Origin of the sequence: Bradyrhizobium manausense (genome assembly GCF_001440035.1) — a bacterium.
GTDB classification, from domain to species: domain Bacteria; phylum Pseudomonadota; class Alphaproteobacteria; order Rhizobiales; family Xanthobacteraceae; genus Bradyrhizobium; species Bradyrhizobium manausense.
Genome location: NZ_LJYG01000032.1, coordinates 1 through 57671 on the forward strand (window position 1 = coordinate 1; position 57671 = coordinate 57671).

Genomic DNA, 57671 nt, shown 5'->3' on the forward strand with positions numbered 1-57671 from the left:
TTCACGCTCACGCCCGCGGTGCTGTATCCCGCCGCCACAGCTGTCTTACCATAGGCATAGGCGCCGCCGTAGACCGGGTTCTCAATGATCCGGTGGATGGCAGAGTAGTTTGGTCGCCGCCAGGCCGTGTCGCCGTTGGTCTGCTTCACCGGCAGATCGAGATTGTACTCGTGGAGCCAGCAGAGCGCCTGTCGCGCGCTTCCCAGTTCCTCGACCTTGTCGAACACCAGCTTGATCGCTTCCTGGACACGCCGATCCGGGTCTTTCTCATAACGGTCGCCGGCCTTCACGAAGCCGACGGGCGCTGTCACAACCAGCTCGCCCCGGCGCGCCTTCTCGTATCGGGCCGAGAGCGAGCGCTGGCGCAACAGATCCAGCTCGTACTCGTTGAGGCTGCCCTTGAGCCCGAGCAGCAGGCGGTCGTTGCCGTGCCTTGGCGCATAGATGGTCTCTTGATCGACCAGAACGGTATCGACCACGCGGCACATCTCGATGAGTTGCTGCCAATCCCGGCTGTTGCGGGCGAAGCGCGAGACCTCGCGGGCGCCAACCGCACCAACCTTGCCAAGGCAAACCTCCGCCACCATTCGCTCGAATCCGGCGCGTTGTATGCCGCCGGCGGCTGAACGACCGAGATCATCATCGATCACCTCAATTTCTAACCACCCGAGTGCCGTCAGCCGGTCTCGCATGGCGTATTGCAGCGCGCTGCTCTCGCGATTGTGCAACACCTGATGGGCCGAAGACTGGCGCACGTAAAGAATCGCCTTGCGCTCCAGATGATGAGGCCTGACCTTGTCAGAGATCATGATCGACCTCCTTCGCGCGTGGCGTCGCTGTTATCGCAGCATGGTCGAGGATCAACTGCGTCATCAGGCTCGTGAGCGCTGCCCGCGCTTCTGCTGGCAGATCCAGCCATGTGGGCGCGCCGATGGCGCCGTTCGACAGGCCACTCCCGAACAGATCCATCTGATGCTGCGGCCGCGGTTGTCGATTGTGTCGGTATCCGCTCCCTGGCACTGCCGTCTGCCGTGACATGAGTCTCTCCCGGATTCTGGTCGTGAGAGGCTCTGGATGCGCCAGAAAGCAGGGCAGCTGATGGCGTTCGATCCTTCAACGCCAGATCGAGAAGCGCAGAGAGCGCCGCAAGTGCGTCAACGCTGACAAACGGCTGAGCCGTCAAAGGCTCAGCGTCAGGGCATGCTGCCCGATCGAACATCCATGCCGGAACCTCCAACCATCGATCCGCTTGCGATCCATCAAGAGAGCAGCGGAAAGCGACATCATCAGCCTTCTCGACGCTTCCATGAACGCAAACTCGGCGACCAAACCAGGGATGATGTCGATAAAGAACCTCGCGAAGAACGGTCCTGTGGGCGTTCTTGAGCTTTGTTGTATAACGAAGAGCGGCCCCATGGGGCGATCGGCAACAGACCGCCGATTTTGCTGCAAACCCACCTTGGCGCATCCAGCCCGCCAACGTGACAGAGGCGCAAAACTCTAGGTCTGGGTGGTCCAAACTTCGGTCTCGCTCCAGAGTCAGGCCGGACTCTAACTCCTTCTGGAGGAAATACTCAGTGGCAGGTCACAACTCTTAAACCATGCAACATGGTCTCGCCGCGCTTTCTAACTTCCTCATCGCGGCTTGAAAGGGTGCCAAGTTTTTGTCCTTACATTGCGAATTGGGAGCGCCCATTGGCCGTGCGGCGGTTAGCTCTGAGACGGTATTGGAGTGCCCGCCGATCCGCGACGAGGTTGTCGAGGTTTAGCAGCTCTGGCCGTTGCCCTTGCGACAATTGGCTAACCAGCTCTCGCGTGCCGTCCACCACGTAGACGCCGCAATCGCAACTGTTCTGCTGCTGAGCCATTCGGGATTGCTCCAGGCGAGCATGCAGCACTTCTGCGAGCTTTGCTGCATAGGTGTGATTGCGTCCTCCGGCGGAGTCGTAGTGATAGGCAACCGGCCCTTCCGGCGCGCCGCGATCAAGGAGCAGCAAGGACCAATGGCGGCCGCCATTCTCCTCATCGTCATTTACTGGCATAAACACGAAGCGGGCGGTATCGTTGCCATTCTGGTCATTGACGATTCCCTGCAGGTTTTCCAGGAGGACGTCCTCGTTCAGGGTCCTTCGCAGCAGATGGGCTGTCGCGGGCTCCACGAATCGAGACCGGGCCGCCAGATCCGGATTGTCCCTCTGCAACTCCTGCACCAGGAGTGCGTAATCCGCCCGGATATGCTCATCGCCCAACCATTCCAGGTCCTCGAGCACGCGCCCGCTGGAGCCGTAGATCGAGGCTGTCGGATCCCAAGTTCCGGCCGGAGCACCGGAGGGCGGCGTGCGCGGAAGGGCATAGTGAGCATCGTCACGCAGCTCGTGCGGTATGGACGGCGATTGAGCCGCAATAGGCAAAGATGGCGCGGTTTCCCAAGCCTGCCAAAGACTCCAATCAAGGTCAAACGGCATCTGTGGCGACCAGGTTGAGCTGGACCTGGATTCCGACCGTCGAACTTGTTCTACCTCCTGTGTCTGCTCAAAGGTGGTCCTCTCGTACGGCCGGCTTTCTTCCTCTATCTCCCCAAGCAGATCCTGATCGTCACCTTCCGGGGGAAGCTCCTCTGGCCAATTGTGCTCCGGAGCGACGCTCTCAACGTCTCTCAAGCGGACTGTGATCCATGCTATTCCGCCCTCGGACTGGGAGTTCCGGAGACGATCTAGAGCCGTAGGAAGGGCCCGCTTCTTCCGACCTTTTTCGAATTCCGCTGCATCGTTGTCTATCGACTCTTCGTTGAGCCGAGCAGCGAGTCCCGACTTGTTGTTTGCAAATAGCCACTGGCTGAATCTGCGAAGAGGACGAACATATTGGGTCTTGGCCGTGTTCGCCTCATACCCCGCGTCGATGAGCACGGGCTCGAGTCCTGCAATAAGAGACGCGTCCGCAACGTAAAAAGGAGCGGGAATGCGTTTGCTCGCTCCATTCCGGAGATGAGCCACCGCTGCGTTGATAGCTCTGTAACCTCCGGCCTCTTTATATAGCCTGGCATCTTGATCCAGTTCATTGAGCGACGGGTCGTTAAGTTGGGCATCAATGCCGTGCTTGTTGTTTCGGCGAAGGTAGCGACTGAACTCGCTGAGCATGGACGCATAGATGTTAGCCGTACCTGAAGTACCCTCAGTCGCAGCTTTCATTTTGTACTTCTTGATGAGATCCGCATCGCCGGGATAGAGAGAATCGTCAACCGCTCCTGCGTTGGGCATAACTGCCCCGGCCGACTGCCAGATCGTGTCGAGACGTTGCGGACTTAATATCCTCTGCCTCTTCGCTGCTGTGAACTCCACCGTTCTCTGCTCATAATTGATGAGCACCTCCTCACCTGGTGGGAGATTGTTGATGTCAAGTCCATGCAGCAGCTCACCTGACGCCTGCTGGTGCTCACGGTCCCAGTTCAAGGCGTGAAAAGCCCCGCTGGGATCGGGCGCGTGACGCTCATGGGCCGATGGCTCGAGAGACATCTGATGATTACTCTCCCAAGCGAGCTCCTCTGGCCAGCTGAAGGCTTCCTCGGGAACATCCTGATCGTCCTCCCCCGGGGGGAGCTCCTCGGGCCAACTGAAAGGCCCATGCGAGGCGCTGGGCTGCGCTGCGGACTTCCCCGTCCCCTTAACTCGCTGTGCGATTGGAGCAATTCCGCGGGTCGACTTGAACTCCCGAAGATGAGCTAATGCTATACCGATGAAGCGATCACCGGACTTCTCGGCATCCTGATCCAGCGATTTGTCCTCAAGCCGAACGTTGATGGCCGGCTTCTCGCTGAGCAAGAGCCAATGGCTTAGCCTGCGAAGAGCACGTACATTGGCATCTGCGGTACTCTCCCGGTAATTTGCCAGAACCATTGCTTCCTTAAGCCCTGAGATGAAAGACGCATCCTCAGGATGAATTGGGCGCGTGCTAGGCCCCAAGTCAGCAAGGGGTCCGCGACGAGAACGTCCCTTCGACCGGGTGGGGAACTCGATCCGCTCGCCTGCAGCATGCGATTGGGTGGAGTATTCGTACGCGCTTACATGCATCGTGGGTCGCACCTCAGGCAATGCTGCATCCACGTCGTGCGCGGAGGCCTGCGGCACACGCCCGTCTAAGTTATCGCTCTCGCTGAGCTGGTGCTCACTGGGAAGGCCTTGCGAATTCTTCAAAGCACCCAGTCTCTCCGCTGGTCTCACCTCCGGGGTGTCTTGCTCATTGTTGATGAGGACTTCCTCGCTTGGAGAGAGATTGCTCCAACCCATCAGCTCGTCCAGAAGGTGATTGTTGTCGCGGGGCCCGTTGAAAGGACCCAAGGACTCGTCACCGTCAGCCGCGGCGCCAGGTTGCTCAGCCGGCCCCTCGAGTTCGATTGCTCGGGCGCCTGCCGCCGATTCTCGTAAGTGAGACAGAGCAGCACGGATCTTCAGATTACTGCCGGGCTCGTTCCTATAGCTCGTGACATCTTCATCCAACGACTTATTAAAAAGCCGAGCAGCAAATCCCGGTTTGTTGCCCTTGCGAAGGTACTCACTGAAGCTACTAAGAGCGGTTGCGTATTTGTTCGCAGTTTTGCGGTTCGTGGTGACGGTTGCTTTGTATTCTTTAATAAGGGCCGCATCATCATCGTAGGGATTCCAGTCAGCGCGGCTTGCGATCGGCTTGCTTCTGCTTTCCAACTTGGATACCCGGAGATGACCTAATGCCGTAAGGATGGACCGGTTCTTAGTCTTGTCGAATGCCTTGGTATCTTCATCCAGCGACTCGTGGTTAAGCCGAGCAGCAATTTCCGGCTTGTTGTTTTTAAGGAGCCAACGCCCCAATCTGAGAAGAGCATTGACATTGTCCCTGATGCTGCGGGGTTTGAAGCCGCGTTTGATGAGCGCTGGTCTTAGTTCTTCGATAAGGTACGCGTCCCGGGAATAAAGAGGATCTCCGATCAGACCTGCGAAAGCCCAAGGCGACTGGCCCGGCTGCAGCGCGGAAGCCCCGGGCATCGTCCCACGGCGTTCCTGCGACGCGCGGGTGTATTCATGCGCGCTCGCCTGCATGATGGGCTGGGTCGCCGGTGGTGACGCAGTGAGCTGCGCGGTTGGCTCAAGCGTCGACGACGCTTCGTCCATCATCTCCCAAGACAAATTCTGATCGTGCCCCCCCGTAGGAAGGACCGCCGCCCCGCTGACAGCTCCCAGCGATGCGCTGTGCTGTGTAGCATCATCTCCAGCGAATCTCGGCTGTGTCACGACCGCACGTTCAGGTCGGGAGGGAAGCTGGCGCTCAAGCCCCATCGTTAGGGCGGCCGCCGGCGATTTTAGGAAATGAGCGAGTGCGGTACGGATCTTCCGTTTACCGCCGGAGTCTTTATAGCCCTCGACATCCTTATCTAGTTCATGCAGCGACCGGTTGGCGAGCCGAGCAGCAATGCCCGCCTTGATTTTGTTCCGCAGATAGTTACTGAAGTCGGCCAGAAGGGTTGCGTAGCTCTTGGCGGTATCTTGAGTGATCCCTTGCGCAGGCGCTGCTTTGTATTGATTGATGAGCACCGCATCATCGGGATAAGGATTCAGAACAGTGCGTTTCACGCGCGGCGGCGCTACTTCCGTCGACCGAGGAGCCCTGAGAAGAGCTAAGGCCGTAACGACGGACGATGAACCATAGCTCCTCTCGAACTCTTCGACATCCTGGCTGAGTGAGTCGTCGTGCAACCGAGCAGCAATGCCGGGCCTGCTGTTTGCAAAGAGCCAACGAGCCAAGCTGAGAAGATGCTCTCCATTGGACCCAACGATGGTCTCCTCAAGCCCCACGATAAGGGATGCGTCATCGGAATAAAGAGGGCGCATGCTGCCATCGACGTAAACCCCAGTTGACTCGCGCGGCTGCAGCACCGAGGCGCCCAACATCGCTCCACCGTCTCCACGATGAGACGCTGGAGTGTCTTCTGGCGCACTCCCTGGCATGATGAGCGGCGTCTGCTCTGGCGATGCTCCGTCTTGCGAGGTTGTCTCGGGAGACGACGAGGGGCTGGCTTCGTCCGTCGTGCCCGAAGCTAGATCCCCATCGTGCCCTTCCGCACGAAGGACCTCTGGCCACTGGATGGCTAGCTCCGATGCGCTGTGCTGCGCAGCGACGCCCCCAACGGATGGCGACTCCATCAGGATCGCGTCTTTCAAAGGAGCTGGCAGCACCTGACGCTCGAGTTCTATCGCTTGGGCGCCCGCTCGGGACTTTCGGAGACGCGCCAGTGCGGACCCGATCTGCGGGTCACGAACGGGCCCTTTCTTGTAGGCGCGGATATCTTCGTCTAGCGATTTATCGGAAAGCCGACCCGTAATGCTGCGTTTTTTCTTTTCACGCAGGTAGGCGCTGAACCTGCTAAGAGCAGTTGAATAGTTCCGGGCGGTAGATGTCCGTTCTTCGTTTTTGTACTCCTTGATGAGAGCTGCGTCCTCGGGATAAGGAGTCAACTCGGCGAGGCCAGCGATCGGCACGACTCCGCCCGATAACTCGGCGGTGCGGAGATGGTCTAGCGCCTTGTGAACCTTTTTGGTACCACCCTTGCCTATGAACTCGGCGACATCAGCAGCCAGCGACTCGTCATCAAGCCGGGAAGCAATAGCCTCCTTCTTATTTTCAAAGAGCCAACGGTCCAAAGTAAGAAGATTACTTACATTGTTCCCTGCGGTGCGTTTCGCAGCTCCCCCTTTTATGAGAGCTGGCTCAAGTCTCAAGATAATAAGAGCATCCTGGGGGTAAACGGGGCGCTTGCTACCACCTGCCAAAACTCCAGTTGACTGACTCCGCTCCAGCGCCGAGGCGGCCTCCATCGCTCCACCGCCTGCACTCTGCAATGCTGGCGCGCCTTCTGGCCCGCTCCCTTGCATGATGGGCTGAGCCTCCGATGGCGATGCGCCGAGCTGATGAATGGGCGACGGCATCAGCGCCCGGCTGCCTGAATTGCCGATCTCGCTCAGCTGCTGCTCAAAGGCCGCCGCGGACGGAGCCGGTGAGTTCTCTTGCGGCTCCGCACTGCCCGATTGTTGACGCATCCAGTTGGTTGATGGGAACTCCACTCGTTCTCACTTTCGGATTATAGGCCAATTTGAAGCCTGGGGTCGGTTGTGATTTGTCACGGAATGAGCCGACTGCATCGGAGCCGAGCAAAAATTAGCGTGAACGCCCCAACATGCCACGCGCTCCAGCGTTCTTGCATTGCGATCGCAGCAATGATTTCGTCCTAGAGACTGCTATGATCGATAGCTGTCGGGAACCTGACGACAACGCTCCTCCGAGTTCTGCGCAGGATGACGTGCGTACGTCGGACATAGGAGGCGAGCGTCAGGTCGTGCCCGGCCTGTGCCGTAGGTGCGGCCGCCGAGCTTCGGAACCATTTGCTTGAGCCGATCATAGAGCTTGAAGAGCACAGAAACGCAGCGGCAGCGCCGGACATGTTACCAGCCCCTGTTTTTGAAGAACCGATGTCCCGGACCCATTACAGGCGAATATATTGGACCGCCGGCACCTGAAGACGTTGGCTCCCCCGGTCGTTAAGCAAGCGCCGTTCCGATCCTTAGACGAATTGGGACGCGCTCAAAGAGCGACGGCATGTGGGAAATCTCTAGCCGTTTGGTTTGCCAACGACGATCTCGTCTGGTTTAATTCCCGACACCTGGTCTGAAGCGCAACGCGCGAGCACAAAAAGCCGAACTCTGACGCTTGGTCCTCGTGGTCCCACCGATACCTTCGTACTCGGCTCGTTTGCGGCGCAGCCCCGTCACAGAGCGAGCATGACGAGACGGTCCTGATCCGCCGACCGAGCCCCGATCGAGCACTGACTTAAGGCTTACGGACGAGCAGGGTCGGGATCAGATGGCCCTGGCGGATAGCACGCAATTCTGAACGCGGATCGGCCCGACTGGAGAGCCACACGACGCCGCTCCTAACGACCTGCTCGCAATCGGGTTGACAAGCACTCTCTCTCGCATCATCGCGATTCGAAAGTGCTACGACAGCAACGGCGGTACACTGACCTCGGCCGTACAAGGCGGCCTAGCCTTGTTGTGCGATTGCCACTGCCGAGCTCGCGCAATGAGCGCCGCATTCGTCAAGCTTTTATCAAGCCAATGCCACGCGGTCTTCTGCCCTACAGCTCCCCGTGAACCTGCTCGACACACAGCCTGGCCGAGGCCGCAACCCCTGCCATTCTAGGTAGTTTTCCGCACCGGACATCTGGTTTGCATCGTTGTCTGTTTTACCCGGCGCTATTTTTTTTGGACGTAATCGTTTGACCTAGTGCCAAGTCTGACTTTTTTGGGCCGCCATTTGGCGGCCTTTCTTTCGGGCAATACGTAAGTCGACCGCATTTGCATTGTGGTACATACCGCCCATTACGCTTGAACTCATTCTTGCGAGCTCGGGCAAGCCGACGATCGGGTACAGACTGGTTTTGCCCCGCCCCAAAAGAAGCGAAGAGAACGGCACGTTGTGCCAAATGCACTCAATTCTGCGAACAGGCTAGTTGCGCACCGCCGTCGACATGAAGAACTTTGTGGGGACGGACACGCCGGGTCGGACAGCCGCACTCCGTTTTGTCTCACGGCTCGACTCTTTTCAGGGAATGTATGAATCGCTTAGCTCCGACCATACCTACGTATAAGTCAGCATACTCTCGTATGTGCGCGCGGTTCGAATGATGATTCCTGGGTATCATTTATGTTCCGTTTGTCGAGCCGCCCGAGCAACAGATATGTCTTGTATCGACGCGCCGACTGCGGAAAACGAAGTACTTATTCTTGGCCGAACGTCGATTTGATCGCATTCCAAGCGTTTTCGTGTCCTCCACTTCGGCAAGCGTGTGCGCGTGTGTCAGCATGTCATACGCCGACAGGCCGTTTCTCTCTGAAAGAGAGTTTTAATCGAGAATCGATATAGCCACTTGCATTAGGGTCATTCGCAGTCGGGGCGCCGATGTGGCACAATCGAATATCTAATCTCGCGCTGGTGTTGTCTGTTCCGGCTGCAACCGTGGCTGCCAATACAGACGTATTGTCAATTCACTTCTGGAGCGGGCTGCTCGTTGGTGGATTAATGCTGGTTTTTTCGTTCGCGACATCGAAGCGAACAAAGGCCGCAGAACCAACTTTGGACGATAGGATGGCTATCAATGCGTTTGAGTCGCTTAAAGACGGCATCGTAGTTTTCGACGCCGACAGCTGCGTCCTGAGCAACGATGCAGCAGCTCATATACTTGGCTTTTCTAATAGACAAGAAATGAGAGGGCTGGCACTTGCCTCGCTTTCGCTTGATCCGCAGCCGAACGGCAAGAGCGTTGCGCAGATGTTCGAAGAGACCAATAAAGCGGTAATGGAAGCAGGCCATGTCGCAATCGAGTGGTGGCTTCGCCGCAAAGATCAGACTTCCATTCCGGTCAGAACAAGTCTTGTTGTTTCCAACTTCGAAGGCCGCCCGATGGTCGTGAGCGGTTGGCAGGACATAACTGATCTGGTCCGCATGCGCGAGGAGAGGTTGAGCCTTGCGAACAATTTCGAGAACGACGTCTCGCGGGTTGTCGATGTTGTGGCGAACTCCATAAGGAACATGCAAACAGTCTCGTCGACAATTAGATCGTCGACAGACAATGTTTGCCTTCGGACTGAGGGCATGACCGGGATCGTGAAAAAGACCGAGGAAAACTCGAGCGCCGTTGCGTCAGCTGCCCAAGAATTCTCCGCTTCAATCTCTGAGATCAGGAGGCAGGTCTCGACAGCGGCGAACATTTCGCAATCTGCACGGGATAAGACGGCGCACGCTGAAGCAACACTCAACGAGCTCGTTGCGTCGGTTACGAAGATCAGCAGCGTCGTCCAACTCATCGAGGGAATAGCATCACAGACCAATTTGCTGGCGCTCAACGCGACGATTGAGGCCGCGCGAGCTGGGGAAGCGGGCAGAGGTTTTGCAGTGGTGGCAAGCGAAGTAAAGAATCTTGCGGCCCAGGCCGCAAAGGCGACGAGCGAGGTTGATGCTCAGATTCTTGCAATTCGTGAAAGGACGGGATTGACGACTGCGGCGATGGCTGACATCGCTGGGATCATAGACAAGATGCGCGAAATATCGAGGAGCATATCGGCTGAGATAGAAGCGCAATCGATTGTCACAAATGACATCTCGAAGCGCATCACACTCATTAGTTCGGATATGGGCGAGGCATCTCGAGATATTGACCGACTGAATGATGCATCGCGCGCCTCTGGCTCGTCGGCCGGCCAGGTCGTTGATAACGTCCAAGAGCTGAGCACGAATCTTGGTTCGTTGGAGGGACAGGTCAATGACTTCTTGATCAAAATACGGGCGTAGTGCGGTGGCGGGATGCATGACGCCGCCGCGATCGGAAAGCAGTTTGCTGTCAGGCCGCAATGTTCTGATCCCGCAAATCGGCCGCAATCCAAAAGGGTTGCGGGGCGCGCATCTGGTTAGGTTTCAGGCCGGCGAAGAAAATCGGCGTCCATTGGCAATGGGCTGAGAAGATTTCGTTCGTTGTCAGTGCCGACAAGATCGTCCGCAGTGCGATGGGCTAACGAAACTTTGGAGAGTGGATAAAGCGGATGCTCCAGTCCATTCATCGTCAAAGATATCAGGTGCGTATTCGAAGGGTCGATATTCGTAAGCGGGCCAGCCGAGCGGGTCATCAACGCACAACGGCTGATGGGCTGTCCGGCGGCATCTGAGAACAGACCACCAAGTTCGTGGTCGTGATGGCGCCAGGTAGGTCTTTGCCTTCGCTGCCGCGTGTCCATCTGGCCGCCGCCCAAGTGATACCGAGGCGCTACCGCTGGCGGCAAGGGTGCCCGCCTCTGCCGCGGCTTTTTCCGACGCTTCGCACATCGTCGAAATGAAAGCGACTTCCTCAATCTTCTCGAAGAAGGCGCATCTCACGTTTGACGGCGGATCGGATCGGGAGAGTTTGAGGGAAAGGCAGAAATTGCGACCTTGCAATCGGGACTTTATAAACTAAGGCCGCGCTCCCTGAGCACCCTGTGCATTACCTCCGTTTTGATCTCGCGAGCAATCTCATTGCGAATTCCCGGTCCGAGCTGCCGCTCCGCATCGTGCAGCCAGGGCGTGGATGAGGATGCTGGGTCGTCGCCGGTCAGGTGATAGTCGGCGAGCCGTTGCTGCAAGCGAGTTCGAAACTCATCGTCCATCGCATCGACGAGCCGCTCCTGCATCGCTGCATCCTCTTGGGGTGCGATGCGCCTCACCACGCTTTCCCAAGGTTGCCAGCGCGTAGCCAGATAGCCCGCGAAGCCCGTCGCCTCTTGCCTGCGGACCGACATCTCGGCGCTGGCAATGTCGTCCTCGGTGACGTGGGAGACGTTCAAGAAGCGCATATCCGGAGCGATGTGCCGCAGTTCCAGCGGCTCTCGCAGCTGGGTCTGGTATGCAAGATAGACTTCTATCTCGTCGATATCGGCCTCCGGGTCGGCGCGGCGAAGCGAATTGACCGTCTCGCGCGCGATCTCGTTTAGCGCCTCCAAGCGGAACATGACACGGCCATGTTGGAGCAGTTCGTCAAGGCGTCCGTCGTACGCGCCGTCCTGAACGTCAGCGTTCAGGCGCGCAGTCCGCATGCCGTTCCAGGTCAAAGTAATGCGGTCCTCGCAACTCTCGCTCGCTGCAAAAGCCAGCTGAAAAAACTGCTCGCGCAATTGCGGCCTGGCCGCCGCCTGCTGCAGATCGTCGACCACCGCTTGTCGGAAGGAGTCGTTTCTAGAGTTCACAGTGCCCCGTAGCCTGTCGAGAAAACGAGCATAATCCTGGGCACCCGGCTCTTGGGCGAAGCCCTGCCAGGCAACCACCGCATCCGCCTGCCCCTCAAGCCAATCCGCGACGACCTCATGCAGGGGCCGCGGCTCAACCTCCAGCACTCCCTCGGCCATTGAGAAAAAGATCTGCGGGCCAGCATAGTCCCCCGAATGCATGGTTGTCGCGAGGTTGGTCTGCACCGCCCCGGGCAGCGGATTATTCTCGAGGTCAACGCTGGAGTCGCGACCCAGCTGCGTCATCAAGGTCGCGGGCACGCTGGTAATCTGGTTATTGCTGGCGCCGAGCCATAGGAGGTCTGGCGGCACCGACGCGGGCAGACTGCTCAGCTGGTTGTTGTTAGCACTGAGCCATTCGAGCCCGGCCGGGAGCTCGGGCAGATTGGCCAGTTGATTGTAGTCGACGTTCAGACGCTCGAGCTCGGCTGGAAGGTCGGGCAGGCTGGTTAGCCGATTGCCGCTGGCGTCCAACTCTCGAAGGTCTGCCGGAAGGATCGGCAGATTCGTCAGCTGGTTGTTGGTGACGTTCAAGCGGCGGAGCCCACGCGGTAAATTTGCAGGCATGCTGGTCAATCCGTTACTGATCGCGTAGAGCCGCCGCAGCGCGGCTGGAAGCTCGGGCAGACTGGCCAGCCGATTATTGCTAGCGTAGAGCCGCTGGAGACCGACCGGAAGGTTATCGGTCACGCTAGTCAGCTGATTATTATCGACATTCAGGCGACGCAGCCCGGCCGGCAGGGGGACGGGCAATGCAGTCAGGGACAGGGACGACAGATCCAGCGTCTCGTTGAGATCACCCTCCTGCTGCCAAGCCCTCGTCCGACTGACCGCCTGTTGCCGATCCTCATCCGCGTGCCGCGCCTCTTCGGCAGCCCAGCTCGCCAGGACCTGATCCTGCGATGAGGCTGGATTCGTCGCGCCCGGCAGCGCATCCGTCAAGGCTTCACCCCACTGCGCCGCAGCCGGGGAGCCTGGTTCTGAATTTTCAGAATCGGAAGCCTCGGAAGAAGTGCCAGCACCAAGCTGGGCCCGCTCTAAATTCATCGATGCCGTTCTTCGGTACTAAATTAGGGAATACGCCGGAGCGTGAATCTTGAAGCTCATTCGCCGGCCGAGCACTTGCAGCAAGACGCAAAAGCAGGTCCGCACAAATCCCGGCTTTCGAATGGGTTGATTGATCCGAGTTGACCAAGCCGGACCTCAGTCCAGTTCGATATGTTCTCCTCCTAAAAGGGATACCTGTCGACAAGCTGACGAGCCTTGTTCCTTGTCGAACTCGGGTCTGCATAACCCTGTTGGTGGTACGGGCGTTCCAGACTGTAAAGCGCTTCAGGAACGGAACTGCCAGTGCTTCCTCGCCACTCTCTGTAGCTCGCTGCTTTTCAACATTTGGCACCAAGCGGTCAGCATAGACCACTGTCGTACCACGCTCGCCCTTGCGCACATGGCCGCCGAGCGCTATCGCCTGGCGGAAGGTGAGCCAGCTCTGACCGGCGAAGCCACGCTCGAAGACCGCGCCCCAAAGTATGGTCGCGGCGTTGTTTGGTATCGCGAGCGGCGCCTCTGCCGCCGCCGTTCCCCACGGCTGCACCCAAGGCACACGGCCGGCTTCGAGCTCGGCAATGATCCTATTGGTAATTTCGTCATAAAGGCCTGCCCGGTTCTGGCCGGTCCCGTTGCGAGGATGTCGTTTTGACATCGCGTTTCTCCCAGAACGGGCGCCGGCGAGACTCTCTCGCGGCTACAAACCCGTCACGGCAGAAGGCTCCCCTCTCACTCTAGTAAGCTCTGCCAGGCAAAACGGGCTACGACGGCAGCCCCACAGAGCGAAGCTGCACGCCAGCTCAAGAATAACTTCGGCGTCCTGCAAACGACGGCGCTCGAGCTCGCGCCGAGCGTAGCAAAGAAGGTCGCAGCGGGAGCCAGCATAGCGCCGCGATTCGGCGACGTCGGATCTGCTTCGGTCCAAAACGGAGAGCATTCGCTGGAGTGACCAGATCCGAAACAAAGCAGTTCGGGCAAGCATTGATGGCCAGGATCAGAGCCGCGCGAGCCGCGAGGCGACACCTTTCGGTTGAAGAACCTGATGCCTGACTGCGCAAACTGATCTTAGCGGAGGGAAGGGTCTGGTGTTTCGATGTGCCACTGCGGTATGTCGATCTAAGCTCAATAACGACTCTTCCGCGTGAACGACGCCAGCCCAAACGGACGAGATTGTCCGACAGCGGAATCATCTTTCGACTGGAGGGCTCGCTCAATGGAAAACGGGTTGGTGGAGTTCTGGTAGACCAATAAGCTTGATTTACGAGCTTGCCGGACACCTCTGCGGAGCATACCTGTTCGCGAGGAGCAAGAAACGCACGACGAGAAGACCCGCGTAGATAATCGTCCCGATTGACAAGCCGATCCAGATACCAATTGCACCAAGCCCGATCTTCAAGCCAAGCACGTAGCTAAGAGTGAAACCGATCGGCCAATTAGCTATGCAAGCGAACAGAAGCGGGACGCGCGTGTCCCTAAGTCCGCGCAAACCGCCCGCCGCAATGTGCTGCGCGGCATCACTGATGAAGAAGCTCGCGCCGACCAAAAGGAGGTTTGCGGCCAAATCTGTCGTCGCGCCGACACCGTCAGTCGTCCCGTCCAGAAACAGGCGGGCGATTTCAAAACGCACGACGACAACCGCGATAGTCAGTATCGCAGCAGCGATCGTGCCAAGGAGTATAGCAATCAGCCCCGCTCTCTTGACACCTGGACCGTCGCCGCGACCGACGGCGTGACCGACGCGCACGGCCGCCGCCGTGCTGATGCCTAGTGGAACCACGAATAGGACCAAGTCGACCTGAAAGGCGATCTGATGGGCTGTAAGCGCTCTGATGCTGACGAGGCCCGCCAGCAGCCCGGCGGCCGAAAAAAGTCCGTATTCCAGCAAAACAATGAGCGAGATCGGAATTCCCATCGCGATCAATCGCCTCATGAACGACCAATCGAATTGCCACAGACGCGCGAGCACGTGATAGTCACGGAAGGGGAGGCGCATTGTGGCGAACCACAACACGGCCAAGAACATCGTCAAGTTCACGAAGCTGCTCGCAAGGCCGGCTCCGAAAAGCCCAAGCGGCGGCAGACCCAGCTTCCCATAGATCAGCAAATAAGCCACGAGCGCGTTGAGAGGGATGGCCCCAATCGCGATCCACAAGACCGGCTGCGGCCGGTGGACCGCAGCCATGAAGTTGCGAAAACCGTGAAACCACAGTGCCGGCACCGCGCCCCAAACTAGTCCGAACAGGTATTGCTGCGCCAGGCGCGCCATCTCGGGCGCCTGGCCCAAAGCAAGCAGTATTTGCTCTCCGTGGAGCCCGAAGGCCATGATCGGGATCGATAGCAGCAACGCCGCCCAGAGTCCCATGCGCAGCGTCCGTCGCACAGCGGCACGGTTTTTCGCCCCGAGCGCCTGCGCTGCCAGCGGCGCGATCGGGGTCAGCAAACCAATGCCAAGGGTGAACCCTATGAGGTAGATCGCGATGGCTAACGCAGCCGCAGCAAGCGGCTCCGGGCCGATGCGCCCGATCAAGGCAAGATCGGTGGCCATCATTACGACTTGACCAAACTGCGTCAGCACCATCGGCCAGGCGAGCTTCGCAAGTTCAGCAAGCTCGATGACGACCTGATGATAAGCGCTAGGTGTCGTCCGTTTGAACTGGATGGCCAGGACCATTTTTTCCGCTCGTTGATTCATACGACACCGCTGTCCGTTGTTTCCTCGGGCCCATCATCGCTGCTTTATGAAGAAGAATATCCGGTTGCCTCGGCCTCGGACCTAGCGAAACGATGCCACGTCAGATCTTGCTCAGGTCCGTTCGAGACGACACGCGTCAGCGCGATGGATTTGCAAGCTTGGTTTCTATCCGCTGCTCTCGCTGTGACGAGAGCAGCTCAGCCACCTCCACCGGCGCTCCATCTTTGTTGAAAGAAGACGCAGTTGATTGCCATTACGCAGCGATCGCCGATCACTGGTGCCGTATGGTGCGAACCGGATTGCGACATTTGCCATCGCATTGTCAAAATCGCACGCGGGCGCACAGCCGGGCTCCGTGACCTTGAGGATCTTGAAGTTGCGACCCACGCATACTGGTAGCTGGTATCACACAACGTGATCCTCGAGCGGCTGTTCTGAATAGGTCCAACTATTCAAAGCTCATGCCAATGCGAGCACCTTGAATTAGAAGCCGATCTGCCAGACTGGTCGTGTCCTGGTCCTGACAGCAGGTCGCAAATCTGACAATCAGCATCAGCGAGCTTCTCTCGATCTCTTTGGGGCAAAACGTTCATGCGTGAACGCGAACGATTGGCTCTCTTCGGTATCGATCGCTCAGATTCTTAGGTGTTCAAAGGGCGCTGCGCTATTCTCGATAGTTGATGCGTTAGTCTTCATGGGTCTGATCTTGGACCGGCTCAGTACGCAAGCGTGATGAAATTGGGATAAATCATCGTTGCCCTTTACGTCATTGCTCGAGCTGATTTCCGCTGCAAAACACCAAGTTTTTCCGAAGGAAACCCGCATCACACCCTGCGCTCACCTCGAACCCCCATGGTTCGGACCATGTTCTATTTCGCGCGTTGCAAAAGACAATATCGCGCGACTGAGAATAGGAGATCGACAACTTCGGTCATTCGGTTCTCGGCGCTGACCGGCCGGAGCTACGCCCGGCTTTCACCCCTTCGTCGAACATCCCACAGGTCTCATTGTGCTCTTGAAGCAACGAAGGAGACTTCAAGCGAGATCGCGGGTGCATACCCTTCCGTGGCTCTGTGCGGGCGCCCAGCAAAAAGCGAAGAATTTGATCTGCGACGTTACGGGCCTGGCTTGACGCATGGCGCTGCCACGCAGCCGGGAGAATGTATCGGTGCGGCCCGAGAAGACGCGCGGCAGCTCACAAGGGAGCACCGCATTGCATTCCCCGGCGTCGACGGCAATCCTTAAGCGTAACGATGCCCACGGAAGGGAAAGTCCGAACCCGGCCCGCGGAACGCAATAGGACTCTGGATCAGAACCCCTTCGGCGAGGAACACATCTTGGCGCGTGGGTTATTGAAGCCGGATGGCCGAGGCGCTAACGCGGCTCGGTTCGAGGGCGGTGCGGCGCGCGCACGAAAACGCGAAGACGTTAAGCGCCCGAAAGGTCGACTTCCTCCCTGGCCATTGTCCTAGCATCCTAAATTCTGATTTGAAGTATTGGAAAAAGCTGCTTTAGCTGCGTGCTCCTGCCAAAGCCTGTCTTTGGTCGCAAATTCGGCTTTGAATCGGCAGTCTATTTCGAGAGCATAACTGGAAGCGGGAAGTTTTGGAGCGACCATTTCATTCCTTTAACATGTTGGTCTCATCGACGACGGTTGCTTAACCTGAGTCGCTTGGACCGGGCTAGCAGTCGCGTCATTTCCTGCAAAAATCGGTGTGTAGCGCGCCACCGGCAACCTTAGGGCTCCACCCGGGGAAGGGATTGGCGCGCCCCTTTAAACCGCCGACGCAATGAGGGCTTCGGCACGCTTACGGCAGAGGCAGTCAGGCCTTCGAGCGCCCACAATACGGCCCCGGTTCGAGGGCTCTAGTCCTTTTGCTGCGAGCGAATCGCCCATATATTCCCAAAATGGGCGGTTTTGCGATCAATACTGACCCAGATAAGGGAAATAGTAGGATTCGGCCGCACAAGCCCTCTTGGCGGCCTTTCAGTGTTTTCGCTTTTAAAGGGGATGCGGCGTGACATTTCACATGAACTTGCGCGTGCAACAGGAGGATGCATCATGAGCGAGCGGTCGCAAGTATCGCAGCCGCGCACAGATGCCGATGAGCCGATCGTCTTGATCGTCGACGACGACGCTTCGATGCGCAAGGCTCTCACAAATCTGTTTGAATCGGTGGGGCTCAAGGTCAAGGCTTTTGGCTCAGCGGCGGAGATTTTGCAGGCGAAGCCGCCCGAGGTGCCGAGCTGCCTCGTGCTTGACATCCGCCTACCAGGATCGAGCGGCCTCGATCTGCAGTCCGATCTCGCCGAGGCCAAGATCGACACGCCTATTATCTTTATCACAGGTCATGGCGATATTCCCATGACCGTCCAGGCCATGAAGAGCGGTGCGGTCGACTTCCTGACCAAGCCGGTACGCGAGCAGGACCTCCTCGACGCGGTCCGGGCCGCGATCGAACGAGACCGCAAGCGGCGCGACCTCGACAAAACAGTCGTTGACCTGCGATCCCGGTTCGAAAACCTGACCCCACGCGAGCGCGATGTTCTCGCCCTGGTCACTTCCGGACTGCTGAACAAGCAGGTGGCGGGCGAGCTTGGACTGGCAGAAATTACCGTCAAAATCTACCGCGGGCAGGTCATGCGCAAAATGGGCGCGAAGTCGCTGGCCGATCTCATTAGAATGAGTGAGGGTCTCGGAATTTCTCGCCCAAAGGGGAACTTACAAACCTAAGTATACTTTCTAATCCTGCATCCCGCCTCCACTTTCCAACGTACGGCCGCAACCGCGGCGAGTAGTTTGTCAATGCCCTCTGTCATTTCCCTCATCGACGATGATCCATCCGTTCGTACCGCAACGAACAACCTCCTGGCAGCGTATGGATACTTGGTCCATACTTTTGCCTCCGCCGAGGAGTTCCTCCGCGCGCCCCAATTGAGTGAAACGTCGCGCGTCATTACTGACGTCCAAATGTCGGCCATGAGCGGAATTGACCTACTCACGCATATGCGCAGCCTCGGTCATCGTATGCCTTTCATCTTCATCACGGCCTTTCCAGACGATGCCGTGCGCTCGCAAGCGATCAAGGCTGGAGGAAGCTGCTTTCTTGCCAAACCTTTTGCCACGGCCGCGTTGATCAAGTGTTTGACGATTGCGCTATCTGGGTAAGGTGGAACTAGCGCGTGAGAGGCCCTAGCCTCCGCGGCATTCCTTCCCAAATCAGGAACGTTGCGAGTTTCCCGCCAGTCCTCTGAACGCAAGCCAAGAAAAAATAATCGGTCCAACATCTGATTAGCCTCGCTCATCGCTCCTGCCCCGGCGCAAAGACGGTCAATTCCACTCAAACCATAACATCCGGCGCCGAGGCGTCTTCCTCGCCCTGCCTTATGGGGGCAAGGTGAGGTCAGCGACCCTGCACTTTCTGCTTGCCGGCAGTAGTCCGCCCGATTCTGCCAGAGACTTTCGCCGCTTCAGCCGCAGCTTCGCATCTTTCGGCATGGACCCAAAACTGCCGCGCTCGAAGAGCCACGAATTTGGCTTCGCATCAGCGCTTTCTGGTAACCCCAAGATTCCGTCGTGCTGCTCGTGTTAGCTCCTCCAAACAGGCCTCGATTAGCCTATTGTGAGACGGAGCAAGGGTGTGCCAGCGCGAGCTCTAAGCGCCTGATCGCACCTCGCAAGAATTCGGGAAGTTGCGATGGCACGCGTGCTTTGAATCTCACACTGTGCGCCGCTCTCAGGTCGAATAAGATCGAGGGGCTGACGCGGCCCCTTCCACCGGACCGATCTGACGCAGTTTAATCGACTAACTGGACAAGATTCTATCTTATGAGAATGGCAAGAGCGCAGAAGGAGGTCAGCAGCTGACACACCAACGAATTTGTGAGAACCATTGAGTTGATCAAGTTGACCAGGTCAGACTAGCGGCAATCGAAGTTAGATAGACGCTGATCGACGTTAAGCTCCGGACCGCATCCCTCGCCTGGTTTGCCATCACGTTCTCCGTCACTTATGCTCATTGCCATGACGATGCCGCGGCCCTTTCATTCTCTTACACCGAGCAGACCACACAAGGGCACACAGCGTACAATCTGACGCAGCGTGAGGTTCAACCCACATCCGGGAGCACCCGGGTCTGAGATAGTTGCAGTAGCTGCAGCGTCGGATTATTTGCTATCTTCAAAGTCGCATCACCAATGCTCCCAGGTGATGTGGGGGGCGGAATCGGCGTTTTTTTCGATCCTGCCGTCGGTGCCGCCCCACTCTACTCTTCACGACCCGTCGTCAGGAGTGGAGTGAAACTGCGGCTGCGTCTGGTTGCGTCCCGGAGACGGATCCGCGATGGTCAGCCTCTCCGGGAAAGAGGGAAAGCGCCGTCGAGCCGTGCACTATGTACTGGCTCTGTTTTGCGTCAATTTCCCCGCGCGGGTGACTCTGCCACGAGGCCATGTTCCGTGGCACGAGACGGACACCTCCGCAGCATTCGCCGATTAGTTGGCCAAGCCATGCTGAACGGTCTGCGTGGGATCTGAAGAAAGCGTCCTTCTCGAGGGTGTCAACGTCTCAACTGAAGATGTCGCGCTTTCTGAGCGGCTGCTGCAAGAACTTATCGGCATTCACCAGCTTTTCTTAAATCCGGCTGTCACGCTCAAGTTCGTGCTGCCTTGTGCGGTCTCCCCGATGGCGCTGGAGACGGTGATACCGCTGGACAGCGTCTGCTCGGCGCCAACGCTTCGCAGCCATTTGTCGTCGGTAGTCGACATGGTTTGGCCAACGACAAAGCTCATGCCGATCCCGGTGATTGTGACTTTGGCCGAGTTATGGGTCTCGTAGTTGCGCATCACCTGCCCGAACAGCCCCGCGAAGGGTACCTGCCCCTTCTGGACCACATCGCAATCGAACTGCAATGCTAGCGAATCATGGCTCCGCAGCGGCACCCACTTGATGAGTGAGGTACCGAGCTTGCTACTCTGCTCGCCAGCATCAAAGCGCGCGCTCACTACGGTTTTATCCCAGACGAAGCCTGCGCCGGGAGCGGTGGCTGCAGCCCAGGCAATGGCGGAGGATTGCGGTGCGTTGCCGCCATTGGCGGCCTTCTCAGCCAGCAAATCCCATGTTGTGGTGGGCTCCCGCGCAACAGTCATGTCGGCTCCGATCCGAGTGTCCCAGAACGGAGAAATCGACTTTTTGACGGCGACTTCGAAGGCGCCGTTTGATTTCGTGCTGGACGACCAATTCAGACTGTCGTCAGCGGCTCCAGCTTGCGCGGCGGACGGCATCGCGGCCAATATAGACGCAAAAACGAACGCGGCAGCCCGGAGCGTCGACTTGGCTCCGTCAACTCCTGACGCGAATTCTACAATGTTGCCCGCAGTGGACTCCGCACGCGCAAGAAACGGATTTGTCATTCAGAGGTCTCATGACCAGCGTTCGCGCAGTTGCTTACAACCTGACGCCGCGATCGATTCAACCTCTTTCCATAAAGTGGTTTACATGACGATGAGAGAGATCACTCGATCGGCAGCCACGAATAAACAACGGAGTGCGCAGCTCCCCTGACGGCTGCTTTTACCGTGTAGATTACAATTTCGCCGGCTCGATACGGACAGCTTTGACGAAGCCTTGCGGCATCATGTAAGGCCGTCCATTTTCTCGTTTGGCATAACGCTTGCTTCAATAGAATAGCATCACGAAGCCGTCGCCGTGATGTAGGGGCGGGCCCAGCGTCCGTTTAAAGGGCATGGAGTCCGCCCCACTTTTTCAGTCGGACCGGCCTGGCCTGATTGAACCGCGTGTCGGGCCGCAGCCGCGCTAGGATCGCCCGTTCTGCGTCTCGGTGACGCAAGATGAAAGTACGTTGTTCTCACTTGGTTCGTCAGGAATGGCTGGCGCCTCTGACGCGACCTACAATTAAGTAGGATTCGATGAAGCTATCTCAAGCGTTTGCAGTGAGCGGCAGTTCCATCAACCGGCAAATGATCCTGCGGATCACAACGATCACGGCATGGGGATGGCTGTGCGTGCAGGCGAGTCCAATCTCGATTGGGCCGCGACCAGCACATGCCAGCGCTCCGTCCAATGGGATTCTCGCCGATCCGGCTGCGCCTGACGATCTGGATCGGAATTACAAGTCAGTTAACGCTCGGTCATTCCCGCCCGGACATTGTCACGTGACGGACCTTGAGCTCGGCGCCGTACAGTTTGGCTCACGCTACGCAGATGTTGTTTCGATATTCGGCTGTGCTGGCACTCTTGCGTCACGTAAGATTGCCGGAGATATCAAGTTTCACTTATTTGCTTGGAACGACGGGCAGGTTTTGGCGCTGTTCGCTCAGGGCCGGCTGTTGATCACAACGCTGTCTGACACATCGTGAAGGCTCTTGAACTTGTCGCAAGGCTAGAAAGCGCGAATTGCCTGCGCAAGAGTGTCGATGATCTAAACCTATGAGGATCGGAAGCGATCTCGCTGAGACAGCCTAGAGGCCCAAGCTGCCCGCCTGACCGTTCTACCGTGTGATTTGCCTAACGCTGGAGAGCGCTCGGAGCGGATGACCATCGCCGGGCCGCTTTGATTGTTTGCTTTGGCACAATGCGACAAACGGGCACCCGCACTAAGTACCGCTTCTAACACATCGATGACCATGGCATCTAGTAAGCGCGTCTTTCCATCGGCACGCTGCTTGCTTAGTGCTGGCCACATTACCGCTCGTCTCGCGGTGATGTCGGGCGGACCCAAAGTGGCAATGGCGCTAATCGCCCGGGCCCGCCCGCTCACGATCTATGCTGGTGTGTCGTGCAATAAAACTCCATGCACGTGCTGATGCGGTCGCCGTCGCATTTGCGCATAGCCTCCGCCATGACGTGCTTAACGCATGACGTGCTTAACGCAGGAAACCTCCGTTGCAGGAAAACAAGTGTTTCGGCGCGCGGAAACAAAGCGAATGGGTACGGTTATGAGAGACTTGTGGTTTTAACGTTTGCTGCCGAGCATTGCATCGATGTGACCGGGAGCCTCCCTTTCAGCTAACACCGAACCACCTTGTGCGGATTCCGACGAAATCGCCCGGGTGTACCGATCTGAAGTCGCTCCGAGACGATGTCGCCCACCTTTCCGGTTTGATCTCGCCCGGTGACGAGGCGTTCTGGTGGTAGCTTCTCTGGCCTTTGGCGAGCCGCGTGGTCAACCTGGACTCGCGGCTTAAACTTTCTTCTGCTTCTGTTGCGGTTGCTGTGATGGGGTTGTCTAATCGCTGCTGAAACGTCAAGCGTATAATCTCCTTGAGGGGACTGCCGGGTGCACGGTTGTCTTCGCGGTCGACAATAGGCGCCGCATGATGGAGCTTCGCGGGACGAGCCTTCAATGTGGACGACGCACTTTGCTGAGTCAGCGGTGCAACCCCATCAGCGGAATGGCTCGGCTCACGTCCCGGCAGGGACACCTCAAGCGTTAAGTTTCTGAACGCTATTCGAATTTATGCGACGGCTCCGGCCGTTGGATTGAACAGCTCGCCAGTCTTAAGCATCGTATGCATTATAACGGCCAGCTTGCGCGCCACAGCCACGGCCGCTCTTTTGAAGCCGATCCTCTCCCGGAGCTGCAAGCCCCACGTGCGCAGCGTGCTGCCGGTTGAGCTGCGCGTCAGAATGACCGTCGCTGCTTCGTAGAGAAGCCCTCGCAAATGGCGGTCGCCCCGTCGGGATATAGGGCCATCATAATCGACGTCTCCGGATTGATAGCGGCGCGTTGTCAGGCCGATCCACGCACCAACAGATCGGGATTTCTTAAAGTTGTCCGGCTCCTCAATGGCCGTGGCAAAGGCGGTTGCGGTGATCACACCGATGCCGGGAATGGACATAAGGATGCGGCAAGCCTGGTTCTGTCGCGCGTCGCGGGCCAACTGGCGTCCGAGTTCGGCTGCGCGGATGCGAATGCCACGCCAGGCTTCCAACATCGGAAGCGCGATCGATGCAAGCCCGTCTTGATCGGCAAGAAGGCTCCGGACGTTCTTCTCGAAGGTGCTTCCCTTTCCGGCTGGAACGACCAGACCGAAGGTTTTCATGACACCGCGGATCTGATTGGAAAGCTCGGTAGTGATTCGGACCAGCCGCGTCCGCGCTGCGACAAGGGTGCGGGTCAGCATGCTGTCGAATCCCTTCACGCGCACCTCGCGAAAGAATCCGACTTCCGCCAGCTGCGCCAGACCATCGGCATCGTTCGCGTCCTTTTTGTTCGCCGCCATATCGAGCGCCGCTTTAGCATGGCGCGCATCAATGCAGATCGCCGGCAATCCCTCAAGGGGGAGAGAATGATAGAACCATACCGACAGCGGTCCGGTTTCAAAGACTACTCGTTTCACGGCCGGCGCCCGCTTGCGGATGAGTTCGGCGATGATTCTGGGATCTGATGCGCACTTGCCGCGCCAGATCCGTTCACCCGCTCGACGGATTGAGACTGCCGTCTCTTTCATCGACACGTCGAGACCGAATACTCGTCCATGGCTGTTCTCCATTCGATGCTTGGGCCCGGCGACCAGTCGCGAGCCCGTATTTCCATCCTATCGGGGAACAGCCGCCCTCCAAGTCTCGTGATTGGCTTTCGGGCAACTCGCTCCTGCGATTACCCCATGTGGACGCCCCCTCGACGGCATCGATGTGCCAAAGTGAAGGGTGTTGAACAGCCATCACGAGAGAGGAAGCGTCCGTGAACGAAGTTAGCACGATTGGACTAGATTTAGCGAAGTATGTCTTTCAGGCCCATGGAGCCGATGCCGCCGGCAATCGTTTTTCGCAAACAGCTGCGCCGGAACAAGCTGCTGGCATTCTTTGCCGAGCAGCCGGCTTGCCTCGTTGCGATCGAAGCCTGCTCGGGCGCGCATTACTGGGCTCGTGAGATTGGCACGCTCGGCCATGAAGTGCGGCTTATCCCACCGGCTTACGTGGAGCCCTGCGTGAAGCGGCAAAAGAACGACATGGCCGATGCAGAGGCGATCTGTGAAGCGGCGCAGAGGCCGACCATGCGTTTCGCTCCCGTCAAGAGCGAAGAGCAGCAAGCGACCGCGGTGGTGTTTCGGACCCCCGACCTGTTGATCCGGCAGCGGACCCAGGCGATCAATGCTTTGCGTGGTCATCTCGCCGAATACGGGGTGATTATGGCAAAGGGCACGGCCTATGTCGCAGAGCTTCTCGAGCGCGCAATGGATCCAAAAACCGACGTTCCCGAAGCGGCACGCTTCGTACTCGAGATAATGATCAAGACGATGGTGACGCTGGAAATGCAGATAAAGAAACTTGACCGCGAGATCGCCCGTCGCGCCCGAAAAGAAAAAGATGCCCGCCGTTTGATGACAATCCCAGGCGTTGGACCAATGACGGCGACGGCTTTGCTTGCCCTTGCGCCTACCGCGGGAAGCTTCCGGTGCGGACGCGACTTCGCCGCATGGCTGAGGTTGACCCCGTTGCAGCGATCCACGGGCGACAAACAGAAATTGGGTGCGACGTCGAAAATGGGGGAGCGAACGTTGCGACGGTTACTTATCATCGGCGCAACTGCGGTCGTGCAGCAGGCTGGCGGCGAGGCGCTTCACCGTCATCGTGGCTCGGACGCATGATTGCCCGCAAGCCACCTATGTAGGTAGCCACCGCTCTTGCCAACAAGATGGCCCGCGTCGTCTGGGCTTTGATGGCGAACGGTGGGGTCTATAAAGCACCGGGCGTGGCGGCATAGCCGCCCGGTCAGAGGTCGTCGAGATGTAGGAAGGTCAAACGGAAGGTATGGCGCAACAGTCGAGAGACGGGGTTGGGAGAACCAGTACATGCCCAAGTGCTATCCAAGCACGCCGCTGTGATTTGGACCTAGTCCGCGAACTCCCATACGGGCCCGCGACAAATGAGGTCGCATTAAAGGCCGGACAGATATCAGCACCCGACTACAGCGCAGCGCTTGACGAAAGATTCTTCTTGCATCCCTGGGGGCGTCCACAGATGGGCATGTGGGCAGGCGTTGTTCAGAAGCGGCATGTCCACAGCGTTACGGGCTCAAGGTCTTTCGGGCGCATTGCCGAGTTCGGCGCAGGCTCTCGCCGGTGATGTCGAGCCGATGGGCATTGTGGAGGAGGCGATCGAGCACGCCGTCGGCATAGGTGGGATCTCCAATGAGCACAAGCCACTGGTCCACGGGAGCTAGCCGCTGACGTTGGTTGAACGGTGACCGTAGCGATCTTCGAGGATTTCCGGGAGGTCATGACGGGCGCCGGCATCGAGCGGCTCGAGTAGGATCAGCAGATCGACACGGCCGAGGCCGCGCAATAGGCGTGGACGGCGGCCGTCACCGCGGCGAGAGCGAGGTCATCGAACAGCTGCGGAACACGTTGATGGAGCAAGGAGCGATTGTCACGGCAGGTCTTGTGAGGCGAGCCAGCTCTTGCCGACACCGGCGGGGCCGCAGATCAGCAGGTTGGCATGCTCGTCGATCCAGCGTCCCTCGACAAGCTTGGCAAACAGTGGGCGGTCGAGGCCGCGCGGAGTGCGGTAGTCAATGTCCTCAACGCAAGCCTGCTGGCGTAGCGCAGGCGATTGGCGATCTCGCTTCGGCACAATGCTTGCTTTGTCATAGACAGCATCACCACCCCCGTCCTAACCAGCCGGTGATGTAACGCGGACCCGGGCTTTTGGGTTCATCGCCGAGGGGTTGCGCGCTCAATCATAAGCAGTAGGTCACGCCTCCAATGTCATGTTCATGGTTGCCGCCATGAAGTCCGAGCAAACCTCTCGTGGAGACAACGGAAATGGCTACAACGGAGCAAGTGTCTCATGCGCGTGAAGGACGACCGAGGAGCGCAGATTCTTGCGCGATTTTGATTTTCAGTGGGACTCCCATGTGTACTGAAGAAGCCCGAGCAGGATCTAAAAATCACACGCGCGATAGAGGAAATACGTCCGCCGACGGCTACGGCGGAGAATCTGACATCCTAATGGTAGTCGAGGCAGCAGCTGAGTATCGCCGTGCAAGGTCGATTCTCAAAGAGGCTTTCACTGACCGGGCGAACTTAGAGGACGACAACAAACCGGACGAGCTATTTCATGCACCTCGAATAGCGCGGTATTGCGGGCAACGCCCAGTGGGGGCCGGTCTAATTCGACTAAACCCGATGATGCCGCAATCGATATACGTTCCATACATTGCTGTCTGCGCAACCGACCGCGGAAGATTGTCTATCCGGAGGATGAAGCAACTATTCGCCGAATTCACGCGGAAGATGGGCGCCGCAGAATTCTGAGCGAGGCAGACAATCCGCGTTTTATGCTAGTTGATGGTTCTTTTTCAAAAGAGCCCATGCATCTTTCAGAAACGAGAATATCTCTACTCCAACGCGTCTTAGGCACAAGTTTTGTCTGTGATCCGGACCCGGCCGCCGCATATAACAGGCCTGCTTCGGATGACGCGCAGAAGGTGAGAACATCCCTTCTCTTGGGTTTTGTGCCCATCGGACGAGAGCCGGCAAGCTTCTTCAATCCCGACCGCACGGCAATAACGAGAGCGCTATCGGCAGCTTTATCTCGAACTAATGCAACTTGGTTACGGGACACTGAGACTCTCGTACCCTCGCCAAGTCAGCTGGCAGCTAGATATCCTGCAATTCGCGATTTCATGTTCGAAGGAATTCTCATCGCGAAGAACACCGCTGGGTGTCGCTTCATCCCTCCCGAGTACCCGACTAATGATGATGCAAAATTCAGCGGCGTGGGTCGACGCGATTCGGGGCAGTATGGCTCCGTCGCTTAACGCCAATTTTACGGCCAATTCAAACGCCTACCAACGCGCTCTGTCTTGTTGACTAATAGCGATTGACCAAATCGGTCTGACTTTGCTCGAGAGCCCGTCCAAAGTTTGTTCAGTATTTGCGCGCGATACCAACGTTGGCCACCTTACTCTTTGCGGCAGTCGGCCGGCTCTTTCGGAAGTGAAAATATGAGGGGAAAGGTCTTGGCAAAAAGAGCGTTGAGTGCGGCCCGCTCCTCTGCAAGGCGTCTTTCGATGAGCTGGCGTTCTGCGTCCGATAAGCTTGTTACCAGCAGCCGTCGACACCGGTGGATGTTGTTGCGGTGAGCGCGAATTCCAGCGAAATGTTCATCGAGCATCATCGTAATTCCTAAAGAGTCATGTCCTCTTTGATTTCGAGCAGCAGCAGAGATTTCGCAGCGCGACACTCTCGCGTCGTTTAGGGTGCACACCGCGTCAGCTGATTGTTGGTTGGTTTTGCCGCTAGAACCAAATAGAGTTCACCCGGCTTTTGAATTTACCTTCTAGTCCAAGTCGCTTTCCGCCGAGAGAGCGGCGTACTTGATCCCGTTCGCGCGCCTTGCCCCATACATAGGCCTAGATTTGGTAGCGATTACTGCGATGGATTCGCTCGGGGCGCTCGAAAAGCGCATCTGAGCATTTTTTTTGAAGGATTTCCTCATGCGGCCAGCCGCACGGCTAAGTAATGGACCGTTGCGGCTATTTGAAGCCCAGCGGGCACCTGCTCCATCGTTCCGCGCGGACCGCCCTGGCTTCCGCTCCAGCTTGGCCAGCACTAGATCAGCGTTTTCTTGGTGCGAATCATATCAGGCGGCCTCGGCGAGCTTGCAGGACCACGTGTGGATGACCGGATGGCAATTGACGTCGTCGATACCAGCCATGATGCGCTCCTTGAGTTCGTGTTTCGAGGCCACCCGGATATGGCGCAGGACTGAACGGGCGAACTTGGAGAAGAACCCCTCGATGAGATTGAGCCACGAGCCGTGCTTGGGGGGGAGGTGAGCTCAAAGCGCCCGCTTGGTCGAGTGGCGAGCCAGGCTCTGGTTTCTCGCGAGATGTGCGCGGAATCAACTTGATCGCAGTTTCGGCGGATAGGCGGCATCGATAAGTCTGAGGAGCTCGATGAACTCTCGACTGCGGTGGCGATCTTTGACAAGGGCGTGGACCTTGCCGGTGAGCAGATCAATCCCAGCCAACAGGCTGAGCGTGCCATGGCGTTTGTATTCATGGTCGCGCGCAAAGGTGGCGTGGACGCCAGGCTTGGGCGGCAAATCCGGCGCCGTCGTTGCGATGGCCTGGATTCCCGGCTTCTCGTCGCAGGAGACGATCGTGACTGGCTTTCCTCGCCGCTTTCCCTTGGCAGAGGCCTTCTTCAGGACTTCGACTTCACGATAGACGCATCTTCCGTTCGAACTCGGCGTCGCGATTTTCGAGATAATAGCGCACCTTGTGCGGCTTGATTTCCTCTTGGCCGAGGATCTTGCACACCGTTCCCTGGACCAAATTGGCCAAACACGCATGACCTGCCGCCGGCGCGTGCATGGCGCGCCAGCAACCGCGTCGTCCACAACTCATGCGGATAGCCGTGCTCCTTGGCCTTGTCGCATGCCAACGACACCAGCCAGGCTTTGGCCTCAGCCGTGATCGTTGGCTCCTTGCCCGGTCGCGGACGATCATCGAGGGCCGCCAGCGGGCCATCGGCCAGTGCCCGCTCGACACAGCGCTGCACCGTCTGATGATGGGCCCCAAGTCTTTGGCCCACCGCGCAGAACGAAGGATTTTCCCGATACGCCAGCAGCATCTGTGCTCGCGATACCCGGCTCGCCAGCTCAGTTCTCGACCGAGAAAGAGCCCCCAAGGTCGCTATCTCTTCATCACTCATCGCCAATTCAACCGCGCGCCGCCATCCTGCCATGATACAGCTCCTCGTTTCCCCAACCGCAAACGCGGAATCCGCCAACAACCCGTCCGTTCCACCAATTCAGCCTGCTCCGGCTCGCAGGTTTCATGGAACGGGTCGTCTAGCTGCTCTCCGCGCACGGTCTTTCGAACCAGTGCATTTTTTGATTGGATAACGAGACTATAAATGAAGAATTGTCGCGAGGGCGGGTTTCTTTCTTTGCAAAGTTCGTAGATTGTCGCTCCGATTTTTGATGCACTCCTCCGGCAACTTAACTGGCGCAAAAGAAGTGGTGCTCTCGGAGGGCTGGCATGAATGTCAATATTGAAGCCACGTCGAGGCGGCGGGCCCTGTAGCTCAATGGTTAGAGCCGGCCGCACATAACGGTCTGGTTGCAGGTTCGAGTCCTGCCGGGCCCACCAAGAATATCAGCATCTTGCTTGCTCTCCGTTGCCCTCAGCACGACGACCGCACCAGAAACCGCACCAGATACGTCCACTTTTCGTTCGTGCGCAGTTCGGGAGAGGGGCAGGCTAGCGTGACGAGGTCCTCGAGGATGTTTCCCTTAGCTTTTGCGGTCATCGTCTTGCCGCCCAGTTCCGTCGATGTCTGGCTATGGCCCGCTGAGCGCGGAGATGGTCGAATCCATGTTGACACCAAGATACCACATGGAGCCGAGGGTCTCGAAAAAGCAGCCTACCCGCGCGAAGGATCGTCACCCGATAGAGCCTAAGCAAGATAGGCGAACGCGGTCCCAAGCTCGTAGGGTCACGGGCTTCGAAAGATATCTTTGATCGCCGGACATTCGAATTTCGGCTCCGGGTTATCCAGCCTGACGAGTCTTCCTGACATCGATGTCGCTCCGTTGTAAGTCTGGACACGCTGGGGCAGCGTGAAAGCGATCGAATCGACATGCGTGCGTTTGTCACTTTCGAATACGGCCGCTGCAATCCGGTGAATGCCGCCTGGCGTTCTCAGCATCTCTTCCAGTTCATCGCTCGGTATCTGGTCGACCAGATTTAGCGCAATTAACGCTGGGCGTGTTCCGCTGCACTGGTCGGCGGCGTCTTTTGCTTCTCTGGCAATGTATTTAACGACATTGTCGGGCTTGGCGCTTGTAATGGCGACAGCGACAATCGAGGCTCCTACGCAGCCGTGAAAGAGGAGATGGCAATTCACGAGCCCGAATTGCTGTTCAAAGAAGAGACGGCTGCCAACGTCCTTCGTCGGCTCCGGCCAGGATGTAATATCATTAGGGATATAATCGACGTTTGCAAGCGCATCAGCGGAAGAGCTCCGCTGCTTAGCGGCGTTCGCGACTAACGCGGCGATGCCGTTGAGTTCTTCATTGGAGCTGCCAAGCCGATCGGGAACGGTAACGCGGATTAGATGGCAGCCTGGCGTTTCGGCAAGCCGCTCGGTGGTGCCAAGAAGAAGGTCCGCAAGCCGATTGACCTCCTGCTGATGGATTTTCCTTCCCCGATCATTTGAGGCTGCTTTGCATTCGATCTCGATCTCGACGTCATCCCTACGGGCCAGGAAGTCAAACTGGGCAAGTCCGCCGTAATCGGTCAACTCGACGTCCCAGCCCTTGTCCATGAGATGGGTGGCGATAGCGAGTTCATAGGCAAATGGACGCAAGCCGTTCGCATCGTTGGCCGCTTTTGCGAGTTGGCCCCCAAATGCGCTGATCGCCTGCTGCGGCAATGCCTGATGAATTCGATAAGCGGAGACAAGAAAGCTATAGAGCGCATCGAATTCACCGCCCTTGGGCAATCGTCCCGTGTTCTTGCGATATTTCCTGGCGTCGGCAAGCGCGAATTCGAGCGAATATTGGGCGCGAAAATGCTGCGCAAGAAGCGGGTTCGTGTCTTCCTGCTGCCGGATGGCAGAAATCCTCTTGTCGAGCGGACTGCCGATCAAGCCGCCGATCCAATCGAAGGCTGAGGTTACACTTCGCCGGTCAGCCTCAATGCTGATGCGCATTGCAAATTTGGACTATCTTGACGAATTCAACGATAGGCCGGATTTGTCGTCCAGCAAAAATTCTTAATGCAAATCATAGCCTAAGCCCATCAATACCTGTCGTCATGGCTGGATTCGTGACTTGAGCTGGATTGGTGGCCGTTTCGCCCTATGGAGCATTTTCGAATGCTCTTGCAGAACTGCATGCACCCCTGAGCAGCCGACAGACTGCCGTTTAGCCATGCAGCATCCCACTGGAAAAGAGTCGGAATTGCCTCGGCAAAATCAGGGTCAGCTTCGGTCGTCGTCCTGCACGTCAAAACCCGGCCGTGCGGGTCGCATGTTTCGAGTAGAACGCGCTCGCCCAACCCAAGCGGGTCGTGCAGCAGGCGAATCCCGAAACGCCCGACCTTTTCGTGGCGCAGGACGATTTCGTGCACAGAAGCGAGCAGATCGCGATCGTGCGTGCCCAAGGTGCGAACGCCAGCGAGAGCTTCTTCGGACGTAAATTCCAGGCCGACAAGCCCGAAAGCTTCGCCCGATTTCTCGAAGCACACGCTCGTCGGCACCAGGCCGGGATATTCTTTGGCCAAGGGGCGCAGTGTGACGAGCTGCCGGTCGGTGTTAGCCTCCTCGACGAGGATTTCGTCGTCGCGGACTGGGAAGTGACTATGCAACAACGTGACGCCAAATCTTTTATTGGCTTGTTCTTGCACAAGGCGGCGTCCGACTTCGTCGAGGCAAATATAATCGTCTTCAGAGAGACGGCCTGCGCTCGTAAGGTCAATGTCCGGCAGGGCTGCATAGTCGAGAGAATTATGGCGTCGTAATTGGATCACCTTGCACCTCCAGATCATCGGCGAAGAGGGTCAAAAATCCGCGGACTTGGCTCACTGTTCGATGGCGACACGACGATTCGCAGGCACAGGCTAGGGATGGAAAGAGTCATTTCTAGAGCGCGTGGCTATTCAGCTGTGAACAAGTCATAATTTGGTGGGGATACGCCGGTTTGCCAACCCGCAGTTTTCCACCCGCTCACCCAGGCCGAAGGGCTTACAATGCTGAAGAGTCTTATCACCATTTGCGAGCCTGATGAGCGATTTCAATACCTCTCAGTTCATGATCAAGCCGCCGGTCTCACCCGGCCACTTTGCGCGGGCGATTTATACAATGAGGTGGTGCCCATCGAGCTTGGTTCGACTGTTCCCGCTGAAATTCGCTCTCAATTCGATGTCGCCCGAAATGCCGACCTTTACTCCTGGTTTGTCTACGATCTCGCCATGCTCGCGGAACAGCACTGCTACATCGTGCTTGAAATGGCGCTGAGGTATCGCGCGAATTCGGAAGGCCTCAGTCGGGCCAGGACTTTGAAGCCGTACCTACAGCTTGCGATTATGCGCGGTTGGCTTCACGAAGACGATCTACATATTCCGGGGGGCTCAGGTTCGCGCCCTATGTCGTTTCTGAAGGAGCTACCCAGACTGCGCGACCGGCTGCTGCACGGAAATGTACATCTGTCGCCGGACTTCACTTTAATGATTATGCGAAAGTGCGCTGAGTTGATAAGTAAGCTCTACGCTAAATAGAGCGCCACACGCATAAGAGCGAGCGTGGCCCCGAGGGGTCTGGGTATATGGCAGGCTACGCTTCGCCGAACCAAAGCTGGTGCGTGATGTTGGCCATGTCCGTCAGGGTCGTGGCATATTGATCGCCTCCAAGACGATCTGCGGAACGTTCATAAACAAAGTAAGGTTCAAGTTCGTCGCGCGACCAGAGGATCACGCGACGCCTATGTTCGGAATTGAGCGACTTAGCCAGCCGAACCTCCTCGGCTGAAAATGTGTCAGTCTTGGCAAACAATATAAATGCTTGGGCAAGATCCTTGGGGATGGCATCGGCGAGCTTTCCCAATTTTCGGATGTCCTGCTCGTCGATCGACTTGCTTGTCTTCGCTTCCCCGAACAGGAGCTGTATGGGTGTCTCATCGGCGCCCGATGCGCCCGCGACCACTCCGACGAAATCCGACTCGCATGGCTCGATCTGCCCGCCTGCGGAGGTGAAATGCATGGCCGTCGAGAACATGATCAGGCTGTCATGCAAAGCGGTAGAAAGCTGCTGAAGGGTGACGGCAACAGGGACGCCGCCGAGTTGATGGTCATCGCGTCCAAAAATGCCGGAACGCCGGTAGCGCCAGTCGCGATCTTTAAGTTGGGGCGTGATGTCGTAGGTATGGTCACAATAGGTGCAAATCGAATTCGATCGGACGTCGTCGAGATGCATCCAGCTAGGTAACTCGCAATTCGGACATTTTAGCTCAAGGCCTACTCGAAAGACGCGCCGTGTGAGCAAATATTTCAACACGTCATCCGGCTTGAGCTCGCGGCCCGAACGAAACTCGATATGAAGAGTCTTGAAGGCATCAAAGCCAACCGCGCCTGTTGTCGGATCAACGTCACGAATGGCCTCGATGGCAGCGGTGCGGGTAAATGATTCATCGACGCCATACTTTCTCAGCAGATTGCGGACGCCACGAATTTTCAGGACGCGGCAATCCTGCAATCCGCCAAGCTGGGTAATCAGGCGTTTGCATCTCAGGCCTGGCTCGGAGAGTTCGGCCTTTAGGTTGCACAGCTTGAGGAACTGGTTGAGCCAGTCAAAGCTTCTATAAGCATTGATCGTCAATCGCTGGGTAGAAATGGATGTGATAATCCCAGCCGCACCTTTTTCGAGACTTCCTGGCTCTGCGCGAACGGCATCGTGATCGTGATAAAAGTGACGACCATAGAACTCATTCATCTGCGGGGCGAACGGTGTCTCGAAAGTGAAGTCGCCCTCTTCTCCAAATTGCGCGGCATCCACGACAACGACGAATTTCTGGTTGAGAGATTGCACATCACCGTCGTCGAAAGGGCGATCCGGTAAAGCAAAAGAGGCCGTCGGCGTGGTGCCTCCTTCGTGATAGGACGGAACAACATCACGATGCCACGTTGAAAATTGTGGGCGGGTTGGTTGGATGTTAAGCCCGTTCCAAAGCGACTGGCGATCTCGGCCTTGGTGAACAGACACTTGAAGGCCACTGAGATCGAGGCCGGGTTGCCAGTTCGGACCGACCTGTTGCCGTACCCAGCAACTGACACTGCCGGTTCGGCCTGAGATGGGGTTACGTAGCTTGTCGAGGAATCCGTTGGTAAGGGTCGTCAGGCGGCCCGCGTATGCTTGATCGAAGAACACGGCCGCTGCACCGGCCGCGCGGAGGTTCCAGAATAGGGCGATATCATCGAAGTCAGTGACAGAGCCGAAAACAATCGCCGGCCGAAGCCAGCCGGAAGGATCACGGGTGCGCGTCATGTCGTACCCGGTCAGCAGAAGCGGTCCGATGCCGTCGAGGATGTCACTTGGAATTTCGCCACCGTTTGCGATTGGCTTCTCGGGGACGTCGAACGCCTTGCGCATTCCACCTTTGTAATCGGCAATTTGCTCGCTCGGCGCGGGATACAGGCCGAACGAAAGAGTTAGCAGTTGGTGAAGAGGGTCTGAAGTGTCCCAAGTCGGCGCTATGAGCGCCGTTTCTGTTCGCTTGTCTTGATGCTTTACGATCTGGCGGGCGATATGTCTGACGTCCGCGAAAGTACAGTTACTCTGCTCGAAGATCGACCTGCGCCACCGGTTATGCTCAAGGTACGGAAACCGCTTGACGAACGATTGCGTGGCCTCGGTCTCCTCTGTCGAGAGTAGAAGGTCGACTCCGAAGGCCTTTACGAGAGCGTCGGCGAGCGGTTGGTCATCGATCGGAATGACGGGGTTAAAGCCGCCGCCCCACAGGCATGAATTCCAGGAAACAGCAGTGGCCACATGCGCGATATCGCGATCGGGAATAACCCACCCGATGCGCACCGGTCTGTATTGCAGCCAAATGCGGGGTGCACTTGTCATGGTCGCAATCTCGCTGTCATTTCCGATGCTGGGCTTGTTCGACAGATAGCCGAGCACGAATCGCAGGAACGACGTGCGCTCGTTCTAGACCAACCGGCCTCCTGACGTCCCCGACAATGATCAGAAAGTTGGTGCGGTCGGAGGGAGTTCGTATTTGCTGTGATTTCAACGGGTTACGGCTACCGACAATGCGTTTTGGTGCGTTTCAGCCCCAAAAGTACTTTTGGGCTCAGATGCTGCAGAAGAAAGCCTCAGTCTTCGTTGCCCGCACCGCTACGATCGCACCAGATACGTCCCCTCTTCGCTCGTCCACAGCTCGCGAGGCTGTCAGGCAAGCTCGCCCGATAATGAATGGACGCGACAGTGCATTTACAATCCGCGCTCCTCCGGTCGATGGAATCTTTGCATTTGGTGATGATGATGTCGGCCATCTGCGGTAGAGCGGAGGTCAAAAGTTGAGAATGTCCGACTACGAGACGGCGGTCGCCGTCTCTCGATAAGCAGGCAGAGCGCTTAGCGCCTCCAGTCCTTTTCTCGCGATCGCACTCAGCGCGACATCGAGGCTGCGCTGGCGACTATGACACCGACGAAGAGCAGGACGAGAGACGACGTATCAGGCCGCATCGCAGACCTAGGCTACCCCAAGGCACTTCCAACTAAGTCCGAAAATTGGCGATATAGTCTCGATACATTTGGGCTTGCTCCTCATCGAGTCCGAATCTGTTGAGTTGCACCCTGCCCCTCATTCGGTCATCGCCATGCATGATGCAGCTCAAGTCGGTCGCCTGCTCATGTCTCTCCACGATGGTTTTGGCCACTTCGACCGGCAACTCATCGTTGTAGGTCGGATTGCGGCCGAAGTTGTTCTGCGCGTGATACAATGCCCTCTCGTAGTCCCGAAGAACGTCCCTCATGTAGACCATGGCGAGGTCATCAATCTCCCGCGGGGCCTCCTTGCTTCCGAGTATCAGCACGGACACGAGCCGGGCTACCTTCCAGGTTTCACGCTCCCATCCCTGCGTCAAACGTTCCTTCAGGAGGCCGAGGAAGTCCGGCTTGATGTATTCGAACGGAACGTGCGGCCAGCCGTCGAGCAGGTACATATCGTAAAGGCCACGCCCGAAGAGGCTTCGAACGGTATCGTCCTCCAGCCAACGCGTTATCTCCACGCTGCTGACCGCCCCGACCCGGTGAGCCATGTAAGCGAACATGATGTCTGTGATCTGCTTGAGGGAATAGATTCCCTGTGACGCTTCACCGAGGATCGATGTAAGCATCGGGAATTCAGCCTTGGTCGCGTACAGCTCAAGCCACCTTGAGGAAGCCCGCCTCAAGCGGACGTCGATCGGGTGCGGTGGCTGCGTCAGTTTTCTCGCATTCTCCAACGCCACACGATACCGGGAGACCCAGTACCTGGTCCTGCTTGGCTCCTCCAAGAACACGTCGTTATAGGAGGCCTCGATCTCCTGAGCGAACCATTCTTCTTGTTGCGCCTTAACCTTGCCACTACGCGCATCATCAAGCATCTCGCCCAGATCGCGCAGTAATGGGTGGGTGAGCGCATCCACCCCGAACATGGTTTTTAATCTGGCTCTCTCGGCATCCCCTTCAATGATGTAGGGCGCTTGTTTGTGCCAGAAGATGATCGGTGCGGGATCGCCGACGCGGAACAGCCTGTCTCGATACGAATCCGGGAGATACCGGACTACATCGTAGTGGTCCACGTTCTCATAGAGGAGAAAAGCGCTGATATTGTAGTCAGCGTCCATCTCGGGAACGTACATCGCGTTCCCCGCCTCGAATATTGGCACGCCGATAGAGTCGGCTGGAGAAAGCCGCAGCGCAGCGGTCATCTTCAGCCCATCGGGTATCAAATGTTCACTCCGGCCTTCTTGTAGATTCGTTCGACGGCGTCGTAGATCGACGAGTAATGCTGGCTGAGACTGAGCGGCAACAACCGATAGGTTTCGATGTACTTTGTGAGCTTGAGCAGCGACTCACGCACGCCATCTGTGCGCATGTACTCCTCTGGGATCACCACACCGAGCAGATCCTGCTTGCGGAGAGGAATGTCCTCGCCGACTTGCACCTCAATGGCTGCGGCGCGGTCATCGTAGTTCTTGGTTGAGCCCTCTCGATACAACTTCCCAAGAGCTAGGATTTCGGCATGACTCATGTCGAGAACGTGCTCTTCCTTGATCTTGTCCTCATCGACCGATTTGCGATCCACGTACCTCCGTGGGGTATCGAAATACAGGGAGATGAGCCTACCGATCAAAGCATCGTCGGACCCGAGCTCGAAATTCTGCATGTCGAAGGCTGTGAGATACGATGGCATCCTGTTACGATCGAAGGCGCCGGTGTCGAAGGGATAGATACGCTTGATGGGCGGCGGTGTCGCAAACCTCATGACGAACACCGACGGAAGTTGCCAGGCCTCCGGGTTCAGCGCGTCCCTGCCCTTGTATGCGGCCCGCCCCACGAACAGATAGCAGAGCTTTTCGCCCTTGAAGACATCGCACTTCATCGCCACAAGCTTCTCATCCTGAATGATCTTGATGAGCTTGCTGGACGGCGCGCTATGGACCCATGGCGGGCTTTTAGGGGTGGCTATATTCGAGTTGCTGAGAAATTCACGCAAGCGGACTTCCCGAGGTTTCATCGTCTGATCCTAGAGGCTGCAGCAAATCACCATGACAACTTATTAGAAACAGATCGATCAAGGGGATACATTACCCACTATCCCCACTACTCAACCGATATGTCGGGCGATCCCATGGGCGATCAAGAGCAACGTGCCTAGAGGCACCAACACTCCGGCCAGCACAGCCAAGAGCATGAGGATAAACCCCCTGTCCCGGCCAAAGGCTCTAACGACGGTCTCGGACTGCGATAGGATTCCACCCATACCTACCGCGAACCTAGCTAGGGTCGGTTCATGCTTTTGCGTGGCTTTAGCCATGCCCGTCTCCGAAAGTGAGCATCCGGGACATCCCGGCTCGTAGCGTAAGACCATTTCCCGGCCGTCAACCGCTAACAACGCACCACGACTAAACCCATGCGGTTTGCAGTTCGGAAAATCCTCTTTGCCGCTTCTTCCAACACCAATGGTTATTGCATCAAACCGCAACGCACCAGCAACGCACCGCCTCCGTAAGCGGCCCTTCTATCAACGATTTCAGATAGTTATGCGGTTATCAGCGACGACATTACGGAGACTACCGAAACCGCTGTCCAAAATTTGGAAAAGTCGTCCGAACCTACGGATTCGCTGGGTATCTTCGTCGCCGCGACGGATTGGAGCCTGTCGTCTTCCCGAAACCCGAGCTAGAGAAAGTGCTCGGCAAGACGCTCGGCGTGCCGTTTTCCAGGATCAGGCCCTGCGCGTCGCGATCGAGTGCGCAGGCTTCATCCCCGGCGATGCCGACCTGCTGCGAAAGTTCGATGGCCACGTTCAAATCCACTGGCGGTGTTTCCAGCTTCAGGGAGAAGCTGATCCAGGGCATGGTCGATAACGGCTATGAGCGCGATTTCGCCGACCACCTTCCGCCAGCTCGAAGGCTTCGGCTCCTACAGATTTCCGGAATCGAACGCAGCCTCTTTTGCGCTGATCGCCTATGCCAGCGCCTGGCTCAAATGCTGGCATCCCGACATCTTCTGCGCGGCGCTCCTGAATGCACAACCCTTGGCTTCTACGCGCCAGCCCAGATCGTCAGGGATGCTATCGCTCACGGTGTCGATGTTCGGCCCGTCTGCGCCAATGCCTTGCGCTGGGACTGTACCCTGGAGCCGACGAACGACGATAGCCAGTTCGCTGTGCGCCTCGGCCTGCGCATGGTCAAAGGAATCGCCAACGCTCACGGCGCCGCTATCGTCGCCGCGCGGGCAGACCAGCCCCTCTCCTCGATCAATGATCTCTGGCGGCGCGCCGGCGTGCCGTCAGCCGCGTTGGTTCAACTGGCCGAGGCCGACGCCTTCCGTCGGACCTGCGCCTCGCCCGCCGCGACGCTCTGTGGGCAATCAAAGCCCTCCGGGACGAAGCGCTGCCACTCTTCACGGCCGAGTCTGCGCGGGAAGCCGAGATCGTGCCCGAGGTGAACGAGCCGGCGGTCGCTTTGCGACCGATGACGGCGGGCAGCGAAGTCGTCGAGGACTACGGACATGTCGGACTGACGCTCAGAGCGCACCCGCTCAGCTTCCTCCGCGAAGATCTCCGGCGCCGGCGCATCGTCACCTGCGCCGAGGCTATGGCTGCTCGCGACGGACGTTGGCTGGAGGCCGCGGACATCGTCCTCGTGCGCCAGCGCCCTAGCAGCGCCAAGGGCGTCATGTCATCACATTGGAAGACGAGACAGGCATCGCCAATCTCGTCGTCTGGGCAAAGGTGTTCGAAGCGAACCGGCGCGCCGTCCTGTCAGCCAGCATGATGGCCGTGTGCGGCCGCATTCAGCGCGAGGGCGATGTCGTTCACCTGGTCGCGCAGCGGATCACCGATCTCTCGGTCGAACTCGCCAGCGTAGGCAGCCGCGACGCGGCATTTTCGCTTCCGCATGGCCGCGGCGACCAGGTCCGAAACGGCAGCTCTGGCCCCGATCCGCGCGACCTGCCGCCCAAGGGTTTGCGCACGCGCGACATCTACATGTCCGGATCTGCACATCGACACAATCAAGGTAAAGACACGGAATTTCCATTGACGCATCGGTCGAAAGTCGCAGAAACCGTAGTTGCCTCTTGCCAGAAAGGCATGAAACCGGGCTTGATAGACAAAATTGCCGTCGATTTCAGCCGGTCTCGGCACCCTAAATTGTCGAATCGAAAGTAAAGTTGGCCCTCATCAGGGCCGGAGGGAACATGTCAGGCGAGGAACACGTCTCCGTTGCCGTTCGAGATGACTTTTTGGCGCGGCAGACCAAAGCGAAGCCGGTACCTGCCCTCGCGGAATTGCTGTGGAATAGCCTCGACGGCGACGCCACCGACGTCTCGGTGGAATTCGTCCATAACGACCTAGCCGGTGGAATGTCCAAGATCGTCGTCTACGACAATGGCGACGGCTTTTCGCGCACAGACGCGCGGGCGCTCTTCGGCAATCTCGGCGGATCGTGGAAGCGTCAAATTCGTCAGACCAAGCGCAATCATCGCATGATCCACGGACAAGAAGGGCGCGGGCGCTACAAGGCATTCGCCCTCGGCCAGTCCGCCACCTGGAAAGTGTGTTACGACGATGCATCAGGCCGAAAGGCTTTTGAGGTCAGGCTCCTGGAAGCCGATCTTACAGATGTCACCATCACGGAGGAAGTGCCCGCGCCTGATCGCTCAACCGGTGTCATCGTCGAGATCGACGACCTTCGGCGGGATTTCAGAACCTTCGAGAGCGACGAAGGCATTCAGGACCTGAACGAGATCTTCGCGCTCTACCTCATGAATTATCGCGGGGTATCTATCTCTGTCGCCGGCCAGAGGCTCGATCCGGAGAAGGTGATCGCCAGCCACCATAAAGCTTCGCTTCCGCCAATCGAAACGGCGGAAGGCGACCAGCACAGCGCCGAGCTCGAGGTCATTGAATGGCGAACGGACGCGCGCCGCGTGTTGTATCTGTGCTCGGCGGGCGGATTTCCGTTCGATCAGGTTGAGACGCGCTTTCACATTCCCGGCTTTTCTTTCTCCGCCTACCTGAAATCCACCTACGTCGAGGAACTGCACAACGAAGAACGCGTCGCGCTCTCGGAAATGGATCCTTTGCTCGCCGTGGCGGTGGAAAATGCGCGGTCCGCGATCAAAGACTACTTCCGCGACAAAGCGGCGGAAAAGGCTCGATCCCTCGTCGATGAATGGATCGCCGAAGACGTCTATCCATATCGAGGCGCACCACAGAACGCCGTTGAAAAGGTCGAACGGCAGGTCTTTGATATCGTGGCGGTCCAAGTTCAAGAGCTCGCGCCTGACCTCGGGATCAGCTCGGCAAAGGCGAAGGCGTTACACCTTCGGATGCTTCGAAACGCGATTGAGCGCGGACCAGAGGAATTGCAGCTGATATTGAAGGAGGTGCTGGACCTTCCGGCTCGCAAGCAGAAGGAACTTGCTTCCCTTCTCCAGGAGACCACCCTCTCCGCGATCATTACTGCGGCCAAGACGGTCGCCGACCGACTCAAATTCATTTCAGCCCTGGAGTCGATCGTCTTTGACCCCGAAACCAAAGGGCGTCTGAAGGAGCGCACCCAGCTTCACAAGATACTCGCTGAAAATACGTGGGTTTTCGGCGAAGAGTATAATTTATGGGTGAGCGACAAGGATCTTCGCCGTGTCCTCGAGAAGCATCGCGACTATCTTGATCCGGACATCTCGATCGACGAGCCTGTAAAGGTGATCGGTAAGGCGCGTGGGATCATCGACCTGATGTTCTCGCGCTCCACCCGGCGACATCGCGCCAACGACATCGAACACATGATCGTCGAACTCAAGGCTCCCAAGGTGAAGATCGGCGCCAAGGAAATCACACAGGCAAAACAGTATGCGATCGCTGTCACCTCCGATGAGCGATTTTCGACCGTCGATGGAGTCCGCTGGCACTTCTGGCTCGTTTCGAATGCCTACGACGATTTTGCCAAGCACGAGATTGAAAGTGGACCGGATCGAGAGCGGCGCCTTATCGCAAAAGGGCCGAGACACATCATCGGAATCAAGACGTGGGGCGAACTTATCGAAGAAAACCGCGCTCGCCTACAGTTCTTCCAGGAACATCTGCAGCATTCCGCTGACGAAAGCGCCGCGATAAAATACCTGCAGGAAAAGCACAGCCAGTTTCTCGAGGGCGTGATTGTCGAGGAAGTCACCGAGACCAGCGAAGATCAGCCGGATACTCCTGCCCCGGAAGATTCTATGCCTGCTTAATGTCCTGCGCTGGCTGATGCATCAAGCCAGACGGCACCTCAACCGCAGCAGCCGGGCTGCTTTCACCAGCCCGCAGCATTTAATCGCAATCCGCGCTAGTTACCGCTCAACGGCCGATCAGTGTCCCCGCAGGCCAAACTCGGCGATGATTGCAGGCCGAGCGGCGAGGAGACGTTCGAGATGGCTCTCGGGCCACATCTCGATGCGCGGCGACGCCCCATTCGCATTGTGCTGCTCGATCCAAGTCACGGCATCAGCGGTGAACCGCCCGCTGGTTGCTATGATCAGCACATCGACCCGCGGATTGGGCCAAAGCGCCATTTGATCCTTCGTCGACGAGACCTCGGAGAGGCTCACGCTACGACTCGTCCAATGCTTGCACTGGATCACGACACGAAGGCGCAGCGTGCCCGACAGCTCGTCCTGGATCACGCGCATCACAGATAGATCCCTACCTTTGTCAGGCGCCCTCGTCTGCATCAGCCACTCTGGATTCTCGTAGCCTGGCGTGTCGCTGATGAGCGTGAAAATCAGGCGCTCGAAAGCCTGGTCATCGATTTTAGACCAGGCCAATGCCGTCGTGATCGGACCAGTCGGCCGCGCGGCGACCAAGGCCGACAGGTCCTCGACCTGTACAGGCACCGCCTCGTTGACGCCGTAAAGTCCCTTCCGCAAGGTATTCTTTACGTCCGGCCAATCCATCGCTTCTATGTCATAAAGGTCGCCGACATATCCAAAATCCATATGCCGCATCATGTCCGACCACCGCGCCGGCTTCACGCTTGAGCCGAGCAGCACCTCAACTTGCTTCATGCGCTCACGAATGGCGTTCCACACGTCTCGTTCGATCTGCTGCCGCGGATCTGCATCCGGGCCTACGCCCGCGCGAACCGTTCGGATGTCCGCATCGATCTGGTCGATCAGGCCGACGAGCGCATCACGAATAAGCGCCTTGCGCATGTTGTTGAGCCGGAAGCGATATTCTCGAAGTTCACGACCGGGCTCCTCGATCCAGCGTTCCACGGATACATGCGCGCTCGGCTCATCGATCTCCATCGCGTCTAACCGGCTCTGCGCGAGGCCGTCGAGATCCGGAGGTGTCGCCGTCGGCTTCCATCCCCCGATTTTCGGAAGGCTCGCGAGGAGAATGTCGAAAGAGCGCGCGCGATCCTCATATTCGACGTTTTCACCGAAAGTGACACCGGTCGGGATCATCTCGGCCATCTCATCCCAGAGCCGTTCGAGCTTGATAAGATTGGCTTCCGTCGCCTCGAATTGCTCGAGAGCCGTCATGATGGAATTATTTGCTGTACTCGGCGTAGGCATGCGCCTCCCCTTCGCCCGCTATAGCGGTGATACTACGACGTCGTTTTAGCCCGGTCCCCTAACTTCGCCTTACCTGCCTCCAAGAAGGCCGACAACATTGTCTCCATCGCCTCCTCGAGGTTGTCCGGCTCTTCCGCCCTCAGCCGTTCCGATTCTGCCACAAAACCAGAAAGCAGGTCGCGAATGACGTCCGGTGACGCCGTCAAAGTTCTCAGCATCTTCAATGAATTGTGCGCATAACCAAGAAACTCGGCGTTTCTCTCAGTTATTTCTTCAAGCATTTTCTTCGTAATGCGCTCGCTTGGCGCCACGAACTCGCCATCCAACCAATCCACATAGAAGGAAGCGTTCTTATTTCGGTTTGAACCGTCGTGGAAATCATCTTGCGTTTTCCTGAACGCCTCCCTCGCGGCGTCCCAATCGCCTCGCGCTCGCGCTGCCAGTTCATCTTCGGAAGGCTCGAGCATGTAGGCATTCGATTTGTTCTTCGAGGAATGGCGCGCAAACGCGGCCAACACTTTCTTCTGATTGACTTCAAGGTCAAGAATAAGACTGACGGCCCACACTCCGAGAGTGTTCACCTTCGAACACTCCTCCAGCGAAATCTGGTGCAGGCAAAGGGCGCGGGCCACCGCACCGGCTTTCGCCAGCAGCTCCGCCTCAAAGAAAAGCTGTTCCGCATTGGTGAAGGTCTTCTCTGCGCCCTGGAGCAGAACGTCCAAGGACGCTTCATTCTCATCCGCCTTGCTATCGGCCACCCGCATCTCCATCGAAAAGGACTTCAGTTAGATTGTCCGGCGGCGACCAAATCCCAGACTTAGCCTTCACATATGTCCGGCAAAGAGTGACGATCTTCTCCTGATCCCCGAACCTCAATTTCTCTCGCTCAATCGTGGTGAGCTGCTCGAGCGCATTCTCGGTAAATCCATAGGTCGACAGAAACAGGCCACCTGCCTTCTTTTCGGTGACAATGACCTTCAAGAGCTTCGCGACCGCGTCGGCACCCACCTTTGTTGAGGACCGCCAATGCTTGATCTCCACATAGTAGGTCGCCTGCTTTCCGGCGACTTCACATTCGAGGATGACGTCTTTACCGCCGTCCTTCGACCCGGGGGTGAGCGTCACCCGAAAGCCAAGCCCATCGAAGACCTCAGCAACGGTGCGCTCGACATCCCGCCATTCCAAATGGGCTAAGGCGCCCGGGTCTCGCGCGATGAGCCGGGCGAAACGCTCGCTGAGTTCGCGCAGAATGACCCGCACCTCTGTCTCCGCATCGGGCTCAGCTTCCCGTACGAGCTCCAACCAGCTGCGCAGATCCTCAAGCGCTTTCAGTTCGACCGACAGTGGGAGGTCATGCTCGATCGTGGCCCTGGCCGCTGTCGTGAAGGCGCAATTGCTGACGAGGATCACTCGACCTATCCCCTTCGCCAAGCCAGCCCCGATTAGCTCCCTGACCTGCTCAACCGCGACCTTTCGTGCTCGTGAGTAAAACTTGGCTACTACCCCGAGGCTTTCCGCCGATCCGAGCGCTGGATCGCCGCGGACACCCACGAAGTCGATCCCTTCGTCCCTGTGTGTGGATGTCGCCTGCAGGTAAAACCCTTCGACCCGGAGGATCGGTCTCAATACACCTCCCAAAATCCGGTCAGCCTCCATCGGTGATGGCGCTGATCCGACTTCGAGCCGGGCAATATCGGCGATGATGCGAGAATATTCTTCATTCGAAATTTTGGCCGCAGCGCGCATTACCCTATCTGTTCCTCTTCGATCTCTCCAACCGGTCCGGGCACTTCAAAACTCACTCAGCAGAGCATATTCGACCAAATGAGATGGCACGCCCAGCGCCACCATGCGCTCGCGCAAACCGTCGAGATCACCGTAGTAGCTGATCTTCCACCGAACCCGATCAACGTCGATATTGGCGATCACCTCGTGAAAGTACGGGTGATCGACGTCGGACACCGAGTGTCCCATCACAAAGATCCGATCCACGTCCGAAAGGCCGGCGAAGAAGGAAGCATTGTTTTCAATGACTTTTGACGTCGGCTTGAACGTGTCCTTGAAGTAGTCGTCGACAAGTCGCTGCCCTTCGATGACGCGGATGTCCGCGTCCTCCGGATCTCGTTCAAAGCGGTAAGGGTCGGGACTTGGATCCGGTTCCCACCCATGACCCAGAATAAGGGTGTCCGTCGGGTTCGCGGCGGCGCCATGAATATGGAGTATGTTGGCGTCAGAGACCCCGTACAGCCGCTGCAATGACGGGGTGTAGTTGAAGTTCAGGAAGACCGCGGAGGGGTCGACCGGGACGCGCCGGTCGACGATATCCGAAGCGGGCGGAATGGGAAGTTGGCGAATCCATTCGGCAAACCGCAAGCGCAGCGTCGTCGAGATCGCCTCGACCGCCTGTTCGATCTCGTATTGATAATCGTGGTGGTACGCGTCGCTCCAATCCTCCGCCCCATACCCCACGAGGAAATTTGAGGCGTCCTCGATCAGTGATTCACTGTCGAATGAGGCCAGCCGATCCTCAAACTCAGCCCAAAACTGCGCGTCCATGGCGAAGTATTTCGCGACCACCTCATAGGTCTTGGAGTCGTGCTTTCGAAGATATTCACCGAACGCTTTATATGACGACGGAATGCCGTGGTGGAGATCGAAGCCATTTCCAATGATGTAGAGAGTCTTCGCCATCGGACCCATTCTTCCGCAGTTCAAGGTTGACGATAGGAGTTGCCCATGCCCGCCGCCCCTCAGTCATCCGTGTCCATGTCCACCTCCGCGATCAGCTCTTCGGCCAATTCCGAAAGCCATGGCGAGACATCATCGATCTGCACCGCGTTGGAGTGGGCCGCGTAGTAGTCGCCGACCGTTCGAAATCTCTCGCCGAACCGATCCGCGAACATTTTCTGCAGCTTGCTGTTTCTGCTCAGCACGCTCGACATGGCCCGACCACCTCGCAAGAACCTGATCGCATGCTCGGTCCCGAGCAGATAGAGGTGCTTACGCTTCGCTGTCGGATGCTCTGCAAGCAGCAGATAATCCTTGAAAACGGAATTCTGGCGGATCGTTTCCGCGCCGCCCCGCCACCGGATGAACTTGAATTCGGCAACCCGAACATTGGTCTCAAGATCGAAGTCGCGGCCCGTGTTTCCGGCGCCGAGCGATACAGATTCGACCCGCTCCCCCGGCTCGAGAATGTGCGGCAGACACATGAGAATGCCGAGCGCGTGGATCGTGACGTTGATTTGGCCGGCCAACCGCTTCATCTCGGCAGCCGCCGCGAGAACGTCGCGGCCGGCCCCTGCACTTTCGAGGAAGCCCGTGCAGTCTCCTGCCGTAACACCACGAACCGCGCCTTCGATGCGCGATAGCGTTCGTGTCAGGTCCGGGCCGGTGAATCGTCCGACCAGCTTGACGATCTCGGCCGGGTCTGCGGTCAATCTGCTCCCTCCAGCTCCAGATGCATCCATTCCGTCAACTCTTCATCCAGTTCGGCGTCAACATAGACCTCGCAACGGGGGGCATTCCCTGCCTTCACGTCGATCACCAGATGAAGGCCGACCAAATAGCCATAGGGTCCAGCTTGCTCGGTCAGGCCCTTGAGCTTCCAGATGTCCCCTTCGTAGTCCTTGTTCGTCGACTTCTTGACCTCGACGACCAGCAAGTTCTCCCTCTTTCCGACCCGATGCACGATCAGGTCAGGCACGATCGCGTCCTTGCCAATCAGCTCATCGTCGCTGAGACCGTACCGAAGACGTTTGATGACATCCTCTCGGCGATTCCATTCGAGATCGATCGACCAACCGGCATACTGGCCGTGCAGGAGATCCCGGATTCGAGCGACAAGCGCGCGTTCGGCCGGATCGGCATAAGCAAGATCCTTGTCCTGCAGCAGTGCACGCACCGCGGCCGCGAATACTGAAAGTATTGCTTGCAAATCATCTCCCATACCACCCATTTATCATGAATTACTTCAAAGAAAATCGGGGGCTCCGACGTGAACACCGAAATCGGCGGCACGGACGCGAAAATCGCCACCGCCGCGCACCGGACTGCCGCGATCATCGGACAGTCGGACGCGACGCGTCTCGTTGACCCGGACTGATTCCCATGACTGAAGATCATTCACGTTCATCGGAGTGGGTCGCCTGGATGCGCGACTATGTGGACGCGGCGCGCCGCTTTGCCGCCGAGGATCCCGTCGATGTTTCGTCAGAGGAAGAACGCGAGCTTGTGGCGATAAAGGCGGCGCTCTATGCCCGCGCTCTGACGCTGTTCGAAGGTGCCCTGCTCCTCCTCGAAAGCGACCGGCAGCTCGATTTTCGCATTCAGTCGCGTGGTGTCATAGAGGCGACGATGTACCTCATCGCGCTGGACCGAAACCCTGCCTTCGTCGCGCGCATGAAGGATGACGACTTCAAGAGCCGGCAATCGCGCGCGGCTTTGCATCTTGGTGCGAAAACCTTCAATGGCACGGAAGATGTGAGGCAGCAGCTCGAGGAATTTGTCGCACAAGGGCTCCAGGGCGCAAAGGCGATCCAGCTCGGCACGCTCCTTCAGGGCAGCGATTTCGATCGTCTTTACCGCAGTTATCGAGACATTTCCGGGGACGCCGCGCATGTCAGCCTGACGGCGCTAAACCGGCACTATATCGCGAACGAGACGACCGGCCTGGCGGTTCTGATCATCAACCCTGAGCTCGATGACATCGACTTCCAGGTAACCGTGACAGAGCTCGGCATCTCCATGACGATCGCGACGCTTCACATCATGAAGATCAAGGAAAAGACCGACCTCTGGGATGAGTTTCAGGCGCTGTTGCAGCGATACCGAGCCCTGGCGCGCGATGGACACGGCTCGCCCGAGGCCCCAATCTTGGACACCGGACCAACGCAGCAATGAAGCCTACGTCCTCACGAGCTCATTGAGCCACTCGCTGACAGGACTTGCGATTTCAAAAACATGCCGCAAAAGCTGAATAGCGACACAAACGGGGTCCGCTCAATACGGAACAGGTGCGTCCGAAAGCTCGCATCCTGGACTTTGCCGTTCTGCAGCATCTGAGCGAAACGCCTCTCCCGGTCTTCTCCCTCGTAGACATTGATGGCCAAGTCGAGGTGCTGCATTTCTACCTTGCCAAGCGGGGTCAGCGCGGGGTCGCGGGTGTCGAGATGGATGCATCGGGCGATCATCAAGCCGCTGGGATCATCCGGCCGCGGCAGTTCCTCGATCATCATCGTCAGGTAGTCGTCCTCACGGCGTTCAACATGAACCTCAAGCCGGCGCACCTTCTTTACATGATAGTCCCAGTATTCCGCATGTCCCTCGGATGCCGGACGGTCCAACAGATGGTACGCAGCGAAATCCTTCATGCCTTTGCGGAGGCTGAAGTCTTCCAGCCATCGCGGATTTGCAGGCACCAGCGTCGCTTCGGTCAACAACTGCAGCGGCTGTGTCGCAGAATAATATCCTGCGTCGAGCCGAACAAAGGCCGGCGCCGTTGGCCATTCATTCTGCGCCCAGTTTACGATACCCGGGCTGAGGTACGGGCAGAGTTTCGTAAATCCGCTTTCAGCCCGATAGATCTCACTGCCACCGACTGAACTCACTGCGCTGACATCAATCAGCTCGAAATCCTGCCTCCCGTTCGCCCGTCGTCGGATCTTGCCAAAAAGCCCAGGGACGCTCTTAAAGAGATGCTGGCCACTGTCATAGCGCGCACACAGTCTCTTGACCTCGCGACGATTCCATTCGTGCTCGACCTCGAACGTCATCGCAAAGGCCGCAAGTCGCTCTCGACGCGTTCGACCTGCAAAGAAGCCGATCACCAAATAGCCGCTCAGCCCGTTCTCGTCCTCGGACGTCAAAATGCTTTCGCGAAACGCGAGCACCGGAGCAACCATCGCTGCATGCGGGCCCGGACTTTCCACCAACTCATGGACCGCGATGTTCGCCTCCTTGGCGATCTTGGCTAAGTCACTGAGCTTCTCGAAATATTCGTCGATCTCCCCCAGAAATCCTTCCCCCAATGCCGCCTATTCCCTGATCGCGAACACTTTCCGGGTCCCCGAGACATTGCCGTCCTGATCCATATATCCGTCGTAAGTCCGCCGGACCTCATCTTCCAGGAACGCATCGAAGATCCGAGCGATCTCGGGCGGCGAGAAATGAAAGAGCTGCGTCTTGCTCTGGGTATCCGACGCGATCAGCAACCCGTCCGGCAGATAGGCGCTTCCGGAAAGAACGCCGATGACACGGGCGTGCAACATCTTGTCGGAGATCACTTTTGGCGTTCGATTCTCGCGTCGCCGCGCCGTCATGTCATAGTTATTGAAGATTTCGCTCGAGGTGCGGCTGACGAACGGTTCACGCCACTCGACATCTTTTCTGACGGCGATCTCGTGTACCTCGAGCGGCGTCTCGCGAAATCGATCCGTCACCAAACGACATTCGATCAGCCGCCGCATGCACACCGCGGCAACGCCAACCGCCCGTTCCAGCATGTGATAGGGATTATGCTCGGTGTCCGCCTCCGCGAGCGCCTCGTCCAAATGCAGAATTATTCTGCGGCGCTGCTCCGCCAGCTCGTTCTTCCACGTATAGGATTGCCACTCGGAGGAGCCCACGCTTCCCAACTTCCGAGCTTCCTCGAACCTTGCCTGTATCTCATCTTCCGACCTCACGCCTTCCGCCCCCTCATTCCTGCGTCCACTCATCCTACCTGTTCCACCTGGAGCGTGCCTGCCGCCAATGGACGGATCAGCGACTGCGCCGGGACGGAGGGGTCAAGCCAGTCGGCCCAGGCGTCGCGCCGGAGGATGACGATTTGCCGATCGTGATAGGGCGCGATGTCTGGCCCCGGCTCCATCGTCAGCATGGTGAAGGCCTCGCCGACGTCCTTCGTTTCACGCCAGATGCCGGCGATGCAGAAGATCGGCTCGTCGCGCTTGGTGAAAAGCCACTTGTCCCTGCGCTTCTTTCCCTTCTCGGCCGGATCGGTGAACTCGTAGAACCCGTCTGCCACGATCAGGCAGCGGTTCGAGGAGAACTCACGTCCCTCCGAACGAAAGTTATAGACTGGCCGCTTGTTCTGGGCCGGCCAGCTCCAGCGCCGCTGCACCAGGTCCCTTTCGCCGCGCATCCCCTCGATCGTGCGGATGATCGGAGCCATGTCCGTGATCTTGATGTCGTCGCGCGCCTCGATGTTCGGCGTGCCCTCCCCGAAGCGGATCTTGATCTTAAGGTCGGCGAAGTCCTCCATGATAGACGCCACGTCCACGTTCAGTCGGTAATCGTTGCACATCGCTCCTCCGTCCCGATCGCCATTGCGCTGCGACCGTGTTCTTGTTATGTTCGCGGACTATGAGCGCAACGGTTTTCGATTCCGAAACATCGCTCGACGAACGCCGCGTCATCATACGGCGTGTCGGCCAGGATGTTGAGATGGTGGAACTGAACTGGGGCCTGCAGCCCCGCGAGAGCGGCGGCAGACCATTTACGGTCGTGCGCGCGGAAGGCCGCTTTTTTCCAAATCATCGATGCCTGGTGCCGGCATCTGAATTCCGTCATCGCAGTCACGGAAAGAACTACAGCTTTGAACTGGAGAGTGACGACTTTTTCTATTTCGCGGGCATCTGGCGACAAGCGACGCGGGATTGGCCCGAGTCCTACGCGATCCTCACGACGGCAGCCAACGAAGACGTCGAAGCCTACCATGATCGGCAGATGGCAGTGCTGCGCCGCGACCAGCGGATGGCCTGGCTCGACATGACCGTGCTAGAAGACAAACTTCTGGTGCCTCAGCCGCGCGGCAACTTCCGTGTCTCACGCCTTAGAGATTTTCACGCCCACGCGGCATTCGCTCTCTGAATTGTCTCCGATGTCGTGCATTCGCTGTTTACCGCCGACATAATTGACCTTGCACCGAAACCCGTCCATCGATTTGGGCCACGAGAAGGCATAGCTTAGACGAAAGCCCGAGAGGATCCCCTTTTACCAGACACGAAAGACGTGCCGACTTTGCCAGCAAGCGCAGATATGGAATGCTTTCGCATCGATGAAAGCGGATATACGGGCTTCGATCTCCTGAATGCCGACCAGCGTTTCCAGGGCGCGTCCGCGATTGCCATCAGCGACGAGGATGCCGCACGCCTCATCAAGGAACACTTCCCGCGGCTCCAGGCGCCGGAGCTCAAATTTCGATCGCTGTCGCGCCGCTCTGCCAATCATCAGGGGCTACTTGCTCTACAGCGTGATCTTCTCACCAACTACAAGAGCGTCACCTATGTCTGCGACAAGCGCTTTCTGCTTGTCCTCATGTTCGTCGACTATGCTGTCGAGCCCTTTTACTACGAACGGGGCCTCAACTTTTACGAAAACGGGCAGAACTACGCGATGGCGTCGCTGCTCACCATGGCGGGGCCTACACTTCTTGGGCAGGCGGCGTTCGACACCATGCTCGCCGCGTTCCAACACGCCGCCAAGGAGAAGACGCCAGACGCGCTCAAGGCGCTCGTCACCGCCACGCGCGCGACACGGTGGCGTGAATTTCCCGAGGCGCTCGGACCGCTTGCCCAGTACGCCGCCCCCGAATGCCTTTCGGCGATCGCAACGCCCGGTGTGAACACGGACGCTGCGCTGGTGGTGCTGCAGTCGCTCATCAGCCGGATGGAGGTGATGGCGGACGGGCCGTATCGCGTCGAGCACGACCAGTCGAAGAACCTGCTTACCTACCACGACCTCATGCAACGCTTCATCGATCACGACCAGGCTATCGAGTTCCGCCAAACCGAAATCGCGACCCTGAAATTCCCCCTCAAGCTCTCCGAAGTCACGCAGGTCGATTCCAAAACGAGCCCCGCGGTGCAACTGGCCGATGTCATGATTGGCGCCGCAATCGAAGCAGCAAACAATATGACGGGCCTGCGGTCGGGTGGGCTCGATCCCGAGGCGGTGATGTCACTCTACCGAGACGATCAGTTCATCCATTTGATCCCCTCGGTTGACTTCGAGGAACAGCGGCGTTTCAGGCAAGGCACGCAGGCGGCCGAGCTGATCGACTATTTGGCCGCAAACTTCTCTGGCCCGCGAGAAAACTGAACCAACGGATCGTTGATCTGCACCTGAATCGAGAACGGGGGAAAGCCTTCCCCTGCGCCCGAGCCCTGCGGTCTCGCTCGACCCCTTCTGCGGGACCTGCCGCCCCGCAACGCCCCCGCTTGAGAGGAAGAGCGCGGACCGGATTGCCGTCACGGGTTGAGGGCTGGGAGAAAGGCTTCCGGCGCCCGTCGCGGAGACCCGCGATGACCAAGCATCAGCGCCGGGCTGCCCCCGATCGGGCGAGCCTCTATGACGACATCACCAACAAGATCATCGCCGAGCTGGAAGACGACCGGTTGCCCTGGGTTCAACCCTGGGGCACCAAGGCGGCCAAGGCGCCGCTCGCCATGCCGCGCAATGCCTCGACGGGGCGCAGTTACTCGGGGATCAACGTCCTGATCCTCTGGGGCGCCGTGATCGAGCACGGCTATCCCGGCCAGAGCTGGCTCACCTTCCGCCAAGCGCTCGCCCTCGGCGGCAATGTTCGCAAGGGCGAATGTGGCACGACCGTTGTCTACACCGTTTCGTTCCCGACGACGAGAAGAGGCATGCCCGCGAAACCGGTGAGGATGCCCAGGCCATTCCGCTCCTCAAGCGCTTTACGGTCTCCGATGCGCCCAGTTCGACCACATTCGCTGGCCAGTTTTACCTCGTCGCCAACCTGCATGACGGGCGTCCAGTTGCCCGCGTCGTCTGTTCTCAGAAAGCCGATATGCCGATTGAGTGTGAAAGCGTATACCCGGTCGACACATTGGGAACCGTCGCGGCTTGCCGTCCAGATAGTTGTGCTCAGGCTTGGCGGCCGAGCTCGATTGCTAAAGCGAAGGGTTGCTTCTGACCAGTTAGCGAGAGCAGGTCACTACTTGACCGCACTTACGCCGTACTTCGAGTCCTCTTCACGAACATAGCGAGCCAACGTGTCTCTTACAGCCCTGGTCGATTCTTCCAGTTTCTGAAGCATAGCTCTCAAGTCCGCGATTGTTGCTTCCTCCATATGTAGATTCTGCGGATTTAAAGTAGCTCGGATGAGTTGGTCGAGCGGCATTGGGGAGATCGATATTCCGGCCGGAGCGTTGCCGTATTCAAACGATAATTCAGAGATCAGATTGCCCTCCGGGGTAAGTCTGCATGACGACGTCAAGTTAGATGAAATTGCTTCTTCTAGCAGCCGAGCGGGGATTTCAATCGCCGCAACGACGGTCCCGGTCTCACTGACCCTGTATCCAAGCCGATAAAGATCATCCGCCATTCGCGCATTTCCTGGGCAGACGCGTTCGGCAAAAGGTTCGATTCCCCACCGAGCAGAAAGAGCCAATACCTTACCCCATCAACGTGAGTTTCCCCTCCAGAAATACCTAATTTATCGGTATCTGAAAAGTCGTTCTATGTGTCTGGCCCCCTTTCGGAGGCCAGATGCCCAAGACGGTTACCTCGCCCATTCAAAAGAAGCTCGCCGCAATGTTGGTTGAGCTGAGAAAGGGTGCGGGACTCCGCCAGATTGATCTCGCAGATAAACTTGGGGTCTACCAATCCTGGGTAACCCATCTTGAATCTGGGCAACGTCGAATAGACGTCGTTGAGCTGATCGAGTTGGGTCGAGCCATTGGTTTTGACCCCGCCGAAGTCGTGCGGAAACTCAATAAACGTTAGCGGGAAAGCTAAGCAGATCGACGCTGCGACTTCGCCGGCTGCTTTTTCGCACCTATCTCCTTTGCCTGCTTCTTGCCGGCAATAGGCATCAACATCTCTTTCTGACCGCTTGCAGCCTTGCGCGGCTTCTTGGCCGACTTCTTCGGTGTACTTGCAGTCACCGTCCCCTTCTCTCTCCCGACGCTCTGTCGTAGCGCCTCCATCAGATCGACGACGTTCTCACCCTTTGGCCGCTCTTTGGGGCGGATCATCTTGCCGGCCCGCTTCTGGTTGATCAGTTCAACCAGTGCGCCTTCGTAGTGGTCCTCAAACTTCTTGGGATCGAATGTGCCTGTCTTCTGGTTCACGATGTGCTTGGCAAGATCCAGCATGTCTTTCGTGATTTTGACGTCCTGGATCTCGTCAAAGTACTCCTGCTCGCTGCGGACCTCATAGGGGTAGCGCAGCAACGTTCCCACCAGCCCCTTGTCCATCGGCTCAAGTGCAATGATGTGCTCGCGACTGGTCAGTACGACGCGGCCGATGGCAACCTTGTTCATTTCACGGATGGTCTCGCGGATCACCGCGAAGGCGTCGTGGCCGACCTTGCCCTCCGGGCGAAGGTAGTAGGGTCGGATCAGGTAGCGCGGATCGATCTCTGACTTGCCGACGAACTCGTCGATTTCGATCGTGCGGGTCGATTCCAACGCGATCTCTTCGAGCTCTTCCTTCGTCACCTCGATGAACTGCCCCTTCTCCAGTTCATAGCCCTTGACGATGTCCTCGTTGGGCACCTCGTCGCCAGTGTCCTGATCCACCTTGATGTACTTGATGCGGTGGCCCGTCTGCCGATTGAGCTGATTGAAGGAGATTTTCTCGGACTCTGAAGTCGCTGGGTACAGCGCCACCGGACAAGTCACGAGGGACAGACGCAGGAAGCCTTTCCAATTGGCACGGGGGGCCATGTACGCAGAACTCCATGTTGGACGGCTCGGACTCAAGACGATCGAAAGCGGCTGGTTCCGACAATGTCAGGGCCAAATAATTCGGCCAGCCTCCATTCGTCGGACTCGACTTTTGTTCTCTTTATGTTCTAATTCCACCATGAACGACCGACCTGCGAGTTGGCGAATGCCCTCCCCGAAGCAAATGGAAAAGCTAGCCAACTCAATGGGAAAGAAAGCCGCGAGAGAGCATTCGCTCGATCCCAAGGACGACATGCCGGACGACTACTGGCGTGCGCTCCTCGACGCCCATGGCGAGACAGCGCCGTCGGGACGTTCGAGCCCCGGCCAGCGCCTCTGCGATATCCCGCAGCATGTTCTGCGGGTTTCCTGTCGCAGGTGCGAGCGCATTGTTGAGATCCAGAAAGTGGACGCCGTCCGTCTCTACGGGCAACAGGCAAACTGGAAGGAGGTCGCGCAACGTTTGCTGGACAACACATGCCAGAACCGAACTGGTCGCCACGAGGAGGACGGCTGCTGGCCGGCCTTCGGGCCCGTTTGATCGATCACCTGCGTTACCCCGAATGGCTCCGAAGCATCACCCGACGCCGCTCTCCGGCGGCGACCGGAAAGCGCTTGGCAAGGAGCTCGGCAAGGCACGCGCGATGACTACCATCCTGGCCGAGCAGTCCACAGCGGCTCGCGCCAAGGGCGAGGCCCTGATCGAACAGGCGGATCGCCTTCTGTGCGAGAGCTGGAACGAGCGCATGTGGGCGAATGGCGAGCCGATCGATCCTTCGCCGGCGATCGATCAGGCAATCAACGGTGGCTATCCTTGGCTGGAGATCCAATGCTCCCGCTGCAAGACCCGACGCGACGTCGATCTGGCTGCTCTGCCGCATGCCTCCACAACGTTTGTCCATGACCTGGCTGGCAGGCTCCGGTGCAACAAATGTGCTAAGGCGGGACGCCGTCCTGTGGCGACGCTGCTGCAGCTCGTGCGCCGCCCCCGCCCCGCTCCTTCAGAGACGTGACGATGTGCAACCTCTACTCGATGACCAAGAACGTTGATGCAATACGTCAGTTGTTCGGAGCCTTGAACAGCCGCGTGGGCAATCTGCCAAGCATGCCGGGCATCTTTCCCGATTACCCCGCACCCATCGTCCGCAACGCTGCGGATGGACGCGAGATCGTCATGGCACGGTGGGGAATGCCTTCCTCCTCGAAGGCCTTGATGGACGCCACGAAAAAGCGAGCGGAAAAGCTCGAGGCCAAGGGCAAGCAGGTCGACTTCAAGGAGCTGCTCCGAATGGAGCCAGACTCCGGAACAACAAACATCCGCAACACGAAAAGCAGCCACTGGAAACGATGGCTCGAGCCGGACAATCGCTGCCTGGTGCCGTTCACCAGCTTCAGCGAGTACGACACCATCGATGGAAAGAAGGTCCCCGTCTGGTTCTCCCCCGATGAGAGCCGCCCCCTGCTCGCCTTCGGTGGGATCTGGACCAACTGGACGTCTGTGCGGAAGGCAAAGGAAGGCGAGGTCACGGCCGATGTGTTTGGCTTCCTGACATCTGATCCCAACGCGGAAGTGAAACGCGTCCATCCGAAGGCGATGCCGGTCATTCTCACAACGACTGAAGAGTACGACACCTGGATGCGCGCGCCTTGGGACGAGGCGAAGGCGCTGCAGCGACCGCTCCCGGGCGGTGCGCTGAAGATCGTGGCGACAGGCGAGAAGGAAGACCCGGCCACAGTGTCTTAGCGTTGTGAGGGCGGAACACGTGGACAAAATCCAGTGCCAACGATTTTCGAATCCCTGCCCTGTGTTAACTGGCCGGAACAAGGGCGAGAGACGAGGATTCGTCTCGGTGGAGCGAATTCGTGCTGATGTCTCGGGAAAGACGACCTGCGATCCGTACGCTGCGCGGCTGGGCCGTTTCGGTCCTCAATGAGGCCGGAGCAATCAGGGAATGCGGGGAGCATGGCTGGATACAGGATCGCGGTGATCCGCACGCCCATGAGCGTGCGTTCGATGTAGCACGGAAGAACCCACCGGAGAGGTATTCTCCGGAGGCCGCCGCGGTTGCGATCGCCGAGGTCCTGGAATCGATCGGCGATACATGTCCTGAGTGCCCGGCCGAGGAGATCGTCTAAGGTTGCGACAAGTCGACTGCAAACCTCCGCTCCACAACAGTTCGGCACAGTCTTCAGCCGCGGCTCACATCCGGCGTCGAAACTGCCGGCGATTTGTGAGGCCGACGAAATGCAGACGCAATTGCGCAAGTCCGCCATCGTGTTGGGTCGAACGTGGCGACAGAGAGGATCGTGATCGCGCCAAATCTTGGATGTGCAGACAATCACTTAGCTGCCCTTCGGCGCCAGTGCTTTTATCTTGCCCTCACTCCCTCCGCTCTTTTTGCTTTGCGCTCTTTGCGATAGCGATCGTTACCCGAAGGGCCGAGACACCCGCAGGGTGGCTCGGTGAGGAGCGAAGCGACGAGTAGAGCGCGGGCCGAAGGCATCGCCCGTATGCCATCAGCACACTATTTTCGTACAAAAATCGAGCGCTCGGCACGCGTCCAAGACATCATTTCAAGCCTCTCAGCTGTG

Annotated in this window: 42 protein-coding genes, 1 tRNA gene and 4 pseudogenes; 19 read left to right on the top strand and 28 right to left on the bottom strand. The window is 57.9% G+C overall.

Annotated features, from left to right (window positions below):
• Positions 1-809: recombinase family protein (locus tag AOQ71_RS06995; RefSeq protein WP_162268328.1), on the bottom strand; the 809-nt coding region annotated here is incomplete at its 3' end.
• Here AOQ71_RS06995 and AOQ71_RS45875 point away from each other — a divergent pair.
• Positions 808-1035, top strand: coding sequence for a hypothetical protein (locus tag AOQ71_RS45875; protein ID WP_162268329.1), 228 nt, complete (start codon positions 808-810; stop codon positions 1033-1035). The genes AOQ71_RS06995 and AOQ71_RS45875 overlap by 2 nt on opposite strands.
• A 144-nt stretch (positions 1036-1179) precedes the next feature.
• Here AOQ71_RS45875 and AOQ71_RS45880 read toward each other — a convergent pair whose 3' ends face one another.
• Both AOQ71_RS45880 and AOQ71_RS07010 read right to left on the bottom strand, forming a co-directional pair.
• Complete coding sequence (locus AOQ71_RS45880; RefSeq protein WP_057743652.1) at positions 1180-1416, bottom strand: hypothetical protein; 237 nt, start codon at positions 1414-1416, stop codon at positions 1180-1182.
• 254 nt (positions 1417-1670) lie between these two features.
• Complete coding sequence (locus tag AOQ71_RS07010) at positions 1671-7088, bottom strand: Ulp1 family isopeptidase (RefSeq protein WP_157083412.1); 5418 nt, start codon at positions 7086-7088, stop codon at positions 1671-1673.
• A gap of 1894 nt (positions 7089-8982) precedes the next feature.
• On the opposite strand from AOQ71_RS07010, the gene AOQ71_RS07015 reads away from it, so the two are divergent.
• A complete protein-coding gene (locus tag AOQ71_RS07015) occupies positions 8983-10371 on the top strand; it encodes a methyl-accepting chemotaxis protein (RefSeq protein ID WP_083514015.1) in 1389 nt (462 codons plus the stop codon).
• Positions 10372-11018: 647 nt separating this feature from the next.
• Here the strand turns inward: AOQ71_RS07015 and AOQ71_RS07020 are convergent.
• The 3 genes from AOQ71_RS07020 to AOQ71_RS07025 all read right to left on the bottom strand — a co-directional run bounded on the left by AOQ71_RS07020 (position 11019) and on the right by AOQ71_RS07025 (position 15552).
• A complete protein-coding gene (locus tag AOQ71_RS07020; RefSeq protein WP_057743661.1) occupies positions 11019-12881 on the bottom strand; it encodes an NEL-type E3 ubiquitin ligase domain-containing protein in 1863 nt (620 codons plus the stop codon).
• Positions 12823-13536, bottom strand: a complete 714-nt coding sequence (locus tag AOQ71_RS47370; RefSeq protein ID WP_245316765.1) for an ArdC-like ssDNA-binding domain-containing protein — start codon at positions 13534-13536, stop codon at positions 12823-12825. The genes AOQ71_RS07020 and AOQ71_RS47370 overlap by 59 nt, the downstream gene beginning before the upstream one ends.
• Positions 13537-14139: 603 nt before the next feature.
• Positions 14140-15552, bottom strand: a complete 1413-nt coding sequence (locus AOQ71_RS07025) for an MATE family efflux transporter (RefSeq protein ID WP_057743664.1) — start codon at positions 15550-15552, stop codon at positions 14140-14142.
• A gap of 2083 nt (positions 15553-17635) precedes the next feature.
• On the opposite strand from AOQ71_RS07025, the gene AOQ71_RS07030 reads away from it, so the two are divergent.
• A complete protein-coding gene (locus AOQ71_RS07030; protein ID WP_057743667.1) occupies positions 17636-18307 on the top strand; it encodes a response regulator transcription factor in 672 nt (223 codons plus the stop codon).
• A gap of 72 nt (positions 18308-18379) precedes the next feature.
• Positions 18380-18742, top strand: a complete 363-nt coding sequence (locus AOQ71_RS07035) for a response regulator transcription factor (RefSeq protein WP_083514017.1) — start codon at positions 18380-18382, stop codon at positions 18740-18742.
• Positions 18743-20190: 1448 nt separating this feature from the next.
• On the opposite strand, the gene AOQ71_RS07040 is transcribed toward AOQ71_RS07035, so the two are convergent.
• The gene (locus AOQ71_RS07040) at positions 20191-20982 is read right to left on the bottom strand and encodes a hypothetical protein (protein WP_057743674.1); all 792 of its coding nucleotides are present in this window, start codon (positions 20980-20982) and stop codon (positions 20191-20193) included.
• Between the two features lie 516 nt (positions 20983-21498).
• On the opposite strand from AOQ71_RS07040, the gene AOQ71_RS44875 reads away from it, so the two are divergent.
• Positions 21499-21948: a hypothetical protein gene (locus AOQ71_RS44875; RefSeq protein WP_157083414.1), complete on the top strand. Its 450-nt coding sequence runs from the start codon at positions 21499-21501 to the stop codon at positions 21946-21948.
• A gap of 1098 nt (positions 21949-23046) precedes the next feature.
• Here AOQ71_RS44875 and AOQ71_RS07050 read toward each other — a convergent pair.
• Positions 23047-24084, bottom strand: coding sequence for an IS110 family RNA-guided transposase (locus AOQ71_RS07050; RefSeq protein WP_057743681.1), 1038 nt, complete (start codon positions 24082-24084; stop codon positions 23047-23049).
• Positions 24085-24275: 191 nt separating this feature from the next.
• On the opposite strand from AOQ71_RS07050, the pseudogene AOQ71_RS07055 reads away from it, so the two are divergent.
• Positions 24276-25298 (top strand): annotated as a pseudogene (locus tag AOQ71_RS07055) (IS110 family RNA-guided transposase).
• Positions 25299-25601: 303 nt separating this feature from the next.
• Here the strand turns inward: AOQ71_RS07055 and AOQ71_RS49910 are convergent.
• The 4 genes and pseudogenes from AOQ71_RS49910 to AOQ71_RS47380 all read right to left on the bottom strand — a co-directional run.
• A pseudogene (locus AOQ71_RS49910) lies at positions 25602-26137 on the bottom strand (ATP-binding protein); the annotation flags it as partial.
• Between the two features lie 1362 nt (positions 26138-27499).
• Positions 27500-27715, bottom strand: a complete 216-nt coding sequence (locus tag AOQ71_RS42790) for a hypothetical protein (RefSeq protein WP_245316766.1) — start codon at positions 27713-27715, stop codon at positions 27500-27502.
• Positions 27716-28441: 726 nt separating this feature from the next.
• Complete coding sequence (locus AOQ71_RS47375) at positions 28442-28645, bottom strand: hypothetical protein (RefSeq protein ID WP_245316767.1); 204 nt, start codon at positions 28643-28645, stop codon at positions 28442-28444.
• A gap of 101 nt (positions 28646-28746) precedes the next feature.
• Positions 28747-29289 (bottom strand): helix-turn-helix domain-containing protein, encoded by a 543-nt coding sequence (locus AOQ71_RS47380; protein ID WP_245316768.1) that lies wholly within the window; start codon positions 29287-29289, stop codon positions 28747-28749.
• A gap of 330 nt (positions 29290-29619) precedes the next feature.
• Between AOQ71_RS47380 and AOQ71_RS07075 the strand changes: the two genes are divergently transcribed.
• A tRNA-Ile gene (locus tag AOQ71_RS07075) sits at positions 29620-29696 on the top strand.
• A 346-nt stretch (positions 29697-30042) separates the two neighbouring features.
• On the opposite strand, the gene AOQ71_RS07080 is transcribed toward AOQ71_RS07075, so the two are convergent.
• Together AOQ71_RS07080 and AOQ71_RS44880 are read right to left on the bottom strand one after the other, a co-directional pair.
• Complete coding sequence (locus tag AOQ71_RS07080; protein WP_057743687.1) at positions 30043-31260, bottom strand: hypothetical protein; 1218 nt, start codon at positions 31258-31260, stop codon at positions 30043-30045.
• Positions 31261-31349: 89 nt separating this feature from the next.
• A complete protein-coding gene (locus AOQ71_RS44880; protein ID WP_157083415.1) occupies positions 31350-32078 on the bottom strand; it encodes a hypothetical protein in 729 nt (242 codons plus the stop codon).
• A 219-nt stretch (positions 32079-32297) separates the two neighbouring features.
• Between AOQ71_RS44880 and AOQ71_RS07090 the strand changes: the two genes are divergently transcribed.
• Positions 32298-32825, top strand: coding sequence for a hypothetical protein (locus tag AOQ71_RS07090; RefSeq protein ID WP_057743693.1), 528 nt, complete (start codon positions 32298-32300; stop codon positions 32823-32825).
• 55 nt (positions 32826-32880) lie between these two features.
• Here AOQ71_RS07090 and AOQ71_RS07095 read toward each other — a convergent pair whose 3' ends face one another.
• The 3 genes from AOQ71_RS07095 to AOQ71_RS07105 all read right to left on the bottom strand — a co-directional run bounded on the left by AOQ71_RS07095 (position 32881) and on the right by AOQ71_RS07105 (position 37813).
• Positions 32881-35229, bottom strand: a complete 2349-nt coding sequence (locus AOQ71_RS07095) for a hypothetical protein (protein ID WP_157083416.1) — start codon at positions 35227-35229, stop codon at positions 32881-32883.
• Positions 35230-35828: 599 nt separating this feature from the next.
• A complete protein-coding gene (locus tag AOQ71_RS07100; protein ID WP_057743700.1) occupies positions 35829-37025 on the bottom strand; it encodes a hypothetical protein in 1197 nt (398 codons plus the stop codon).
• A 17-nt stretch (positions 37026-37042) separates the two neighbouring features.
• The gene (locus AOQ71_RS07105) at positions 37043-37813 is read right to left on the bottom strand and encodes a hypothetical protein (RefSeq protein ID WP_145669962.1); all 771 of its coding nucleotides are present in this window, start codon (positions 37811-37813) and stop codon (positions 37043-37045) included.
• A gap of 635 nt (positions 37814-38448) precedes the next feature.
• On the opposite strand from AOQ71_RS07105, the pseudogene AOQ71_RS42795 reads away from it, so the two are divergent.
• Positions 38449-39866 (top strand): annotated as a pseudogene (locus AOQ71_RS42795) (helix-hairpin-helix domain-containing protein); the annotation flags it as partial.
• A gap of 157 nt (positions 39867-40023) precedes the next feature.
• Positions 40024-42060 carry an ATP-binding protein gene (locus AOQ71_RS07125; protein ID WP_083514022.1) on the top strand — a complete coding sequence of 679 codons (2037 nt, stop codon included), beginning with the start codon at positions 40024-40026 and terminating at the stop codon, positions 42058-42060.
• A 117-nt stretch (positions 42061-42177) separates the two neighbouring features.
• Here the strand turns inward: AOQ71_RS07125 and AOQ71_RS07130 are convergent, their stop codons facing one another.
• The 6 genes from AOQ71_RS07130 to AOQ71_RS07155 form a co-directional block, all read right to left on the bottom strand.
• Entirely contained in the window at positions 42178-43284 is a 1107-nt protein-coding gene (locus AOQ71_RS07130; RefSeq protein ID WP_162268330.1) for a restriction endonuclease, read from the bottom strand.
• A 134-nt stretch (positions 43285-43418) separates the two neighbouring features.
• The gene (locus tag AOQ71_RS07135; protein ID WP_245316769.1) at positions 43419-44144 is read right to left on the bottom strand and encodes an AbiV family abortive infection protein; all 726 of its coding nucleotides are present in this window, start codon (positions 44142-44144) and stop codon (positions 43419-43421) included.
• Entirely contained in the window at positions 44134-45132 is a 999-nt protein-coding gene (locus AOQ71_RS07140) for a restriction endonuclease (RefSeq protein WP_057743721.1), read from the bottom strand. The genes AOQ71_RS07135 and AOQ71_RS07140 overlap by 11 nt, the downstream gene beginning before the upstream one ends.
• A gap of 45 nt (positions 45133-45177) precedes the next feature.
• Positions 45178-46077: a bacteriophage abortive infection AbiH family protein gene (locus AOQ71_RS07145; RefSeq protein WP_057743724.1), complete on the bottom strand. Its 900-nt coding sequence runs from the start codon at positions 46075-46077 to the stop codon at positions 45178-45180.
• A 59-nt stretch (positions 46078-46136) separates the two neighbouring features.
• Positions 46137-46826 (bottom strand): hypothetical protein, encoded by a 690-nt coding sequence (locus AOQ71_RS07150; RefSeq protein WP_057743727.1) that lies wholly within the window; start codon positions 46824-46826, stop codon positions 46137-46139.
• Positions 46823-47335 carry a hypothetical protein gene (locus AOQ71_RS07155; RefSeq protein WP_245316770.1) on the bottom strand — a complete coding sequence of 171 codons (513 nt, stop codon included), beginning with the start codon at positions 47333-47335 and terminating at the stop codon, positions 46823-46825. Before AOQ71_RS07155 ends, AOQ71_RS07150 begins: the two co-directional genes overlap by 4 nt.
• A gap of 161 nt (positions 47336-47496) precedes the next feature.
• On the opposite strand from AOQ71_RS07155, the gene AOQ71_RS07160 reads away from it, so the two are divergent.
• A complete protein-coding gene (locus tag AOQ71_RS07160; RefSeq protein WP_057743733.1) occupies positions 47497-48288 on the top strand; it encodes a DUF5677 domain-containing protein in 792 nt (263 codons plus the stop codon).
• A gap of 11 nt (positions 48289-48299) precedes the next feature.
• Here the strand turns inward: AOQ71_RS07160 and AOQ71_RS07165 are convergent, their stop codons facing one another.
• The 3 genes from AOQ71_RS07165 to AOQ71_RS07175 form a co-directional block, all read right to left on the bottom strand.
• Positions 48300-49415: a hypothetical protein gene (locus AOQ71_RS07165; RefSeq protein ID WP_057743736.1), complete on the bottom strand. Its 1116-nt coding sequence runs from the start codon at positions 49413-49415 to the stop codon at positions 48300-48302.
• A 6-nt stretch (positions 49416-49421) separates the two neighbouring features.
• Positions 49422-49937 (bottom strand): hypothetical protein, encoded by a 516-nt coding sequence (locus AOQ71_RS07170; RefSeq protein WP_245316771.1) that lies wholly within the window; start codon positions 49935-49937, stop codon positions 49422-49424.
• A 161-nt stretch (positions 49938-50098) separates the two neighbouring features.
• A complete protein-coding gene (locus AOQ71_RS07175) occupies positions 50099-50689 on the bottom strand; it encodes an SOS response-associated peptidase (RefSeq protein WP_057743742.1) in 591 nt (196 codons plus the stop codon).
• Positions 50690-50748: 59 nt separating this feature from the next.
• On the opposite strand from AOQ71_RS07175, the gene AOQ71_RS07180 reads away from it, so the two are divergent.
• From AOQ71_RS07180 to AOQ71_RS07190, 3 genes and pseudogenes are all read left to right on the top strand, one after another.
• Positions 50749-51255 (top strand): SOS response-associated peptidase family protein, encoded by a 507-nt coding sequence (locus tag AOQ71_RS07180; RefSeq protein WP_057743745.1) that lies wholly within the window; start codon positions 50749-50751, stop codon positions 51253-51255.
• Positions 51256-51423: 168 nt separating this feature from the next.
• Positions 51424-52485 carry a DUF3800 domain-containing protein gene (locus AOQ71_RS07185; protein ID WP_057743748.1) on the top strand — a complete coding sequence of 354 codons (1062 nt, stop codon included), beginning with the start codon at positions 51424-51426 and terminating at the stop codon, positions 52483-52485.
• A gap of 203 nt (positions 52486-52688) precedes the next feature.
• Positions 52689-53101 (top strand): annotated as a pseudogene (locus AOQ71_RS07190) (ArdC-like ssDNA-binding domain-containing protein); the annotation flags it as partial.
• A 243-nt stretch (positions 53102-53344) separates the two neighbouring features.
• Here the strand turns inward: AOQ71_RS07190 and AOQ71_RS07195 are convergent.
• The gene (locus tag AOQ71_RS07195) at positions 53345-53734 is read right to left on the bottom strand and encodes a hypothetical protein (RefSeq protein WP_057743751.1); all 390 of its coding nucleotides are present in this window, start codon (positions 53732-53734) and stop codon (positions 53345-53347) included.
• A 164-nt stretch (positions 53735-53898) separates the two neighbouring features.
• Between AOQ71_RS07195 and AOQ71_RS07200 the strand changes: the two genes are divergently transcribed.
• Complete coding sequence (locus tag AOQ71_RS07200) at positions 53899-54135, top strand: helix-turn-helix domain-containing protein (RefSeq protein WP_057743753.1); 237 nt, start codon at positions 53899-53901, stop codon at positions 54133-54135.
• An 8-nt stretch (positions 54136-54143) separates the two neighbouring features.
• Here AOQ71_RS07200 and ku read toward each other — a convergent pair whose 3' ends face one another.
• Entirely contained in the window at positions 54144-55079 is a 936-nt protein-coding gene (gene ku / locus AOQ71_RS07205; protein ID WP_057743755.1) for a non-homologous end joining protein Ku, read from the bottom strand.
• A 205-nt stretch (positions 55080-55284) separates the two neighbouring features.
• Here ku and AOQ71_RS07210 point away from each other — a divergent pair, with 205 nt between their 5' ends.
• The 4 genes from AOQ71_RS07210 (at position 55285) to AOQ71_RS47385 (ending at position 57215) form a co-directional block, all read left to right on the top strand.
• Positions 55285-55620 carry a hypothetical protein gene (locus AOQ71_RS07210; RefSeq protein WP_430648610.1) on the top strand — a complete coding sequence of 112 codons (336 nt, stop codon included), beginning with the start codon at positions 55285-55287 and terminating at the stop codon, positions 55618-55620.
• Positions 55621-55642: 22 nt separating this feature from the next.
• Entirely contained in the window at positions 55643-56092 is a 450-nt protein-coding gene (locus tag AOQ71_RS07215) for a hypothetical protein (protein ID WP_057743761.1), read from the top strand.
• Positions 56093-56094: 2 nt separating this feature from the next.
• Positions 56095-56823: an SOS response-associated peptidase gene (locus tag AOQ71_RS07220; RefSeq protein ID WP_057743764.1), complete on the top strand. Its 729-nt coding sequence runs from the start codon at positions 56095-56097 to the stop codon at positions 56821-56823.
• A gap of 119 nt (positions 56824-56942) precedes the next feature.
• Positions 56943-57215 carry a hypothetical protein gene (locus tag AOQ71_RS47385; protein ID WP_057743767.1) on the top strand — a complete coding sequence of 91 codons (273 nt, stop codon included), beginning with the start codon at positions 56943-56945 and terminating at the stop codon, positions 57213-57215.
• Positions 57216-57671: the final 456 nt, after the last annotated feature.

Coding starts and splice junctions, on each gene's coding strand:
- AOQ71_RS45875 (WP_162268329.1), top strand. CDS start 808: ATGATCGACCTCCTTCGCGCGTGGCGTCGCTGTTATCGCAGCATGGTC.
- AOQ71_RS45880 (WP_057743652.1), bottom strand. CDS start 1,416: ATGGGGCCGCTCTTCGTTATACAACAAAGCTCAAGAACGCCCACAGGA.
- AOQ71_RS07015 (WP_083514015.1), top strand. CDS start 8,983: ATGTGGCACAATCGAATATCTAATCTCGCGCTGGTGTTGTCTGTTCCG.
- AOQ71_RS07020 (WP_057743661.1), bottom strand. CDS start 12,881: ATGAATTTAGAGCGGGCCCAGCTTGGTGCTGGCACTTCTTCCGAGGCT.
- AOQ71_RS47370 (WP_245316765.1), bottom strand. CDS start 13,536: ATGTCAAAACGACATCCTCGCAACGGGACCGGCCAGAACCGGGCAGGC.
- AOQ71_RS07025 (WP_057743664.1), bottom strand. CDS start 15,552: ATGGTCCTGGCCATCCAGTTCAAACGGACGACACCTAGCGCTTATCAT.
- AOQ71_RS07030 (WP_057743667.1), top strand. CDS start 17,636: ATGAGCGAGCGGTCGCAAGTATCGCAGCCGCGCACAGATGCCGATGAG.
- AOQ71_RS07035 (WP_083514017.1), top strand. CDS start 18,380: ATGCCCTCTGTCATTTCCCTCATCGACGATGATCCATCCGTTCGTACC.
- AOQ71_RS07040 (WP_057743674.1), bottom strand. CDS start 20,982: ATGACAAATCCGTTTCTTGCGCGTGCGGAGTCCACTGCGGGCAACATT.
- AOQ71_RS44875 (WP_157083414.1), top strand. CDS start 21,499: ATGAAGCTATCTCAAGCGTTTGCAGTGAGCGGCAGTTCCATCAACCGG.
- AOQ71_RS07050 (WP_057743681.1), bottom strand. CDS start 24,084: ATGGAGAACAGCCATGGACGAGTATTCGGTCTCGACGTGTCGATGAAA.
- AOQ71_RS42790 (WP_245316766.1), bottom strand. CDS start 27,715: ATGATGCTCGATGAACATTTCGCTGGAATTCGCGCTCACCGCAACAAC.
- AOQ71_RS47380 (WP_245316768.1), bottom strand. CDS start 29,289: ATGGCAGGATGGCGGCGCGCGGTTGAATTGGCGATGAGTGATGAAGAG.
- AOQ71_RS07080 (WP_057743687.1), bottom strand. CDS start 31,260: ATGCGCATCAGCATTGAGGCTGACCGGCGAAGTGTAACCTCAGCCTTC.
- AOQ71_RS07090 (WP_057743693.1), top strand. CDS start 32,298: ATGCTGAAGAGTCTTATCACCATTTGCGAGCCTGATGAGCGATTTCAA.
- AOQ71_RS07100 (WP_057743700.1), bottom strand. CDS start 37,025: ATGACCGCTGCGCTGCGGCTTTCTCCAGCCGACTCTATCGGCGTGCCA.
- AOQ71_RS07125 (WP_083514022.1), top strand. CDS start 40,024: ATGTCAGGCGAGGAACACGTCTCCGTTGCCGTTCGAGATGACTTTTTG.
- AOQ71_RS07130 (WP_162268330.1), bottom strand. CDS start 43,284: ATGGCCGAGATGATCCCGACCGGTGTCACTTTCGGTGAAAACGTCGAA.
- AOQ71_RS07140 (WP_057743721.1), bottom strand. CDS start 45,132: ATGCGCGCTGCGGCCAAAATTTCGAATGAAGAATATTCTCGCATCATC.
- AOQ71_RS07145 (WP_057743724.1), bottom strand. CDS start 46,077: ATGGCGAAGACTCTCTACATCATTGGAAATGGCTTCGATCTCCACCAC.
- AOQ71_RS07155 (WP_245316770.1), bottom strand. CDS start 47,335: ATGGGAGATGATTTGCAAGCAATACTTTCAGTATTCGCGGCCGCGGTG.
- AOQ71_RS07160 (WP_057743733.1), top strand. CDS start 47,497: ATGACTGAAGATCATTCACGTTCATCGGAGTGGGTCGCCTGGATGCGC.
- AOQ71_RS07175 (WP_057743742.1), bottom strand. CDS start 50,689: ATGTGCAACGATTACCGACTGAACGTGGACGTGGCGTCTATCATGGAG.
- AOQ71_RS07180 (WP_057743745.1), top strand. CDS start 50,749: ATGAGCGCAACGGTTTTCGATTCCGAAACATCGCTCGACGAACGCCGC.
- AOQ71_RS07185 (WP_057743748.1), top strand. CDS start 51,424: ATGGAATGCTTTCGCATCGATGAAAGCGGATATACGGGCTTCGATCTC.
- AOQ71_RS07195 (WP_057743751.1), bottom strand. CDS start 53,734: ATGGCGGATGATCTTTATCGGCTTGGATACAGGGTCAGTGAGACCGGG.
- AOQ71_RS07200 (WP_057743753.1), top strand. CDS start 53,899: ATGCCCAAGACGGTTACCTCGCCCATTCAAAAGAAGCTCGCCGCAATG.
- ku (WP_057743755.1), bottom strand. CDS start 55,079: ATGGCCCCCCGTGCCAATTGGAAAGGCTTCCTGCGTCTGTCCCTCGTG.
- AOQ71_RS07210 (WP_430648610.1), top strand. CDS start 55,285: ATGGGAAAGAAAGCCGCGAGAGAGCATTCGCTCGATCCCAAGGACGAC.
- AOQ71_RS07215 (WP_057743761.1), top strand. CDS start 55,643: ATGGCTCCGAAGCATCACCCGACGCCGCTCTCCGGCGGCGACCGGAAA.
- AOQ71_RS07220 (WP_057743764.1), top strand. CDS start 56,095: ATGTGCAACCTCTACTCGATGACCAAGAACGTTGATGCAATACGTCAG.